Consider the following 55,005-nt stretch of genomic DNA (forward strand, 5'->3'; position numbering starts at 1 on the left):
ACTCTGACGGGCGACGATCGATCGCAAGGCGGGGCGCCGATCCGAGGCTTACCGGAAAATTACGGTCAGTAATCGGCCTGAAGTGCCCTCGGCACGCACCTGTGATCTGCTACACTCGTCTCAGGAATGGATGCCGCCGTGCTCTTTGCATCCCAAACAAAGGATGCTGCGCATGCCGCGATACTATTTCGACCTGATGGAGGGCGATGTTCTCGCCGTCGATCAGGAAGGCCTGGAGCTTTCCAGTCTCCGCGCCGTGCAGGCCGAAGCCGCGAAGTCGCTGGCCGACATGGCGCGGGATGCGGTGCATGGCTTTCCGCCGCCCTTCGGCCAGCACAAGATGGCGATCGAAGTCCGCGATGACATGGGGCCGCTCATGCAGGTCAAGTTCACCTTCGAGATCGAGAAGCTGCGGGCGTAATTTTGGACAGGTACTCAATGCAAAAAGGCCCCGCAGCGCGGGGCCTTCGTCTTGTCGGCCTGGCGAGGCCTTAATTATCGCCGCGTGCCCGCGCCGTAGAGCTCGCGCTCGCGGCCGATGTCCTCCGGCGACAGCGGCGGGCTGGCCGCGTCGAAGTCGTTCCAGCCGGACTTCTGCCAGACCGCGCTGCGCTCCTGAAGGTTGACGGACCGCTCCTGGAGCAGCGCATCGAGTCGTGCGCGATCCGTGTCCGCGACGCGTGCGGTAACGAGCGTGCCACCACGGCGAACGCCCTCCGCATAGCGCGATGCGTCTTCCTTGGCGACGCCCGCCTGTGTCAGCGCGCCGACGATGCCGCCGGTGGCTGCGCCGGCGGCCGCGCCGACAGCCGTCGCGGCGAGCCAACCCGCGGCGACGACCGGCCCAAGGCCGGGGATCGCCAAAAGGCCGAGGCCGGCGAGAAGGCCTGCGGCGCCGCCGACGCCCGCGCCGATGCCGGCACCCGTGCCCGCGCCTTCGGCGCGGTCGTCGGTGCCGTCGCGGTCACGGTCGACCTTGTCGCCGGAGGAGCCGTACCAATTGTCGGAATTGTTGGCGACGATGCTGATGTCGGAGTGCGGCACGCCTGCGGCTTCGAGTCGGGTCACGGCGCGTTCGGCGTCGGCATAATTGTCGTACAGGCGAGAGATGGTGGTCGTCATGTCATGTTCTCCTTACTTGGCCGGGTTCACGTTGCCCTGGAAGTCGACGCTGACGTCGGTCTTGGCGCCGGCCTTGTCGGCCTTGCCGCGCCAGACGCCCTCGTTGTCCTTCTGAAGGCCCGAGACGTTGGAATAGCCGGCGTCCTCGATCCGCGACTTCGCCTGTCCTTCGGTGAAGCTGTTGCGGCCCGCGACCGGCTTGTTCGAGTTGTTCTGGTCCGAGCTGTTGACGGCGTTGTTTCCTGGTCCGCTTTGCGCCGGCTGCGACTGGGCGCTCGCGGGCACCGAGGCAAGCAGCAGCAAGGTTGCGGCCAGAAGAGTTGAACGTTTCATTTGTTGTCTCCTGCAAGTGATTGTGCCGGCGACAACAAGCGAGAATCGAATTGGTTGCCACGATGTGCAATCGTTCCCTGCGGCTCTTGGTAACGCGACAACGTCGCCGGTCACAAATGCAGCGGCGTCTCGTCACTTCGAGGCTTGCGTTGTTTCGCCGTGGCTCCGCGTCGCAGGCTCCCATGGGGCGGGAAGGACGACGCGGATGGGGCGAGCCTCAGCAGAGCTCTGACCGGCAGGTGCAGCCTGATCCTTGACGGGTTCGGCCAGCGCGACCGCCATCAAGCCAACCAGCATCGCCGCAGACGTCGTCACGAGTCGCAGATCCAGCATCGAAGCCTCCTGTTTGCGCACCAACGCAGTCCGCGGAAGTTGGTTCGGGTGCGATCGGGAACAAGTGGCAATTTGTCGGGTTTGTAGAAGACAAGCCTGGATGACCGGGCTGCTGGAGGAGGACCCGATGAATATCAAAGCGATGATTGCCGCCGTCGTCCTGACGTCGGTCGCAGCTCCCGCGTTCGCGCAAACGTTCTACGTGGTGCAGGACGTCAAGACGAAGAAATGCACCATCACCGAATCCAAGCCGACGACCACGGAAACGACGGTCGTGAGTGGTGACAGCGTTTACAAGACCAGGTCTGAAGCCGAGGCCGGCATGAAGACCGTCAAGGTCTGCACATCGAACTAGGGAGAAGAAGTCGTCATCGGTGGTGGGATCTACCTGATCGGCCACATGCACCGAGGCAACGGCCTCGTCGAGCCAGGCGCTCGGCAACAGCCCGCGCGGAGCGATCCGCCGCGGGCTTTGCTTTTGTAAGCGCAATTGCCGAAGGCCGGTTACGGTTCGTCGCAATCCCCCGCCCTTTCGGTCGCGAGCCTACGGCACCGGAGTGAAGGAAGAGAGAAATAGCCCGCACCGGCGGGCGCGAAGGATCAGCGAGCAGCGTGCAATTGTGCACACAGGCAGGCGGAAAACGGGGCGCGAGCCGCTCACGAAACACGGTTGAAACAGTCTTGAAACCACATCGTCCTGAACTCCGCGCTTGCCGTCGCCGACCAACGGAGCGAACAGGAGAGACAATCATGATCCAGATCGGTTCGAAGGAAGAAGTCGCGTTCCTGCTGGCGCTGTTCGGCACCCATACCCAGCCGGTCAGGCGGCCGAAGCCGAAATCGCAGCAAAGGTGAGAGAGCCCATGCCCGGTTTGGCCGAATGCCAGAGCCTGTTGCGGCTCCTGATCGCGAGGGGCGATCCCAAGGCCATCCCGACCGCCAAGGGCGCCATCGACCAGTTTCTGAACACGGCGCCCGTCAGCGCCCGGGGGCGCGGACTGCGCGTGCTCCAGCGCGACGCGCTCGACCAGCACGATGTCGCGGTGGGTGTGCAGCGCTCGTTCGCCGAGACGGTGGACGCCTATATCGAGCGCAAGCTGGCGGAGGAGTGAGAGAGGCCGCGATCGCGCTCACGCGATCATTGACGGGTCAATGTCGGACGGGCTTGCGCGGGCCTCGCGGCCGTCAGCGTCTGCTCGGGCTCCAGCACGGCGATCTTGCGGCCGAGCTGCCAGACCTCGACCTTGCCGTGGCGCGTGAACTGCTGCGCGAAGGTCAGGGCGGAGGAATCGGACGGGGCTTCGAACGCTTCGGCGGAGCGGAAGACACCGTCCTCGCCGACGAGGTAAGCGCGATACTGCTGCATCATGTCGGCGCCCTCAGGCCGGGCGAGCGCAGCCAGGCGTCGATCTGCACGGCGGCCTCGTCCTGCCGCGCCTGGCGCAGCAGCATCTCGCGCCGGTGCCCCGGCGCAAGCCTGCGCGCTTCCTCGCGCAGGCGGGCGGCCTCTTCGGCGAGGCGCTCGTTGAGTGTCCTGGTCTGCTTGAAACGACGACGCGTCTTCATGGCGCATCTCCCATGTTGTGGTTGGCCGGGAGCGCAATTTCGACCTACTCGTCACCGGCCTTTGCCAAATGCCTTGCGATGATAGGTTGATGATAGGGCGACGACGAAGCGGAGTCAGTATCTTTTGATACTGCCGCTCGAAGACTTTTCCGAGAGACGTCGCTGCTTTTGCGCCGCTTGAGGTACTTACTCATCTTGAGCGCAGGACGTTTTTCGTCCCCACCTATTCGCGAAACCTTCGTACGCTAGCGAACGTAACGGGCCGGAGGCCTGCCCCGTGTCACCGGCAACCCGCGCGCGAGCGGGGAGCACAGGGGAAGCCACGTCCAAAGCCGAATTCAGTACTGCCGAACAAGGCGCCGGATCCTGTCACCCTCTTGCCATCCTGCGCTGGGTCATGGTGATCATCTTCGTCTCGTTCGGCATGCAGACATTCACGTTTCAACTCGGCGCAGAGCATCGCGCAGTTCATCACCAACAGCCCGCTCATCTCCTGGCTCTCGGTGTTCGGCCTGCGGGGCGAATCCTATGTGCTGGGCGTGACCGAATTCGCCATCGCCGCGCTGCTGATCGCCGGCGCCTTCATCCCGCTGCTCTCGGCGACTAGCAGTCCGAAACTCCATTTGACATTGTTCCCTGTTTGTTCTAAATGACAAGAAACTTCAACCGTTGGGCGAGATTGTATCTCGCTCGAGCTTTCGCGGGGCAGTCCATGAGTAGCGCGCTTCTCGCCTTGGTCTTGTTGGACAAGCCGGTGACGCCTGATATGTCCGCCGTCGGCAGAATGCTTCGCTCGCGACATCCGGACTTGGCAACGGAGCCAGGCGAAGATGTGCAACCGCATCAGGCAGACTCGCCCCTCATTCGCTGCGGCAACGAACTTGTTGCGGTCATGTCGATGCCAGCTCCGATACCTGAAGATGCTGGACTGTGGGCGCGAGCTGCCATGACGTGGCCGGAAAGCAAGGCAGTGGCAGCCCGGCATCGAGGCCACATGATCGTGTCGCTGCTCGGAAAGGCCGCGCAGCCGTTGGTCGCCGCCCGCATCACGACCGCAGTCATCGGTGCGTTGATTGCGACGGTGCCGGAATGTTGCGGCGTGGTGTGGGCTGGCCAGGTCGCGCGGCCGGCCGACCTATGGCGCGAGACGTCGATCCGGTCGTTCGCGCCATATCCCGACTATCCCTTCAGGCTATGGGTTGACATTCTTCCGTTCCGGTCAGGTGCCAAGATCGGCGTGGTCACGATGGGACTGTCCGCTTTTGTTGACCGCGAGATCGAGTTCGTGAGCGGTAAGCTGGCGCTTTCGGCATTGCTCGACAACGTGGCTGGCCTTTCCGTGTATCTGATCGAGCATGGCAGCGTTGTGAAGGACGGCGACACGATCGGAGCAAGTGCAAGCGAGCGTATCCAGGTTCGTTACAAGAACTCCGATGCGTTTGGCGGGCTGCCGGTGCTTTACTGCGTTGATGAATTCACGCACTGATGTCGACGGGCGACTTCCGATCGGTATTTGCCGTCAGATTGATTGCTCGAGATCGATCGTTTGACATGTCGGGCAAAACACCGGCAGAATGGCATCATCGAAAGAGTCCGATCAAGCTCGCGGGATCCTGCGGGCTTTATTGTTGCGCGGTCGATCGTGGCCTCTGGTGTCATCAGAGGCACGAGGTTCAACGAGATTCTAGTCATGAGTGACGGGAAAGCAATTTCTGTTGCGAGGCAACCCAGAGCACGAAAGCGCCGCTTCTACAAAATAAGTCCCAATAACGGAGGCGGGTCCGGCTTTTCGGTTGCGGACGAGAGCGTCCTTCCGCCCTACCGAGTATCTCGACTGCCGGCTTCGACGCCGCCCGTGCCTTGCATCTTTAATAAATCGGATGGCAGTCCTCCTTACGACCTGGAGCTCTGCTTCCGCTGGTGGCTCATTTCGGATCGAGCCAAGGCTGTCTTCGAGAGGATTGACCCGGAAGCCTTTGTTTTTGTGCCGTGCGACGTGCGAGTACGGCAAGGTAGCTATCGTGGGCCAAACTATTGGCTCTGCGATGTTGTTCGCGTCCTCGACGCACTGGACGAAGCTAAGTCTAGCGTGCGCATCGGAGTCCGTGACGATGTTCGCTATATCGACCACGGCCAGAAATATTACGAGCTCATTTCCGACTACAAGCTGGTCTTCAGAGAAGCCGCGATCGGCAACGCGCACATCTTCCGTATGGCCTACAAATGCTTGACCGTTATATGCGATCAAGAGTTCAAGGACGCCTGTAAGTCAGCGGGGCTGAAGAGAATTAAGATTGACGACGTCTCAAAAAGCCCATTCCGACTATCACCTTCCCGAGAAATGAAGTCCGTTCGCTGGTGAGCGACTGTGCTTTCTGGGAACATGCGAGTAGCCCGCCCTCGCTTCAACAATGACCGGTTAAGGCTTGGCAATTTCTGCCAGCGGACAAGGCTGGCGCTCGGGAGCGCATGGCGGCGGGCCATGCCAGTACTCTTCCCGACATGAGATAGACTTAAAAAGGTCTCCGCTTGCCGGCCGGTGAGTAATGCAGTGCTCCATGGGCGTCGACTGCGTGCGGTCCGATCGAGCGCTCGCCTGCACCTCATAGCATTTCAGAAACTTCTGCAACCTTGTTGACGAACGCGCGGGGCCTTCCCGCCGCGACCGCGCGTGCGCGCTTTATCCATTCACTTTGCCAGCTCCCATACTCAATGAGATCCCTTTGCGAGGGTGCATGTCGATTTTTGTCGACCATCACATCATTCTAAAGCACTTTGAAGATCACGACGCGTTTCGCGGCATAGACAAAAAGAGTTTCGATATCGACTCGCCCGCAAACCGAATCTATTTGCCAGCAGATCGGGGGTTGGCTGCAAAACTGAATGTGTCGCCCCACCCCGGCGGGCATGTAGAACTGTACAAAAAGCTCGTTGGTGAAAGGCTTGATGAGATCGCAAAGGTCGAAAGTCGAGACGAGCGGCTAGTGGGGATCAAGACTCTTATTGATGCTATGCGCGTCGGCTTCCTCAACAGCGATCTCTACACAAATGTGCCTACCAACAAAACAAAGGAGGAGGTCGTCCAAGGGATCAAGAAAGTCTTGACCGACCCGAAGGCGTACCGCGATCAATACCCGAACCGATTGAAAACCATCAGAAATGTCGAGCGAAGGGGAGCGGACGCCGGTCAAGACCACCTGATAAAATGGCTGCTCTACCTGGACCATCCAGAGCGGGAGAAACTGATCGATGAGGCAATTGCTCGCAATCCTGACGTCAACCTGACCGCTGGCAATCGCGACCGGGGCGGAACGAATTGGTCCCAGTTCGAAGCGCCCGACCCTTCCTCGGGCATTCTTCACACACCCGGCATCGCGCCAGTCAACCCGAGCGACTTTCCGTCGCTGCCGGGCTACAGTTCACCGTCTCTCGCTGGCCTGAACGAGCAGGAAAGGCTGACGCGAATTGATCCGGGCCTTACGAACGGGCTGCCGGCGTTTCCAGCAGCCGGTCAAAACGAGCGACAGTTCGATCGGTTGCCTCCGACGACGGCTTCCCCGGCGGACCCGTTCGTCCTCCAATCCGATCCGCACTCCGGAATGCCACTTCCATTCTACGAGAATCCGTTGGCAGGCGGCACATCCCTGGGGAATAGTTCTCCTCTTCCTTGGATGGCAGGAGCGGCGGCGGTCGGTTTAGCAGCTCCCTTCGTTCCCGCTTGGTTGCTTGCCATAGGCGGCACCTTGGCGCTTACGCGCGCTGTCAACGCGCAGGAAAGCCGTCCTGGTGCGACGCTGGGCCCCGCCACAGCCGGCGGAGGAGTGTTTTCGACAGGGGCGACTGCGCACAACAGGAACAGCGATGGACTCAACGTTGGCACGATGGCCGACGGAAGCCACTCTTCGGGCTCATCGGCGTTCGGACCTCAGCTGGGCGATGCCTCGTCGCTTGGTCCGAAGCCCCCCGCTGGCACTTTCGCGGATCGCTTCGGCAACTGGGCCAGCACGCCAGCCGGCACCATGCCTGCAGATTTGCCGGAAGCCGCGCCCATGCCCGTTGCGCGATCAGTCCCTCCCGAAGACGCTCGACGGCTAGCCCGCATCAATGCGTCGAACGCGGGCAGTGTATTCACGTCCGGGAGTGCAGCGGTTCCGCATCTGCCCTCCACGGAATTCGACGATCGATCTGGAAACTGGAGAGTGCCGATCACTGATGGCTGGCCAGCGCAGACGAGCAGACCGATCGGCGCATTCGCGGATGAGCCGAGCTATCTCATTCCACCGCCGATCTTCGGAGTGGATGGTCCGGGCAACCCGCACAACGACGCCGAAGAGTGGTTCTCGCGCTGGATACGGCCATTCATTCGCCAAGAATAAAGGCTGATGATGCCTCCGCACAGGCCATCGAGACGGTTCGTTCGACACGTCGAGCAAGACACAAGCAGAATCGTATCCAAAAGTTCAGATCAAGCTCGCGGGACGCCGCGGGCTTCCTTGTTTACGCCGTCGTCACGTTCCCTCGCTAAGCCGCAGCCGGCCCAAACCACCGCATCAGCGCCTCCTGAAGTCCGCGGCCGCTCTCGTCTCCCACCCAAGCCACATGGCCGTCGGGCCGCACCAGCACCGCGCCGGGCGCGGTGACCTCTCCAATGGCCGGAAGCGGCCATGGGCCGTCGTAAGCGGCGGTGATGCAACTGACGCGATCCGCCCAGGGCGCGATGGCGAAGGGGCGCTTTGCGAAATCGAGCAGCACGCCGCGCGCGCCGTGCAGCAGCGTGAACAATCGCTGCGGCCGGCCTTCGACCGTCAGATCGAGATCCGGCATGCGGCGGCCGAGCAGGGCATGGCCTTCGCCGAGATCGTAAGCGATGTCGAGCCCGCTCATCATCGCGCCAAGGCGCCGGCGCGGCGCGTCCATGGCGAGAAGCTCGGACACGACGTCGCGCGCGGCCTTGCGGCCGTCGTCGCCGCGGCGGAGCAGGGCGATCTGCGCCATGGTGTTGCGCAGCACGCGCGCGGCGACGGGATGGCGCTCGGCATGATAGGTGTCGAGCAGGCTGTCGGGCGAGACGCGGTTCACCACCTGCGCCAGCTTCCAGCCGAGATTGACCGCGTCCTGCACACCCAAATTGAGGCCCTGGCCGCCGACGGAATGATGAATATGCGCGGCATCGCCGGCGAGCAGCACGCGTCCCCTCCGATAGGAGTTGGCCTGCCGTGCCGCATCGGTGAAGCGGGAGATCCAGACGGGGTTGTGCACGCCGAAATCGGTGCCGTAGACCGCGATGAGGGCGTCGCCGAGATCGCGCAAGGTGGGCGCGCCGCTGCGCGCGAGCGTTGCTTCGGTCACGACGACCAGCACGCGCCCGCTCTCCGCCTTGCTGAGGCCGTGAAAGCCGAGCGCGTCGTGACGCAGGCCCCATGCGGGCTCCTCGCGCATCTCGACCTCCGCCATGAGATTGCTGAGCGTCGGATCGAAGCCGGCGAAATCGATGCCGGCCGTCTTGCGCACCAGGCTGCGGCCGCCGTCGCAGCCGACGAGATATTCCGCGCGCAATGTGGCACCGCCGGAGAGCGTGACGTCGACGCCGGTCTCGTCCTGCGCGAAGCCCGTCACCTCGAGGTTCCGATAGACCGGCACCGCGAGCGCTTCAACCCAGTCCGCCAGGATGCGCTCGATGCGGCCCTGCCGCAGCGCGAGCCCGTAAGGATGGCGGGTGGGGAGATCGCTGATGTCGAGCCGCGTCCATGCAAAGCCCGCGAGCTGGGCGATTTGTCCTTCGCGCAGGAAGCGATCGGCGATGCCGCGCTGATCGAGGATCTCGATGCTGCGTGCGTGCAATCCGCCGGCTCGCGTCTCGACCAGCTCCTGGTCGGCGCGCCGCTCGACCACGGCGACGTCGACATTCGCGAGCGCGAGCTCGGCGGCCAGCATCAGGCCCGTCGGACCGCCGCCGGCGATCGCCACGGCATGATCTCTCACCGCGGCGGCGCGACGAGGCCGCCGGCGTGGACGGGATGGCTGGAGCAATACAGGCATGTCGTGACCCCTCGAATGCTGGCTGGGTCACGGCTTCTACGGCAGGGACGGGGACTTGAAGCAAGCCCCTTGCGCACCACATATCGAGCTGGGAGGAAGGCGCAGGTTCGCCGACGTTCGCCGCATTGACACGTCGGGCAAAACACCGGCAGAATGGCATCATCGAAAAGTCTGGTTCAGCCCGCGCGGGAGCATCCGCCGCGGGTTTTGTTTTGCGGCGCAATGCTCAGCAGAGGCCGACCGTCCGCCGCATGGTGCTGGCGAGTTCCTCGAACGAGAACGGCTTCCGGATCATCGGCAGCCCGCCGCGGCGGGGTTCGCGTCCTGACAATTGCAGCACGTTCAGCTCCGGCCGCAGGCGTCTCGCCCGCTCGGCGAGTTCATGGCCGTCCATGCCGGGCATGTTGATGTCGGTGATGAGGATGGAGATGTCCGGGTTCCGTTCGAGCCGGTCGAGTGCATCGGCGCCGCTCTGCGCGCGGACCACCTCGCAGCCGAGATCTTCCAGCATGTCCACAAGCACGTCGAGGACAGCGGGATCATCGTCAACGACCAGCACGGTATGGTTCATCGCACGAAGGTCCCTTCCATTGGAGGAAACGCGCGCGTCCTGCCGGGGTTCCGTGCCTGGATCGGTCGCACGAGCCGATATCGTGCATGTCGGGCAGGACACCGGAAATGACGGCAATCATCGGGATCGTTGCGAACTGATGCTCTAATCGTCCTTCGCCAGATCGCCGGGCTTGATGGGAATGTCGATGCTGCCGCCATCGCCACGCACGAGATCTCGGCCGTCGTCTTCGCTCTCGCCGGCACTTTCAACGATCGCGTCCCGCGCGTCGTGTTCCTTGTCGCCGCGCGGCTGCGGTCTTGGCGGAGCTCGCGATCTCGCGGGTGAGGCAGTCTCGTCCATCATCGTCGCTCCTCCTGGTCGGCTAACTTTCGCGGAGCCAAATCGTTCGTTTGACTCGTCGGGCAAAACACCGGCATGATGACATCATCGAGACGAGTTTGATTTGGCCCGCGCGGAGAAATCCGCCGCGGGTTTTTTCGTTCTCGATTCCAGAATCGGACGGCGGCGGCGCATTGCGGCCACGCACTCGTCAAACCTGGAGCGCCGATCGGCGCGCCGCCGTCCGAACCATTGCTGGCCGTGCACGCGCGAACGTGCCGGTCCGCGGCGCAGGGCCCGCTGCCCGCGCCGCTGCGGTCTCCGGAAGACACGGAGATAGGGTTCGCGCCCGAAACGATCGCGCCCAATCGCCGCGATCTGCCGCGCATTTTGTTAGGGAGGGACGATGACCGCTTACCTGATATCGCTCGCGCTCGCAGGGCTCGTCGCAATCGTGCTGTGGGAGACGGTCTCGTGAGCAAGGACATCGTCGAATGCGAGCCCGAGCTTGCACCAGCCCGCTTGCCTGCGCGCGTGAGGACGCCGAGGGCGCGCACCCTGACCGAGATTCGCTCGCTGGCGCGCAGCCACAGCAGAACGGCGATCAGGGTGCTCGTCGGCATCATGCGCAGCGAGGATGCGACGCCGGCGGCGCGCGTCTCGGCGGCCAACGCCATCCTCGATCGCGGCTGGGGCAAGGCCGCGCAGCCGGTCGAGAACGGCGAAGACCAGCCGCTCGAATTGGTTCATCGGGTCGAGCGCGTCATCGTGCATCCGGACGATGCCGGCGATACCGATGCCGAGCGCAAGGCCTGAGTCGGCGAAACATTTCGATTCGGAAATTTCGATTGATCGCTTGACGCGTCGGGCAAAACACTGGCAGAATGGCATCATCGAGTTTTAGTTGGTTGAGCCCGCGCCGAGTGATTGGCTGCGGGTTTATTCGTTCCGATGATTCCTAGTTCTTGCCAGGCTTGCCGGCGCGCCGCTGCCTGGCATAGGCGCGCTGCACCTGTTCGCTGCAATAGGACAGCTTTCGGCCGTCGCCGGTGAAATGTCCGTTGTTGATGATCCAGAGGATGACGGTCTTGTCGTCGATCTTCTTGAACATCAGGTTCTCGCGGTCCGGAGTGGTGTCCACATTCTGAATGCTGACAGCGTTCGGGTCAGAAGCCGGCTGCACTGCGCAATCGGCGCCGATCCTGACCGTATCGGGAAGCTGAACCCGCGTCCTTTCGATCTTGCAGATGTTCGAGGCTGTCGTGATCGACTTTCCGGAGAACGTAACGACTGTGTCGTTGAACTTCGCACAGCGCTCCTCAAAGCCGGGACCGGCCGCCGCGTAGACGCCGTCCCGCGGGTGAGCGTCTTTTAGAGCTTGCTCCAGGTCGGCCTTCTGCTTCGCTTCCACCTTGGCTTTTAGCGTGGCTTCGGCAAGCGCGCGCTGGGTCTTCAGAGGGCAGTAGGTCCCGCGCCAGGGAGCGTCCTTGAGCTTTCCGTTCAGGCTCTTCTGAACGGAGATTGTCACATCGTCGATCTTCTTGACGAACATGACTTCGTTGAATTTCCTGTTCTCCCAGTTGGGATCGCGAGGGTTGAGGTTCTGCGCCAGATTGTAATCATCGCAGATCATTTCGAATTTCAGCGAGCCCGGGCCAAGATCGATGATTCTCTTGACGTCGCAGCCCCATTCGTAACCGCTGACCGACTTCTCGCCGATCTGGATATCGTTGCCTTCATCACAGGACGACTCGAAAGTCTTGCCGGGTGCGGCGTAAGCACCCGCCTTCGGACGCCATTTGTCGAATGCCGGTGCGGGGCTCCCCTGTGCGATCGCATCGGGGGCGAAAGTGATCAGCATCAGCGCCAGCATCGCATGATTTGGAATTCCGGAGACTGGTAAATTCACACGAACCTCCGTGTCGAGCAGATCGAATGGTCGCGCTCTGCGTGCCCTGCGCGCAATGTAGGTAGACAATTATCAATGGTTGAGCAAGTCGGTCGAAGCCACACCATCGCAGGTGCAGGCGAGTGCGCTGGCTTGCCTCCTTCGAATGGAGTTGGAGATGTCCTGGGAAGATATGATGCGGAGGATCCTGCAACCCATTGGGCGCGTGCCGCCCCATGTCAGGAGTGGATACGGAGAGACGTCCAACAGGCCACCCGGCTCATCCAACCCGCATCGAGGTATCGACTTCAACTATGTTGGTGGACGAGAAGCTCGTCTTAACAAGAGCAACCCGGCAGTGCGGTCGCCCGTCGACGGTGTGGTCGAGAACGCCGGTGAGGATAAGTGGGGAACGATCGCGATCAGAGACAAGAACGGCCTCCTACATCAGATTCTCCACACCAACGCCAGACATGTGAAGATCGGCGATCCCGTGGCCGCAGGGCAGCTCATCGGGACCATGGGGAATACAGGCGTCTTTCGCAGGGATGGGAAGCCGGGAGACTCCCATGTTCACTATCAGATCAAGGATCCTGAAGGACGTCTCATGGATCCAGGCGCGTTCGCAGATGCCTTGGGGCCATTCGATCCAAATCCGGCATCGCCAGCTTATATCCCAGAGTATCGGCAATATCTGCAGAGTGCCCGCGCGGTGCCCGCGACGTCTCCTGAAGATGTACGGATCCTGACCAGGATGCCTGTAGGAAGCCCGACCCGGTCCGCGTTCGACTCAAAGCCGCCGGAAGTTCCCAACGTCGGGCCCGCGTCCACGCTCCCACCGGCCGTGCAGAAACGGTTTGGAGGGCTCTTCGCGCTTTGGCCGCCATTCTCTGAAGATGCGACCTCTCCTGACCTCAGCCAAACTGGGCAAGGACAACCCGACACCCCAAACAACGAAGACTGGTCCGCGATGTGGCGAAGGCGCACCGGCCTGCCCTAGGCGAGCGTATCCATTGTCCATTCTGACGATTCCGACCGCCAAGATCTTCGAGCCGCTGCTGAAACCTGCTCGCTACAAGGGGGTGTACGGGGGACGCGGCTCGGGTAAATCGCATTTCTTCGGCGAGCTGCTGGTCGAGACCTGCCAGGCCGAGCGCGGCACGCTCGCGGTCTGCATCCGCGAGGCGCAGCGGACGCTGGCGCAATCGTCCAAGCGGCTGATCGAAGGCAAGATCACAAGCCTCGGTCTCGGCCACGGCTTCAAGATGTTCAGCGACAAGATCGAGACACCCGGCGACGGGCTCATCATCTTCCGCGGCCTTCAGGATCACACCGCCGACTCGATCAAGTCGCTGGAGGGATTTCGTATCGCCTGGATCGACGAGGCCCAGAGCCTGAGCGCGCGCAGCCTCGCGCTGTTGCGGCCGACGATCCGCGTCAAGGATTCCGAGCTCTGGGCAAGCTGGAACGGCCTTCAGCGCAGATTGATGCGTGTGGTGGAGGCGAGGGGACGACGTATCGGATGGGACAGCATCGTCTCCGATACGACGGACAACCCAGTATCTGCGAACAACTTCATCAAGGCGGGCTATCGGCTCTTCGAACCCGAGGCGCCCTGGGCCTGGGCGCATACGCTTTATTGGCGAAAGTGGCTTCGCTGATTGGCGTTTCCGCCGCGCGGAACGCGCTTTCCATGGCCTAGGCGATCACTACGAGATGTGGCGCGACCTCGTATGCGGACTGCTCGAGGACCCAGCAGCTTGACGGCTGCCGGGTCCTTTTTGCGTATTGAAGCGATGCGGGTGAGGCACTTGCGAAGTCGGCGTCGCCGGGCTTTAAGTTCGCTCTTGCGGGTAATTCGGCGGCAATAAGCCGATGTAAGGGAGCGCTATCGATGCCAACCAAGCCTCAACTGCCGGAACGTTTGCCGCGAGGCGCGGGGCGGCCGGCTGCGCTCGATGGTCTGCTGGTCGTCGATTTCACGCGCGTGGTAGCAGGACCTGCCTGCACCCAGACGCTCGCTGATTTTGGTGCGCACGTCATCAAGATCGAGAATCCCGACGGTGGCGACGACACGCGTGTCTATGAGCACGCGGAGGTTGGCGGCGAAAGCGCCGCCTATCTCAGCCTGAACCGCAACAAGCGCGGCATTGCGCTCGACCTTGCCGTTCCGGAAGCTCGAGAGATCGCGCTGGATCTGATCCGCAAGGCAGATGTGGTCGTGGAGAATTTCTCGAGCGGGGTGATGAAGAAGTTCGGGCTCGACTATGAGTCGGTCGCGCCGCTCAACCCTCGGCTGGTCTATTGCTCGATCTCGGCCTATGGACGCTCCGGGCCGTTTGCTTCGCGGCCCGGCTTCGATCCCATTACCCAGGCGGAAAGCGGCTTCATGTCGCTCAACGGATTTGCCGACGGCCCAGCGGTTCGTACCGGTCCGCCCATCGTCGACATGGCGACGGGGATGTCCGCCTGTAATGCCATCCTGATGGCGCTGCTGGCCCGGGACCGGCTCGGTCGCGGCCAGCATGTCGAAGTCGCCCTGTTCGACGTTGCGATGGGGATGACCGGCTTCTACGGCATGGCCTATCTCATCAACGGCGAAAATCCCGGCCGGTTCGGCAATTCGCCGAGCGGGTCTCCCACCGTCGGCGTCTATGAGGCCTCCGACGGGCCGCTCTACATGGCCTGCGCCAACGACCGGCTCTACCGGCGGCTCGTGGTGGAGGTCCTGAACCGACCGGATCTCATCACTGATCCGCAGTTTGCCACGCGCAAGGCGCGTTCGGAGAACAAGGAGCTCTTGCGGGCAGCCATTGCCGAGGTCTTTGCGAGCGACACTCTCGAAAACTGGATGACGAAAATGAAGCTCGCTAATATTCCGGTCGGCTATCTCCGGACGGTCGAGGAGGGGTTCAATGCGCCCGAGGCGCGCGAGCGCCACCGTTTGAACCGGATTCCACACCCGACGGCGGAATGGGTGCCCAATATCGAGCCGCCGATTGCAATGAGCCTGACCGGTGCGATCGATCCCGTTGCGGCACCTCTGTTGGGCCAGCATACAAAGCAAGTCCTGTATGATACACTTGGTTACGATGAACGTCGTATCGCCGAATTTGCCGAGAAGGGCGCCTTTGGCCCGGCCAAGTCTCCGACGTCGGCTTAACCACTGCCTCGGCTTGATTTAGCGAAGGTCCCGCCGCATAAATGTGTGAAAGCGAGGGACACGAATGGCGCTCGGTCAAGAGCCGCGCATGACTCAGCCCACCGGACTGCAAGCCGGCGGAGAAGTCTATGCGGCAATGATTGCGAAGGCCCGGGCGCTCCTGCCGCGACTACGCGAGCGGGCCGCGCGGACGGAGGAGCTGCGGCATCTTCCGCCGGAGACCGAAAGGGATCTCCACGACGCCGGCCTGTTCCGGATGCTCCAGCCGAAGCGGATTGGCGGCGCCGAGCTTGACTATGTCGCCCTCGTCGATTGCGCCGAACTGCTCGGGCAGGCGGATGCTTCCGTAGCCTGGAATCTCGCCAATCTCGCGAGTCATCACTGGATGCTCGGTATGTTCGAGCAGAAGGCGCAGGACTTGGTTTGGGGCCGTGATCCGGACGCGCTGATCGCATCCTCCTTCATTTTTCCGGCCGGACGGGCCACGCGGGTCGAGGGCGGATACCAGCTGCATGGCAGCTGGCCGTTTTCCTCCGGCGTCGCCTCCTGCGAATGGAACATGCTGGCAAGCGTGGTTTACTCCGACGACGAGGCGGACGGCATCGAGTATCGAATCTTTCTGCTGCCGAAGGACGATTACAGGGTGCTGGACACCTGGAATGTCGCAGGATTGCGCGGGACGGGGTCTTGCGACGTGGAAGTCAGGGAAGCCTTCGTGGCTGACCACATGACGGTCGCGGTCGGCGACCTCGCCGGAGGCCCGACTCCGGGAAGCGCGGTCAATCCGAATCCGCTGTATGCGCTGCCCGTGTTCTCGCTATTCCCATACGTTCTCTCCGGCGTTGCGCTGGGGAACGCGCAAGCGTGTCTCGACGATTATACGGACGTCGCACGTCATCGCATTTCAACCTACAACCGCGCAAAGCTGAGCGACTTTCAAAGCACCCAGATCAAGATCGCCGAGGCCTCGGCGAAGATCGACGCCGCGCGCCTGATCATGCGGTCCGCGTGTTTCGATGCCATGGAGAACGCTCGGTGCGGTCATGTTCCTGAAATGGCGACCAAGACCCGATACCGGCGCGACGGGTCTTTCTCAGTGAACTTGTGCACGGATGCGGTCTCGATGCTGTTTGCCGCGAGCGGCGCGCGCGGTCTGTTCACGAGTGGCGTGTTGCAGCGACAGTTCCGCGATGCGCACGCGATCAATTCGCATCTCGCGTTCAACTTCGATGCGGCAGGGACCAACTATGGACGAGTGGCGCTCGGCCTGCCGTCCGAGAATCTGACGCTGTGAGGTCGGCCGATGAATGATCTGCCGAAGCAGCCCCGCGCTCCCGATCCCGCCAACGAGTTCGCGAGCGACAGCTCGCTGATCGATCCACGCGATTTTCGCAACGCGCTTGGAACCTATGCGACAGGCGTGACGATCATCACGGCGGCGGCGCCTGACGGCAAGCCGTACGGACTGACGTGCAATTCGTTCGCCTCGGTCTCCCTGAACCCTCCGCTGGTTCTATGGAGCCTCGTCGTCTATTCCTCGAGCCTTGCCATCTTCCAGAACGCCAGCCATTTCACCGTCAACGTGCTTGGTGCTTCGCAGCAGGCGCTTGCGAACAAATTCGCAAAATCGTCGGACGATAAGTTCACCGGCGTGGACTGGGCGCCGGGCCTCGGCGACGCGCCGGTACTCGCCGAGAGCGTCGCCAACTTTCAATGCCGTTCCGTGAATCGCTACTATGGTGGCGACCACGTGATCTTTCTCGGCGCGGTCGAGGCTTACACCTACAATGCGAAGGAGCCGCTGCTCTTCGCACGGGGGACGTTCGGGCGCTTCGTGACCGACGATGAACGCAAGAAGGTACCTTAAGTTCTGGTCACGCTAGACGGCGCGCTCTGCGATGATAGCTTGTAGAGCTCCAGCGCGTCCGCATCCGCTCCTCGCGCGGCCTTCGCCAGCCTGAAAAGTTGCCCCGCAAGCGAGGCCATCGGTACCGGCGTCGACGTCGCTTGTGCGACATCGGCGACGGTATCGAGATCCTTGAGCATCGTAGCGATGTGGCCGAGCGGCGGGGTGTGAATGCCCTGCACCATCCTTGGGACGAACAGCTGGAGCGGGATGGAGTCCGCGAAGCCGCCGGCGAGCGCTTCCGGCAATCGGTTGGCATCAATTCCGGCGTTCACGGCAAGACGCGTTGCTTCCGCGAGGACGGCCATCGCGCATCCGACGATCACCTGGTTGCATAGCTTTGTGGTCTGGCCGGCGCCGACCGGACCCATGTGAGTGAACCTGCGCGCCATGGCCAGCACATAGGGCCGCACCCTCTCGATATCACTGGCTTCTCCGCCCGCCATGATGGCGAGCGTGCCTTCCTCGGCGCCCTTCGTGCCCCCGGATACCGGCGCATCGATCCAGCCGGCGCCATTCGCGTCCTTCAGTCGCGTTGCGAGATCGCGCGCCGCGTCGGGATGTATCGACGAGAAGTCGACGACAAGCTTACCTGCGCCAGGCGCCGCCGCCAGACCTTCAGGCCCGAAGATCACCTCTTCGACCGCCGCCGCATCCGTCACGCACATGAAGACGATATCCGAGTTCATCAGGAGATCGCGAGGCGTGGCCGCACGCTTGGCGCCCGCCTCGACGAGCGGAGCCGTCTTGGCCTCTGAGCGGTTCCAGACAGCGACCTGATAGCCGGCCTCGAGCAAGCGCCGGGTCATCGGCGCTCCCATAAGTCCAAGGCCGAGATAACCGACTCTCTCGGTGCCTTGCGGGTTTGCTTTGCTCTCATCAGCCATAGGTTGCCTCCTTCTGTCGCAATGCGGCGCCGCTTTACCATACATTGTGCCTCCGACGGCAAAACCGCCTGACTCGCATGGCTTGCCTGATTGTTTGAACCATGAAACATTTGCGGCGGTCGGGTTGGGGGCGCCGGTCGGCGCCGGAGCAGCGGAGTGGCACGATGCGAACCGTTTCGAAGTGGATCCTGGCGTTGGGGGCGGCAGCGGCCGCCAGCGCGGGGGCAAGCCCGTCATGGGGGCAGCAGACGATCCGCGTCGGCTGGACGATCCCAGCCGAGGAATCCAAGTACTGGATGATGCGCAGGCCGGCCGAGTTTCCCGGTATCGGCAAGACCTACAACATCGAATGGACCCAATTCCAGGGCACCGCGCCGATGACGCAGGCATTGGCGGCCGGCGCGCTGGACTGCGCGACGCAGGCGCCATTGTCGCTCTCCAATGGCGTGGTCGGCGGCAATCTCAAGGCCTATATCGTCGCGCAGCACGTTTTCGAGAAGCCTGGTGGTTTCTCGGTCTATTGGGCCGTCATGAATGACTCGCCCATCAAGACGATCGCGGATCTGAAGGGCAAGACGGTCGGGATTTCGGTGATCGGCGGCGGCACGCAAGGGCCGTTCAACCTGCTCTTGAAGCAGAATGGCGTCGATCCGGCCAAGGACATCAAACTGGTCGAGGTCGGCTTCGCCGTCTCCGAGGACGCGCTGCGGCAAGGCCGCGTCGATGCCGTCAACATGAACCAGCCATTTGCCGCGCGCGCGGAGGCGAAGGGCGGCACCAGGAAGCTGTTCTCGCTGTCTCAGGCCATGCCCAACATCGTGCACATCCTGGAAGCCTGCCGTGCCGATTTCGTCGACAAGAATCCGGAGTTGGTCAAGGCCTATGTCCGTGACATCACGTCGGGCATGAAGAAAGCGCTGGCAAACCGCGAAGAGACCCTGAAGGTCGTCAATGAAGTTCTGAAGGCGCCCGTTCCGGTGCTCGAGACCTATCTCCTGAAGGACAACGATTTTGGCCGAGATCCGGGTGCGGCACCGAACTTCCCCGCGATCCAGAAGATGCTGGACATCTATGCGGAGACAGGAATGCTGCCGAAGCTGGATGTCGCACAATTCAAGCATCCGACCATCGTCGCTCCGCTGCAATAGGTGGTCAGGCGAGTTATCCGAAGCAGGGATCGTGGCGTCCCGGATCATCCGGGACGCTGCATGAAGAAGATGCACGCATGAAAAAGTTGCGGTCACGCGTTACCACCGACGGTCTCGACCGAGCCCCGCATCGTGCATTCATGCGCGCGATGGGTCTCGACGACGCGGCGATTGCAAGACCGATGGTCGGCGTCGTCAGCATGAAGGGCGAGCAGACGCCCTGCAACATGACGCACGATTTCCAGGTCGCCGCGGCAAAGACGGGCATCGAGGAAGCCGGCGGTACACCGCGCGAATTCTCGACCGTGTCGGTCTCCGACGGCATCAGCATGAACCACGAGGGGATGAAGTTCTCCCTGTTTTCGCGCGAACTGATCGCCGACTCGATCGAGGCCGTCGTCCATGGTCTCGCTTACGACGCGCTTATCGGGTACGGCGGATGCGACAAGACACTTCCCGGCGTGATGATGGGCATGGTTCGGTGCAACGTGCCCTCAATCTTCATCTATGGCGGCAGCTCACTGCCGGGACGTGTGGATGGACGCACTCTGACGGTGCTCGACTCCTATGAGGCTGTCGGCAGCTTCATGACCGGCGAGATCGACGGCGCCGCGCTCGAACGGATCGAGCGAGCCTGCCTGCCGACCATCGGCGCATGCGCCGGCCAGTTCACCGCGAACACCATGGGAATGGTGTCGGAGGCGATGGGGCTGACCATTCCCAACGTTTCGATGGTGCCTGGCGTCTATGCCGAGCGCGCGCAGATATCGCGCCGGGCCGGACGCCTGATCATGGAGATGTTGGAACGCGGCGGTCCGCTGCCGCGCGACATCGTGACGCGGAAATCCCTGGAGAACGGGGCCGCGATCGTTGCCGCCACCGGCGGCTCGACGAACGCCGCGCTGCATCTGCCGGCGATTGCCAACGAGGCCGGCATTGCATTTACAATCGATGATGTCGGCGAGGTCTTTGCCAAGACGCCGCTGATCGGAAATCTGCGCCCCGGGGGCAAGTACACGGCAAAGGATGTTTACGACATCGGCGGCGCGGCGGTGGTGATCCGCGAGTTGATCCAGAGCGGGCATATCGATGGCAGCTGCATCACCATCACGGGCCGAACGCTTGCCGAAGAGTATGGTGCGGCCAATGCGCCCGATGGCGAGGTCGTTTACGCGTCTCGTGCGCCGATCATGCTCGATGGGGGCGTTGCAGTTCTGAAGGGCAACCTCTGTCCGGACGGTGCGGTGATCAAGGTTGCCGGTTTGAAGAGCCAGTTCTTCGAGGGCGTCGCGCGCGTCTTCGAGGATGAGGAGGCCTGCGTCAAAGCGGTTCGTGACCGCAGCTACAAGGCGGGCGAGGTCCTTGTGATCCGCAACGAAGGGCCGGTCGGCGGACCCGGCATGCGCGAAATGCTCGGCGTCACCGCGCTGATCTACGGGCAAGGCATGGGCGAAAAAGTGGCTCTGATCACCGACGGGCGGTTCTCGGGGGCGACCCGCGGCATGTGTATCGGCTACGTATCTCCCGAGGCGTTCGTTGGCGGTCCATTGGCGCTGGTCCGCGACGGCGACAGGATCCGGATCGATGCCGCAAACCGGCGGATGGATATGCTGGTCGACGAGCAGGAACTCGCGGCGCGCCGGCGCGATTGGAAGCCTCGCCCGCCGCGGCATCGTGCCGGCGCACTCGCTAAATATGCGCGATTGGTCGGGCAGGCGCCGGGCGGCGCCGTTACGCACGAAGGTCCGGCAGAATGGCCCTGGTTCGAATGACGCGCCGTGCCAGCGCGACGACGGCAGCAGTCTGGCAGGTTTCTTGCTAAGCTCGTGCTGCGAATGGAGAGCATTCAGCAGACCAGTTGCGCGGTGTTCGCGCGTTTGAAGTGAGAGACGAGATGAAGGTGGCGCCTTCGAGATCGGGCGAATGGGTGAGACCGGTGAGATCAACAGAGCCGGCTTCTACGATCATCGAGATCGAGCACGTCTCCCAGGTATTTCAGACCTCGGCGCGCAAGGATCACTTGGCGCTATCGGATATCTCACTGACGATCGACGAAGGTGCCTTCGTCTCCATCCTCGGCCCGTCCGGTTGTGGCAAGTCCACCCTGCTTTACATCGTCGGGGGCTTCGTCAATCCGACCAGCGGTACTGCAACGATGAAGGGACGGGCGATCACAGGGCCGGGCCCGGATCGCGGACCCGTGTTCCAGGAATTTGCATTGTTTCCCTGGAAGACCGTACTCGGCAACGTGATGTACGGCCCGCGCCAACAGGGCGTGCGGGCTGCTGAAGCCGAAGCGCAGAGCCGCACCCTGATCGAGATGGTCGGTCTCAAGGGCTACGAAAACTTCTATCCCAAGGAGCTGTCGGGTGGCATGAAGCAGCGCGTGGCGCTGGCCCGAACGCTCGCTTATCATCCCGAAGTCCTGTTGATGGACGAGCCCTTCGGCGCGCTCGACGCGCATACCCGGACGCGTTTGCAGAACGATCTCCTGAACATCTGGGAACGCGATCGCAAGACGGTGCTGTTCGTCACCCACTCGGTCGACGAAGCCGTCTTCCTCTCCGACAAGGTCGTGATGATGTCGAAATCGCCCGGCCGCATCCGGCAGGTGATCGACATAGATCTGCCGCGGCCGCGCCGGCGCAGCGAGCTCTTGCTCGATCCACGGTACCAGAAGTACATCGTCGATATCGAGCGCATGTTCGATGAGAGCGACGAGGGCGGCGCGGTCTCATGATATCGTCGTCCGCCATAGTCAAGCGTGGCGCCCCGGTGCTGGCCTGCGTCGGATTGCTCGCGGCGTGGCAGGTCGCGTCACTTGCGCTGAAGAACGACAGCTTTCCGACCGCGATAGAGGCGATCCGAGCGATCCCGGACATCCTCGGAGACAGGGAATCCCTGATCAACATTCTGGCCTCGCTCCGCCGCATGGCGATCGGGTTCGGCGTAGCCGTGCTCGTTTCGATTCCTCTCGGTCTTTTGATGGGCCGTAGCCGGGCAGTTGCGGCCTTCTTCAATCCACTCCTGATGGTGATCTATCCGGTGCCGAAGGCCGCCTTGATGCCGATCATCATGCTGTGGTTGGGTGTCGGCGACGTCACCAAGACACTGGTGATCTTCCTCGGCGTCAGCCTGCCCGTGATCTACCACAGCTTCGAGGGTGCCAAGGCGGTCGCGGAGAAGATGCTGTGGTCAGGTGCCGCGATGGGGCTTTCGCCTGCCCAACGCCTGGTGCGGATCGTGCTGCCCGCGGCGCTGCCGGAAATCCTGACCGGATGCCGCACGGGATTGGTGCTGGCGCTGATCACGATGATCACCAGCGAGATGATCGCCCGTCAATCGGGCGCCGGCAACATCCTGTTCAATGCGCTCGACATGGGTCAATACGACACGGTGTTTGCGATGATCATCATCGTCGGTGCAATGGGAATTTGCCTCGACGCAATCTTCGAAAGGATTCGCGCCAGGCTCGTGCGCTGGTCCGAGCCGCAGTTCGACATGCCGCTGAGCTTCTCATGATGCCGCGCCTCATCTCTCCGAATGTCGTTCTTGGGATCGCGCCGATCCTGCTGGTGATCGCGGTGTGGCAGGGCCTGGTGTCATTCGGCTTTGCGCCTGCGGTTTTGCTGCCGCCGCCGGGCTTCGTCTTCAGCAGGCTTCTTCAGCAGCTCTTGACGTTTGCTTTTCAGCAAGAGATCGCGGCAACACTGATCCGGCTATTTGCCGGGTTCGCTATTGCGGTCGTACTCGGCGTGAGCATCGGTATCGCGGCCGCCGCCAGTCCGGCGATCAACGCAGTGGTACGACCGATCGTCCGTGTATTGGCGCCGTTGCCCAAGGTCGCACTCTATCCGGCACTCCTGCTCTTGCTCGGGTTCGGGCACGGATCGAAGGTCACATTGGTGGCCGCTGACGCGCTCTTTCCCATTCTGCTCTCTACGTATTACGGTGCATCGACCGTCGAGCAGAAGCTGATCTGGTCGGCCATGGCGGCAGGAACGCCGCGCTACGAAATCCTCTTCAAGGTGGTGCTGCCGGCCGCTATGCCGTCGATCCTGACCGGCTGCCGGATCGGTCTTGTCATTTCCTGCATCGTGGTGTTTCTGGCCGAGATGATCACGTCGACGGACGGATTGGGCCATGCACTTGTGACCGCGGCCCGAACCTTTCAGGCCGTCGATATGTTCGTGCCCTTGATCACGATCTCGCTGCTGGGGTTGATCCTGAACGGCCTGCTGGGAGCGCTGCGCTCGTACTTGCTCCGGGGCTTCCCCGAGGCGTAACAAAGAAGAATCCTGACGACCGGGAGTGGACCATGCTGGCTGACCGCATTGAGGCAAAATGGATCGACGCATTCTGCGAGATATTCGAGCGATGCGCCGTCAAAGCCGGCGACACCGCGGCGATCCTCTCGGAAACCCAGTCGCGGGCCTTGAACGTGCACCTGGCGGAGCTCGCACTGTTGCGGATGGGAGCGCGGCCGTTTCATGTGGTGATGCCGACACCGCGTAACAGGAATATCGTTCCGGTTCGTTCGACCGGGGCAAGCGAGGCGATCCAACGCTTGGCGCCGGTGATCGGCGCACTGCAGCAGGCAGGATTCGTGGTGGATTGCACCATCGAGGGCCTGATGCACGCGGTGGAGACACCTGAAATTCTCAAAGCTGGCGCGCGGATCCTGGTGATCTCCAACGAGCATCCCGAGGCGCTTGAGCGGATGGTGCCGGATCCCGCGCTGGAGAAACGTGTGCGTGCCGCGGCCAAGATGCTGCGCGGGACCAAGCGGATGAGGGTGACGTCGAAGGCCGGAACGGCGCTCGATATCGACATGGTCGGCGCCTCCACGGTCGGCGTGTGGGGCTGGACCGACAAGCCCGGCACGCTGGCGCATTGGCCGGGCGGCATCGTCGTCAGTTTCCCCAAGAGCGGTAGCATCAACGGTACGCTGGTGATGGCGCCAGGCGACATCAATCTCACCTTCAAGCGCTACCTCACATCGCCTGTGAAGATGACGCTGAAGGACGATTATGTCGTCGAGCTGGAAGGTGAGGGCACGGACGCTGCGATGATGCGCGCCTATCTTGCCGCCTGGGGCGATCGTGAGGCCTATGCCGTCTCGCATGTCGGCTTCGGCATGAACCCCGGTGCGCGCTACGAGGCGCTGTCGATGTACGATCAGCGCGACACCAACGGCACTGAAATTCGGGCTGTCTCCGGCAATTTTCTGTTCTCGACCGGCGCGAATGAGTTCGCGGGTCGCTACACGGCGGGCCATTTCGACCTGCCAATGATGGGAACCACCATCGAGCTCGACGGCGTTCCCGTCGTCCGCGAAGGTGTGCTCCAGGACGTCTTTGGCTAGCTAGCCGAGATCGCGCACGGGCGGCCGTGCCAGGCCAAAGTGGCGGAGCAGATCGACCATGGCCTTGAGTCGCTCGACACGATAGGCATCGACGTCGAGACCGGAATAGTCGAGGAAGCCGGCACCCGTCCTCAAGCCGATCCGTCCCTCGCTCATGTTGCGCGAAATCACGTCGGGCGCCCGATAGCGCTCGCTGCCGAGTGCGCCTTCGAGATAACGGCTCGCGTAGTACAGGATGTCGCCGCCGCCCCAGTCGATGAACTCGAGCAGCCCAAGCACGGCGTAGCGAAAGCCGAAACCGTAGCGGATCGCCTTGTCGATTTCTTCCGCGCTGGCGACACCCTCCTCGACCATACGAGCGGCCTCGTTCATCGCCAACGCCTGGATGCGCGGGACGATGAACCCGGGCGTCGCCGCGCAGACCACGGGGACCTTGCCGATGCCTTCGAGCAGCGCCTTCACCTCGCCTATGACGGTGGGATCGGTGGCTCTGCCGGGCGAAACCTCGACCAGCGGGATCAGATAAGCCGGGTTGAGCCAATGCACGTTGAGGAAGCGGCGAGGGTTGACGATCGCACCGGACAGATCGTCGACGAGAATGGTCGACGTCGTCGATGCGATGACGGTATCCGGACCGACTTGTCTTGAGGCCGCCCCAAGCACCTCCCGCTTGAGCTCGACGACCTCAGGAACGCCCTCGAACACCATGCCCGCCTCAGTGAGCGCTGGACCGCTTTCGCCGGCCGCGACCACCGAGACCCGCGCGATAAGAGGCTCGACGTCTGCTTCGCTCAGTAGCCCCAGCTTCGACAGGCTGGCAAAGGTCTTCCTGACCTCGCCGAGCGCGTCCGCTTCCAGCCTGGCGAACTCCTCCGTGGAGCGCGGCTTCACGTCGATCATCGTGACCATGTGGCCGGCATAGGCGAACGCGACGGCGATGCCGCGCCCCATGCGACCGGCGCCGAGACAGACGATGTTGGCGCGTTTGGTCATCGATCAGAATCCATTGCGAAGCAGCCTCTGTAGTTCAGCCTTGTTGAGATTGCCGAGCCTCAGCGTTTCGAGCGTGCGGCCACCTTGCGCAAAATCCTCGCCGCAGACCGCGCCACCTATCGACAGGAACGCTTTGGCCAGCGGTGCGGCCACGCCGGCAAGGCCCGCGACGGAGACCAGCAGCGACAGCCCGAGCCTCAGATCCTCGCGCATGTAGCGGTGCTCGGTCAGCACGATCCGTTCGCGCCAGTCGCCGGAATCGGTCAGCCGGTCGTGCGAGCCGCGGCCGTACATCCAGATCTCGCCTTCCTTCGCGTAGTGATGAGCGAGCGGAAAATGTGGTGCAGCATAGCCGAGCGCCTCGCGCACGGCGATCCGTTCGGCATCGAGCGCGTCGGTGACCCGCCGGATCGCGGCTTGCGTGCCTTCCTTGTGAATGTCCCAACGTTCGAAATGTTCGATCGGGCCGGCATTCATCACGATCAGTGGTGGATGGATGATGGGGCCTGCGTTCATCAACGCTCCGGACAGCGCATCCCCGCACGGCTCGATTACGCCCGGGAAAGCGCGTCCAATCACGTCAAGAGCGTGGGGCGCCTGATCAAGCGGGAACACCCCGACCGGCAGGCGTTTGGCACGGATGGTGACGGCGACTTCGAACGGCCCATGCTTTCGTGTCAGCCACGGCAGCGTGCCGGTCTCCGCAAAGCTCGTCTTGGCGTGGTTGCCGGCATCCCGCGCCGCTTGGGCGAAGATCATCGAGCCGAATGTCGCCGGCGGCAGAAACACGACGTGACCGTCTCGCAGATGCGGGGCGAGTAGGCGGGCGATATCCGACTGTGCGAAGGCAGGGGCGGGGCACAGGATCAGCTCCGCGCCATTGACGGCTTCGGCGATATCGGTCGTGACCAGCGCGAGCTTCACGTCGTGGCGGCCGTTGTGATCCTTGACCAGGATGCGCGCCCCCGCGGCACGATGTGCCGCGACCTGATCGGCATCGCGGCGCCAAAGCCGCACCTCATGCCCCGACAGTGCAAAATCGCCCGCGGCCGCGAAAGAGCCGTTTCCCCCACCCAGAACTGCAATTTTCAAGGCGCTTCTCCTTGCCCGCGTGACTGCGCATCAAGCTGCTTCAGCAGGAAATGCTGGACCTTGCCGAGCGCCGTCCGCGGCAGATCGGTAACGAAGACGATCTCGCGCGGAACCTTGTAGCGCGCGAGTTGCGCCTGGAGATGTGCCTTCAATTCGTCCGTTCCGAGCCGGCAGCCGGATCTCGCAATGACATAGGCGACCGGAACCTCGTCCCAGCGCGGGTCCGGCCGGCCGATGACGGCGCATTCGCTGACATCAGGATGTTCGAGCAGAACGCGCTCGACCTCGGCCGGGTAGACGTTTTCCCCGCCGGATATGATCATGTTCTTCTTGCGGTCACGGACCCAGAAATAGCCGTCGGGATCGCACAGGCCGATATCGCCGGTGCGATACCAACCGTCGTGCAGCGCGTCGCGCGTTGCGGCCTCATTGCCCCAATATTCGAAGAACACGTTGGGCCCACGCACCGCGATCTCGCCCGGCGTGCCTGCGGGCACTTCGTTGCCGGAATGATCGACCACCTTGGCCTCGCAGCACAGGCCGGCAAGGCCGGTCGACCCCGGGCGCGAGAGGTCGCCGCCCAGCCGCGTATAGACGGCGATGGGACAGGTTTCCGTCGAGCCGTAGACCTGAAGCACGGGTATGCCGCGGTCGACGAAGCGCTCGATGAGTTGTGGCGGCACGATGGTCGAGCCGGTTGCGACTGCCTTTAGTGACGACAGATCGGTCGTCGTCCAAGCGGGATGCTCGCTCACCGCCTGCATGATCGCCGGCACCATCACGGTGAGCGTCGGCCGCTCCCTTTCGATGGCGGCAAGTGCTGTATCCGGCGTGAAACGGGCGTGGATCGTGACGGTGGCGCCGAGCTGGAGCGCAGGCGTGGTCTGGATGTTGAGACCGCCGACATGGAAGAACGGCAAGATCGTCAGCACATGATCGTCGGAGGTCATGTTGTGCATGTGCTGGCTCATGACGCCATTCCAGAACAACGCCTCCTGACGCAGCACTGCGCCTTTTGGTCGTCCAGTCGTTCCTGACGTGTAGACGATCAGGATCGGGCAGGAGAGATCGGTGTGCGGGTTGCGGTCGCTGCCTTGGCTCCGATCCAGCAGTCCTTCGAATGTCGCCCCGCGTGGTGGCTCGAAATCAAGGCCGACGACAGATGTCCCCGGCGCGGTCTGCGCCAGCTCGGGAAGAACTTCCCCGAAAGCCTGCTCAAGAATCAGGACCTTGGCGCCTGCATCGCTGAGAATGAACAGCTGCTCGGCGACGGCCAGCCGCCAGTTCAGCGGTACCAGCATCGCCCCGAGCCGCGCGCAGGCGTAGAGCAGAACCAGATAATCGGGACGGTTCAGGCTCAGGATCGCGACACGGTCGCCGCGGCCGACACTGAACTCCCGCTTCAAGGCCGTCGCGGTTCGCTCGATGCGTGCGGCGAACGCCGCGTAGCTCAGCCGATTCCCTTCGAAGGCGATGGCCGTCTTATCTGGCGCGAACGCCGCATTGCGATCGATCAGACTGCAGAGATCCACGGTCACTCGTCCGTTTCACCGGCCTCGTACAGTGCTTCGCGCCCGATCCGGTCGAGGCAAAGCTCGGCGGTCCATGGCAACATCAGCGAGCCACAGCGGCTGTCACGGTAGATCCGTTCCAGTGGCAGCGATCGCAGCATGGCCTGTCCGCCGCAGGTGCGGATCGCGAGCGCGGCAAGCTCATTGGCGCCTTCCATGACCGAATATTGTGCGGCATAGGCCCGCAGCACCTGTTCCTTGCTAGGATTGGCGCAGGCTTCGGTGACAGCCTGGAACCAGATCCCCTTGATCTGTTCCAGCTTGATCTGCATCTGCGCGACCGCGATCTGCTTGGTCGGGTACATCCGCCGCTTGACCGGCGGCATGCCGGGCACTTCGCCGCGAAGGTAGCGCACGGTGAAGTCATAGGCGGCTTGCGCGAGGCCCATATAGGTCGGCGACAGCGTCAGGAACATGTGCGGCCAGCGCATCGCAGCCTGGAAATAGACGCCGCGCGGCATCAGCGCGGAATCCTCCGGTACGAACACGTCCTTGAACAGGAGCGTCCGCGAGACCGTGCCGCGCATGCCGAGCGGATCCCAATCGCCGACGACCGAGACCCCTTCCGACTTGGCGGGGATGGCGAGGTAAAGCGTGTTGCGGCGCGAGGCCTTCTCGCCTTCTTCGATTTCGGTGCAAAGCACGCCGTAATAGTCGGCGTGGCCGGAGAGCGAGGCGAATATCTTCTTGCCGTTGACGATCCATCCCCCCGCAACCGGCTTTGCTTCCGTGCCGAAAGCAACGCCGCCCGCGGCTGCGGCACCGCCTTCGGAGAAGGGTTGCGAATAGATCGCGCCATCCTCGACGATGCGCCTGTAGTGAACCGCCCGCCGCCGCTCGTGCTCGGCGCGCGTCTGCTCTTCCATGTCGAGATCGTCGGCCAGCGGGCCCGACCATAGGGTGGAGCACACATGCATGTTCCAGGTCAGCGCGGTTGCGCCGCAATAGCGGCCGATCTCGGCCGCTGCCAAGGCATAGGTCTGGTAATTCGCGCCGAGACCGCCGTGCTTCTTGGGGACTGCGATGCCCAGCAGGCCGACGCGATGCAGATCGCGATAGTTTTCGGTCGGGAAGATCGCCTCGCGATCATAGGTCGCGGCGCGACCGGCGAACACGCTCTGGCCGATCTCGCGGGCGCGCGCAATGATACCGGCCTGCTCGTCGCTCAAACGAAATGCGGCGGGATCGAAGATCGGCGCATCGAGCACGACCTTGTCGGTTGCGCTGATAGTCTTGCTGACTTGCATGGTCATGCGCAATCACCTTACGCTTTGGTCGTAACGGAGTTCAGGAAACGGCCGAGAGCTTCGTCGAAGGCACCGGGGCGCTCAAGGTTGGCAAGATGGCCCACGCCGGCGAGCTCGACATATTCTGCCCCAGGGATATAGGTCGCAGTCTTTGCCATCATCGGGGCGGGTGCATTGTTGTCCCTGGAGCCGGACAGCAACAGCGTGGGAACAGAGATGTTTCCAAGCGTGCTGCGCTGATCGAAGCCGATGAGAGCCAGCATCATGGCGCGATAGCTTGCCTCGGGCACGCTCCCCATGCATTCGCGCGCCAGCTCCATCCCGTTCGGATCGGGATCATCGCCGACCAGCTCATTCACCAGCGTTGGCGCCAGCGATTTCATCGTCTCCCCGCGATCGAGCGGGCCGAGCCGTGCCGCGATGAATGATTTCTGCCAGTCGCCGTCGGCCTTCCCGAAGGCAGGGCTGGTCTGCGCAAGCACGACCGCACGTGCCAGTGTGGGGGACTGCGCCAGCCACTTCTGGACGATCATGCCGCCGATGGAATGGCCGACCAGAACAGGCTTGGCCGCACCAAGCTGCTCGATGAATTGCTGAAGCGCATCGGCCAAGGCAGCGATGCTGACGCTGGCGAGCGGCGCCGATCCGCCATAGCCCGGCATGTCCCATGCGATCGCGCGGAAGCGGCCGCCGAATGTGGCAAGCTGCCGCCGCCACGCCCGCGCCGCGCCGCCGATGCCATGCAGGAAAATCAGGGGTATCGCGCCCGGATCGCCCGCGGCTTCATAGGCGAAGCGTCCGTCCTTTGTTATCATTGGCGCAGGCTGCGACACGCGACGTCCTCTTGCTTGGCCCGTCGATGCTAACAGGCCTGTGGGGGATGGGAAGAGATAATTTTATACTTAAAGCAATTTCCGGGCCGCTTCCGTGCGGGGTCATTTCCGAGGGCGAGCGTGCTTTCGTTGCAAAAATTTGAAGGTTAAAATATACTGGAAGAACGATCACAATATCCGAGGGAGTCAGCGCATGTCAGGGTTGCCGCACTCGCCGCACGCGCTAGTGACCGGCGGCGGTCGCGGCATCGGCCGTGCGATAGCTGCTTCTCTCGTCGGCGCTGGCGCGACCGTAACCGTGCTTGGCCGGAATGCGGCGGTTCTCGAAGAGGCCGTCAATGCAGGAGCCGCGCACTTTGCGGCTGTCGCTGATGTCTCGGACGACGCATCTCTGAAAGCCGCCATTGCCGGAGCGACTGCGCGCAAGCCGATCGACATTCTGATTGCCAATGCAGGCAGCGCTGAGTCGGCGCCGTTTGCGAAATCGGATAGCGCCCTTTTCACGCGCATGATGGATGTCAATTTCATGGGCGTCGTGCATGCGGTCCAGGCTGTGCTGCCGGGGATGAAGAGCCGCCCCTACGGCCGTATTGTCGCGGTCGCGTCGACGGCCGGGCTCAAGGGCTACGCCTATGTCAGCGCGTACGTCGCCGCCAAGCACGCGGTTGTCGGGCTCGTACGTTCTCTCGCCCTCGAGATGGCCGGAAGCAATGTGACCGTGAATGCGGTGTGTCCAGGCTTCACCGACACCGATCTCGTTGCCGGCAGCATCGAAAACATCATGAAGAAGACGGGGCGGACGCGCGAGCAGGCCATTGCAGAACTCGCCAAACATAATCCGCAAGGACGCCTGATCACGCCGCAGGAGGTGGCCGATGCAGTGCTCTGGTTGTGCGGCGAGGGTGCCGGCGCGATCACTGGACAGGCGATTGCGGTTGCCGGCGGTGAAGTCTAGCCTGCCCGATGCAGGCGCCCGGAACAAGAAATCCAAGGAGATCGCATGAGCAGACCCGCCAATCCCGTCACCTTGCCGCTTGCCGATTACTCGCCGCAGCACTTCCTGCTGGCCGTGGTCGACGGTGTCGCGACAGTCACGCTCAACAGGCCCGAACGAAAGAATCCGCTGACGTTCGAAAGCTATCGGGAGCTGACCGATTTCTTCCGTGCCTGCGCATTCGACGACGCGGTCAAGGTCATCGTCGTCACCGGTGCCGGCGGCAATTTCTCCTCTGGCGGCGACGTGTTCGAGATCATCGGCCCGCTCGTGAAGATGGACACCAAGGGGCTGACCGCCTTCACCCGCATGACCGGCGACCTCGTCAAGGCGATGCGGGCATGCCCTCAGCCCGTCGTGGCCGCGGTCGAGGGCATCTGTGCCGGGGCCGGGGCGATTATCGCCATGGCATCCGACATGCGCCTTGCTGCGAGCGGGGCCAAGGTGGCGTTCCTGTTCAACAAGGTGGGGCTAGCCGGCTGCGACATGGGCGCCTGCGCGATCCTGCCGCGGATCATCGGGCAGTCCCGCGCCTCCGAGTTGCTCTACACCGGCCGGTTCATGACCGCGGAAGAGGGCGAGCGCTGGGGCTTCTTCAGCCGCATCGTCACGCCGGAGCAGGTGCTGCCCCAGGCCCAAGTTCTGGCGAAGCAGATTGCGGAAGGACCTACCTTCGCCAACACCATGACCAAGCGGATGCTGGCCATGGAATGGGCGATGTCGGTGGAGGAGGCGATCGAAGCGGAGGCCGTTGCCCAGGCGCTGTGCATGACGACGGCGGATTTCGAGCGCGCCTTCGAGGCTTTCGCCAACAAGGTCAAGCCGGTGTTCAGGGGCGACTAGGCCGACCGTCCTTTGCGGCGGCCACACCAGCAACGGGGACTTGCGTAAAATTATTTTAGGCTTAAAATACTTTTCATTGGCCGGGTGAAGTGGCGAGGCTCCCATGAAAGTCGCGATCATCGGTGGCGGACCTGCAGGTCTCTATGCTGCGATCCTGCTCAAGAAGCAGCGGCCGGCCGCCGAGATCACGGTGTACGAGCGTAATCGGCCCGACGACACCTTCGGCTTCGGCGTGGTGTTCTCGGATGCGACGCTCGATAATTTCGAGAAGCACGATCTTCCGAGCTACCGTCGCATCACCCAGGAGTTCGCATATTGGGATGACATCGCCGTGCACTTTCGCGGCACGGTGCATCGCGTCGGCGGCAACGGCTTTTGCGGCTGTTCGCGACGCAAGCTGCTTTTGATCCTTCAGGAGCGCGCCCGCGAGCTCGGCGTCGTCTTGCATTTCGAGGTGGACGTCGACGACGAGTCCCGCTTCGCCGATGCCGATCTCGTCCTGATCTCCGACGGCATCAACAGCCGATTCCGCGAGAAGTACGTCGATCATTTCCAGCCGGAGGTCGACATCCGCTCCAACAAATTCGCCTGGATGGGCTCGACCAGGCCGCTCGATGCCTTCACCTTCATCTTCCAGGAGACCGAGTGGGGGCCGTTCATCGCCCATGCCTATCAGTATGAGGCCGGGCATTCGACCTGGATCTTCGAGACCGATCCGGAAACGTTCGAGCGGGCGGGGCTGACAGGGCTGGACGAAGCCCAGTCAGCCGCACGGATGGCGGACATCTTCGGCTGGTTCCTCGGTGAGCATCGATTGCTGACCAACCGCTCGATGTGGCGCAATTTCCCGATGATCCGCAGCAAGCGCTGGGTCAAGGACAACATGGTCCTGCTCGGCGACGCGAAGGCGAGCGCGCATTTCTCGATCGGCTCGGGCACCAAGCTCGCGATGGAGGATGCGATCGCGCTTGCGGAGGCCATGGAGAAGGCGCCCAGCATCGAGGCGGCGCTGGAGGTCTATGAGAACGGCCGCCGCGAAGAGGTCGAGAAGACGCAGCATGCCGCCGACGTCTCGCTGGTCTGGTTCGAGCACGTCGACCGCTTCTGGGACTTCGATCCCGTGCAGTTCGCATTCGGCGTCATGACGCGCTCGAAGGCGATCACTTACGACAATCTGAAACTCCGCGCCCCGGATTTCGTCGCGGAGGTCGAGAAGTCGTTTGCCAGGCAGGTTCGCAGCAGTGGCTTCGATGTCGACACCGATCGACCGATGGTGCCGCTGTTCCAGCCGTTCCGCTTGCGTGAGATGGAGCTCGCCAATCGCGCGGTGATGTCGCCGATGTGCATGTATTCGGCGAAGGAAGGCGTGCCGACGGATTTTCACCTCGTGCACTACGGCTCACGTGCGATCGGCGGCGCCGGGCTGATCTTCACCGAGATGACCTGCGTCAGCCGCGATGCCCGGATCACACCCGGCTGCGCCGGCCTGTGGAACGACGAGCAGGAGGCTGCCTGGCGCCGCATCGTGGATTTCGTCCACGGGAATTCGGCCGCAAAGATTTGCCTGCAACTAGGCCACGCCGGCCGCAAGGGCGCAACCAAGCTGATGTGGGACGGCATCGACCGGCCGCTGGACGAAGGCGGCTGGGAAGTCGTTTCGGCATCGCCGCAGCCCTACTTTCCCGACAGTCAGGTGCCCCACGAACTCGATCGCGCCGGGATGGTTGCGGTGAGAGACGCTTTCGTTGCGGCGGCAGAGCGCGGCGAACGCTGCGGCTTCGACATGTTGGAGCTGCACTGTGCCCATGGCTATCTGCTCGCGAGCTTCGTTTCCCCGCTGACGAACACCCGCACCGACGAGTATGGCGGCTCTCTTGAAAATCGCCTGCGTTTCCCGCTCGAGGTGTTCGAGTCGCTGCGCGCAGTGTGGCCGTCGCATAAGCCGATGTCGGTGCGCATCTCCGCAACCGACTGGGCTGACGGTGGCATCACCGGCGATGATGCCGTTGCCATCGCGCGCGCCTTCGCCGAGGCGGGTGTCGATCTCGTCGACGTCTCGACCGGCCAGACCGTGCGCGATGCACAGCCGGTCTACGGGCGCATGTTCCAGACGCCCTTTTCGGACCAGGTTCGCAACGAGGCGCGCGTGGCCACCATGTGCGTCGGCAACATCACCACGGCGGACCAGGCCAACACCATTTTGGCCGCTGGCCGGGCGGATCTCGTCGCGCTCGGCCGTCCGCATCTCGTCGACCCCTTCTTCACCATGAAGGCGGCGGCCTGGTACGGGGCCAACGACGCATTCTGCCCGCCCCAATATCTGCCTGGAAAAGATCAGATTTTCCGCAACAGCGTGCGCGACCGGCAGGATCTGGAGGAGCTGAGAATTAAGGCTAAGCCCAAGACCCGCGCCGAACTCAAGGCGGAGGCGACAAAGCCGCTTGCGGCGGAGTGACCGACCGTGCGACGTTAACCCATTGCCTGTGTTTCGAGTGGAGTTTGGGCGATGAAGGCGATTATCGTCGGTGGCGGTATCGGTGGTCTCACCACGGCATTGATGTTCCGCTCGCGGGGCCTGGACTGCGAGATTTTCGAGCAGGCCGACACCATTCGCGAGCTTGGCGTTGGCATCAACACGTTGCCGCATGCGATGCGCGAGTTGGCCGGGCTCGGACTGTTGCAGAAGCTCGACGACGTCGCGATCCGCACCGATCAGCTTTATTACCTCAACCGCCACGGCCAGGAGGTCTGGCGCGAAGCCCGCGGCATCGATGCCGGCCATGACGTCCCGCAATTCTCGATCCATCGTGGGCGCCTTCAGGGCGTCATCCATCGCGCGGTCGAGGAGCGGCTCGGGCCGGACGCAATTCACACCGGCTGCCGGCTTGGTGCCTTCACGCAGGATGAGGGCGGCGTCACCGCTTACTTCTTCGATCGTGCCGGCGCGCACGTCCACACCGCGCGTGGGGATGTCCTGATCGGCGCTGACGGCATCCACTCACGTGTCCGGGAGACGCTGTTCCCGAACGAGGGGCCGCCGTGCTGGAACGGCTTGATGCTGTGGCGCGGCGCCCGCGATTGGCCGCTATTCCTCACCGGCAAATCGATGATCGTGGCCGGCGGTCTCAATGCCAAGGTGGTGATCTATCCCATCGCGGAAGGATCGAGCCCGGCAAGCCGCCTCACCAATTGGGCGGTGCTGGTCAAAGTGGGCGAGGGCAATGCACCGCCGCCCAGGCGGGAAGACTGGTCGCGGCCGGGTCGGCGCGAAGATCTGATGCCGCATGTGGCCCGCTTCTCTGTCCCGCATATTGACGTCAAGAGCCTGATCTCGGCCACGCCCGAATTCTACGAGTATCCGACCTGCGACCGCGATCCCTTGCCCTATTGGTCGTCCGGGCGCGTCACGCTGCTCGGCGATGCCGCGCATCCCATGTATCCGGTCGGCTCGAACGGCGCCTCGCAGGCGATCCTCGACGCACGCTGCCTTGCGGATGCGCTGGTGCGTGCCGAGCATCCACGCCAAGCGCTGCTCGAGTATGAGAAGAAGCGCCTGCCGATGACGGCCGAGATCGTCCGCTCGAATCGGCGCGGCGGCCCTGAAGGCGTCATCGACGCCGTCGAGCAGCTTGCGCCCGACGGTTTCGACAATGTCGACAACGTCCTGAGCTATTCCCAACGCGAGGCGATCGTGCGCGGCTACGCCACAAAGGCCGGCTTTGCCGCCGTCCCGGGACTTGCCGCGGTACGCGCCTGAAACGGCCGATTGAGCGGAACGAGTTTGAGAAATCTGCGCTAGCCAGGAACTCAGATCACCTCTCTCCGCTGGGGAGAGGTGGCGGCTTCACAAGCCCAACTTCCATTTTTAGACGCCAGGCGGCGGCGGCAGGAAGTGGATGTTGAACTCGGCGGCCATTGTCACCACGTCTTCCGGCTTCTGCTCCTTCATGTTGTGAAGGCCCCAGAACAGGTCGAACAGCTTGCGGCTCGGGGAGACCCAGAACAGCACTTTTGCGGTCTGCTCCGACTTGTTGAAGATGCCGTGCGGCACGCCCATGCCGAGGCGGATCAGGTCGCCGGCGGTCGCCTGCGACTCCGAATCGCCGAGCATGAAGTCGAGCTTGCCCTCCAGCATGTAGAGATACTCATCCTGATCGGGATGAATGTGCGGCGGCACGAACGTGCCTGGCGGCAGTGTCGCATGCCAGGAGAAGCTGTGTTCCGCGTAGCTCTTCGGCACATAGGTCTGGCCGAGGATGTTCCAGGAAATGCCCTGGATGCCCTCGTTCGCCCGGGTGATGCCGGTGATTTCGCTCTTCATTGCAGTCCTCCCGTAACGCGATACGCAGCTTAATTCGTCGCCTTGCAGTCCTTGGCATAGCGGTCGCCGTAATTCTCGAACACCTTCTGCACGATCTCGGTCTGGAACTTGCCATCCGGACGCTTGGCGACCTTGGTCAGGTAGAAATCCTGGATCGGATAGCCGTTGGTGTTGAACTTGAAGGCGCCGCGCAGCGAAGTGAAGTCGGCTTTCTTCAGAGCGGCGGCGACTGCCTCCTTCTTGGAGAGGTCGCCCTTCAAGGCCTTGACGGCGCTGTCGATCAGCATCGCGGCGTCATAAGCCTGGAACGCGTAGGTGCCGGGAACGCTGTTGTAAGCCGCTTCATAGGCCGCAACGAACTTCTTGTTCTGCGGGTTATCGAGATTGGGCGCCCAGTTCGCGCCACCGAACATGCCGACGGCCGCGTCCTGTTGCGCCGGCAGGGTCGATTCGTCCACCGTGAACGCCGAGAGCACCGGGATGGTGTCCGCAAGGCCGGCCTGTCGGTACTGCTTGACGAGATTGACGCCGAGGCCACCCGGCATGAACGTGAACAGCGCATCGGGCTTCTGCGAGGAAATCTTGGAAAGCTCCGGTTGGAAGTCCAGCGTGTTCAGCGGCATGTAGGATTCCTCGACGATCTCGCCCTTGTAGTCGAGCTTGAAGCCCGCCACGGAATCCTTGCCCGCTTGATAATTCGGGACCATCAGGTACATGCGCTTGTAGCCGCGATCCTGCGCGACCTTGCCGAGGATCTCGTGCACCTGATCGTTCTGATACGACGTCACATAGAAGAACGGGTTGCAGTCCTTGCCGGCGAAGGTCGACGGACCTGCATTGGGGCTGATCAGGAATGTTTTCGATTCAGTGACGGGCCGGTGGATCGCCTGGAGGATGTTGGAGAAGATCGGACCGACTACGAAATCGACCTTCTCACGCTCGAGAAGGCCCTTGACCTTGGTCACCGCCGCATCCGGCTTGAGCTCGTCGTCGACGACGACGACCTCGACGTCGCGGCCGCCCATCTTGCTGCCGAGATCCTTCACGGCGAGCGTGAAGCCGTCGCGAACCTGTTGGCCCAGCGCGGCGGCAGGTCCCGACAGGGTCACGATCACGCCCAGCTTGATTTTATCCTGGGCGAGGGCAGGGGTCACCACGGTGCCGAGCAGCATGGCGGCTGCGGCCAAGGTCGTTTGCGTCTTCATGATCTGTCCCTCGTGACGATCGGCTTGCACTGCAAGCACGTACTCCAATCCAAGCTTATGCCGATGATGACCGCCGCGGCAAGCTGAGCTCGGGGCGTCGCATCCTGCGAACGGCAGCGCATGCAAGCGGCGCGCCAATTATTTGAAGCCTAAAGAAATTGCCGTGCGGTCGATTGTTGCAGCTTTGGACTTGCAGCCGGCTCCGATTTACTTGAAGCTCAAAACGTTGGGGAATCCGTGTCGGCGCCAATGCCGGCCGTGAGTGGCTGCATCAACATGCTCGATTCCGAGACCAAGGCCGTCGAAACGCCGGAGGACCACGCCGAAGAGCTTCGGTTGTGGCTACGCCTCCTGACCTGCACGACCCTGATCGAGGGCGAGGTCCGCGGCAGGCTGCGGCAGCGCTTCGACGTCACCCTGCCGCGTTTCGATCTGATGGCGCAGCTCGACAAGGCCCCTGACGGCATGACGCTGTCGGATGTGTCCAAGCGCATGATGGTGTCGAACGGCAACGTGACCGGTCTGGTCGAGCGCCTGGTGGACTCCGGCCATCTCGATCGGCGAACCTCGGAGACGGATCGCCGCGTCCAGGTGATCCGCCTCACAAAGCTCGGACGCGCCGAGTTTCGCCGAATGGCTGCGGAACACGAAACTTGGATTGCCGATCTTTTCGCCGATCTGACGCCGAAGGATGTCCGCGAGCTGATGCGCCTCCTGGCCAAGACCAAGGCGTCCGCGCAGAAATCGGCGGCGCGCCGCCGGTCGTAAGCCCGCCGCCGGAACGGCCCGCCGATGGCCCTTGCCGCAGGAAAAAGCACGGGATGCCCAAAATCCGCTATTGCGCCGAATTGTTTTAAGCCTAAAATGTTTCCCAGATCGTGCTGCCGGGTGCAATCCATGCTGAAAGGAGCGTGCGATGGCCAACGCCGCCAAGATTCAAGTGACGGGCTCGCATGACGGCGATGCCGCGACGGCCCATGTCGATACGTTCGCACGGCAGAACCTGCCGCCGCGCGAGCTCTGGCCCGACTTCATTTTCACGCGGCCGGAGCTGAACTATCCGTCGCGATTGAATTGCGTCAGCTATTTTCTCGATCGCTGGGTCGAAGAGGGCCATGGCGACGCCCCTTGCGTCATAAGCCCCGCCGTCAGCTACAGCTATCGCGAGTTGCAAGCGCTGGTGAATCGCATCGCCAATGTGTTGGTCGGCAAGCTGGGTCTTGTTACCGGCGGGCGCGTGCTGCTGCGCTCGGCCAACAACCCCATGATGGTCGCGACATATCTCGCCGTGATCAAGGCGGGCGGGATTTGCGTCGCGACGATGCCGCTGTTGCGCGCGAAGGAGCTGTCTTATCCGATCCAGAAGGCGGAGATCACGCTGGCGCTGTGCGACGGAAAGCTTTCCGAGGAGATGGAAAAGGCGAAAGCCGGGGCGCCCAATCTCGCGCGGGTCGTGTATTGGGGCAACGGCGCGGCCGACTCGCTCGAGGCGCTGATTGCGGACGCCAGTCCGGAGTTCAAGGCCGTCGATACCGCCGCCGACGACGTCTGCCTGATCGCATTCACGTCGGGCACGACGGGAGATCCCAAGGGCACCATGCATTTCCACCGCGACATGCTCGCGGTCTGCGACGGCTACGCGCGCAACATCCTGCGCGCCGAGCAGAAGGATCGTTTCATCGGCTCAGCCCCGCTCGCCTTCACCTTTGGCTTCGGCGGCGTGCTGTTTCCGATGCATATCGGCGCCTCCTTCGTCGTGCTCGAGAAGACGACACCGGACGACATCCTCACGGCGATCGAGCAATACAAGACCACGGTCTGCTTCACCGCGCCGACCGCATACCGCGCCATGATCGGCAAGCTGCCGGGCCGGGACATTTCTTCGCTGCGCAAATGCGTCTCCGCGGGCGAGACGCTGCCCAAGCCGACATTCGATGCCTGGCTCAAGGCCACCGGCATCAAGCTGATGGACGGCATCGGCTCGACCGAGATGCTGCACATCTTCATCAGCGCGACCGAGGACGAGATCCGTCCGGGCGCGACGGGCAAGCCTGTGCCGGGCTATGAAGCCAAGATCGTCGACGATGAGGGCCGCGACGTGCCGCCCGGAACGATGGGCCGGCTCGCCGTGCGCGGGCCGACCGGATGCCGTTATCTGGCCGACGAGCGGCAGCGGAAATACGTCCAGAACGGATGGAACATCACCGGCGATACCTATCTGATGGATAGCGACGGCTATTTCTGGTACCAGTCGCGCTCTGACGACATGATCGTGTCGGCCGGTTACAACATCGCAGGGACCGACGTCGAAGCGGCGCTGCTCACGCATCCGGCGGTCGCCGAGTGCGGCGTGGTCGGTGCGCCGGACGAGGCGCGCGGCATGGTCGTGAAGGCCTATGTCATCGCCGCGCCCGGCGTGACTGCGGACGCGCAGCTCGTGGCGGAGCTGCAGGAGCATGTCAAGCGCGAGATTGCGCCTTACAAATATCCGCGCGTGATCGAGTTCGTGACGCAACTGCCGAAGACCGAAACCGGCAAGCTGAAGCGCTTTGCCCTGCGGCAGCTGGCGCAGGTCGCGGCGACGTCCTCAGGCGTTGCTGCGGAATGAGAGAAGGATAGAGAATTGTCTGTGACGACGCCGAAAGGCCCGCAACTCGCGGTGCTGCCGCCAACAGCCGAGGACGGAGCGCGCATCAAGACGCAGATCCTCCAGCCATCGAGCTGGCCGGTGCCGAAAGGCTACGCCAACGGCATGGCTGCCGAGGGGCGCATCGTCGTCACCGGCGGGGTGATCGGATGGGACGCCCAGGAGCGCCTCGCCGAAGGCTTCGTCGCGCAGGTGCGCCAAACCCTGGACAACATCGCCGCGGTCCTGGCCGAGGCCGGCGCCCGGCCCGAGCACCTGGTGCGGCTGACCTGGTACGTCGTCGACATGGACGAGTACCTGGCCAATCTGAAGGAGCTGGGCAGAATCTACCGCGAGCTCTTCGGAGCGCACTATCCTGCGATGGCGCTGGTTCAGGTGGTTCGCCTCGTGGAGAAGGCGGCGCGCGTCGAGATCGAGGCCACCGCCGTCATTCCGCGCTGAACTCTGCCGCGATCAGCTTGCCTTGATCAGCTTGCCTTGGCGAGCTCGTCGTCCTCGGGCGAGTTCAGATAGACGCCGGTGATGGTGTCGACCCAGCACAGATGGTCGTGCACCTTCTTCACGCCCTCGACGTTCTCTGCTGCGACGATCGCGGCCTGCCGTGCACGCTCTTCGCTGATGACGCCGCTGAGATGAACGATGCCATTGCGCACGATGACGTTCAGACCGAACGGGCACCATTCGTTCTTCTCCATGGTGCCGATGATGCGGCTGCGGATGTGATCGTCGTCGGCGGTCGGATCCGGCACCTCGCGGGCGAGCCCGGCTACCGCCTGCAACAGGTTGGCGCGGGAGACGATCCCGACGACCTTGTCGCCGCGCACGACCGGCAGCCGCTTCACATTGTTCCGCTCCATGAGGGCGACGATCTCCGCAAGGGCCGTATCCTCCGTGATGGTCACGGGCGAGTCGGTCATCACTTCCGAGACCTTGCGGCCGTGCTCGTGGACGAAGTCGCTGGCCGATGTGCCCGGACCAAGGATGAATCGCAGCCAGCGTCCGCGCTTGCGCCCGGTTCCGATTTCGCTGCGGCGGATGAAATCTCCTTCCGAGACGACACCGACAAGCTTGCCGGTCTCGTCGACCACGGTGAGGCCGCTGACATGCCGCTTCAGCATGATATTCGCCGCTTGGACGATGCTGGTGTCGGGGGTGACCGAGATGACCGATCGGGTCATGATCTGGTGGGCGCGCATGGACAACTCCGCTGGCTTGTTGAGATTCCGATGCGCGAAACCTAGCTCGGGTACCGAGGTGCTGTTTGACGCAAGTCAATCGGGCGAACACGTCGATCCCGATTGAGAATTGTGATCCGGGCCCGGATTTGATGCAGCTCAACACGGTTTTGACGCCTCGCGATACCCTTTACCGACGTCCAACCAAAGCCCGCAGGAACATGAGCCATGAGCGTCGTGCAGATATTTCCACGGGCTGAGGAGCCGGCGGTGCAGGTTCTCCACGCCCATCCCGTCGTCGGTCCCGAGGCCTCGCCTCTGAGCCCCGAAAGGATCGAACCGATTCCGGCCGCTGCCGATCCCATGCCTGGATCAGAGCCATATCCCCTGGATCGCGCCTTGCACGCGATGCTGGCGCGGTTCACGGGCGGAATCTCGCCGCTAGCCTTGTCGCTCGCCTGGCTCGATTGGAGCTCGCATCTCGCCGCGGCGCCACAGCGCCAGATGGAGATTTCGCGGAACGCCCTTCGCGATGTCGGCCGGCTCGCGGAAGCTGTCGCGCACACGGCGTCACCCGGGCAAAAGCCGTGGTCTGTGATCCAGCCGCAGGAGCGGGACCGCCGGTTCAGGGGATCGCAATGGGAGATCGCGCCGTTCAATCTGCTGGCGCAGGCGTTTCTGCTCGGAGAGCGCTGGTGGCGCGATGCTGCGATGGGCGTGCGCGGCGTCTCGCACGCAAATGAAGCCATCGTCGAGTTCTCGATGCGACAGATGCTCGACATGCTGGCGCCGTCGAACTTCGCGGCGACCAACCCGAAGGTGCTGGAGAAGGCGTTCCAGAGCGGCGGGGAGAATTTCGTCTTCGGCTGGCAGAACTGGTGCAGCGACCTGATGCGCCTGCTCTCCAACTCGAAATTGGCGGACGACGGGCAGTTTGCGGTCGGCAAGACGGTGGCGGTTTCGCCCGGCAAGGTCATCTACCGCAACGAGCTGATCGAGCTGATTCAATACCATCCGACCACCGCGCAGGTGCGGCCCGAACCGATCCTGATCGTGCCGGCCTGGATCATGAAGTACTACATTCTCGATCTGTCGCCGCAGAACTCGCTGGTCAAATATCTGACCGGGCAAGGTTTCACCGTGTTCGCGATCTCCTGGCGCAACCCGGATGCGAGGGATCGGGATCTCGCCTTCGACGACTACCGCAGGCTGGGCGTCATGGCGGCGCTGGACATGATCGGCCTGGTCATGCCGGGCCGGAAGACCCATGCGCTCGGCTATTGTCTTGGGGGGACATTGCTGTCGATCGCCGCTGCCGCGATGGAGCGCGACGGCGACAACCGCCTCGGCACCGTCACTCTCCTGGCCGCGCAGACCGACTTCACCGAGGCCGGAGAGTTGACGCTCTTCGTCAACGAGAGCCAGGTGACCTTTCTCGAAGACATGATGTGGCAACGCGGTTATCTGGACACGACGCAGATGGCCGGCGCTTTCCAATTGCTGCGCTCCAACGAACTGATCTGGTCCCGGCTGTCGCACGATTACCTGATGGGCGAGAGCGCAGCGCCGAGCGACCTGATGGCCTGGAACGCCGACGCCACGCGGCTGCCTTATCGCATGCACTCGGAGTATTTGCGCAAGCTGTTCCTCGACAACGATCTGGCGGGAGGGCGCTATCTCGTCGGAGGCCGGAGCATCTCGCTCTCCGATATTCACGCGCCGATGTTCGTGGTGGGCACGCTCGCCGATCACGTGGCACCATGGCGATCCGTCTACAAGGTCCACTATCAGGTCGACGCCGACGTGACGTTCCTGTTGACCAGCGGTGGTCACAATGCCGGTGTCGTTGCGCCTCCGGAGGAGCCAGGCCACAGCTATCAGGTGCAGACCAAGGCCGCTGACGCGCCCTATGTCGGTGCCGATGAATGGTTGAAGCTGGCTCCGCGAGTTGAGGGGTCGTGGTGGCCGGAATGGACGAAATGGCTGGCGGCGCGCTCCGGCGCGCCCTGCGATCCGCCGCAGACCGGTCTTGGAGACTCCCTCGGCCTGCCGGACGCGCCAGGAGATTACGTCCACACCTAAACTTCCGGCTCGGAACCGGGCGCGAGGTCCGAGGAGCGGAAGGGCTTGGCCTTGTCCAATTTCCGGTAGGCCACCGACGCGGTTCGCAACAGCTTCTTCTCCCGCTTGCGGTTGAGGAAGCGATTGGCGGCATCGAGGCCGGCGCCGTCCAAGGACGCTGCTAGCGCTTGTCCTCGTGCATCGTCGTTCAATTGTCCGAGTGCTCTTTGTGCCTTGCGCAATTGCTTGAGGATGGACTTTTGCTTCGTCGCGGCGCCATCGGCGAACAGATCCGCGAGCGACTCGACCGAATAGGTCAGCCGCTTGTTGAGAAGCCGCAGCTTGTGTCGTTTCTCGACGTCGAGCTTGCGGAGCTTTCGTGCTTTTTTGAGCAGCCTCGTCTCCCACTCGGTCAGGCGTTCCATCGCATGTTCGGCGAGCGTGCAGTGGCGCAATCGAATGGCTTCCTTGCCGCGGCGGGTCGACCAGGGGCCGCTATCGATCCACTTCGAGGTCTGCTCGACCAGGCGGCGATACCGTGCTGATTGCAGCGCACGCGTCAGCAGCCGGTGGCTCTCCGCGCGCTTCTCGTTCCAGTGCTGAAGCTCGGCGACCACGGCTAGCTCTTCGCCACTCTCGGCGACGACCCGCTCGATTGCCACGTCGAGGTCACGCACCATGCCGAGCTGGCCGTTCAGCCATTTCAATTCGGACCAGACATTCGGCCGCAGGGCATCGTCGACCATCGGCGTGAAGAAGCGGATGGCAGTTCGTAGATGCGTCAGTGCGATGCGGATCTGGTGCAGCGCGTCGGGATCGCCGCGGCAGGTGCCGTCGTGCTGAGCGAGCACGGCGTCGAGGTGACGGCGGCCGATGATCCGGAATGCGGTGTCGCAAGCCATGCCCGGGCTGAGGCGGGCGGGCAGGGCATTGCGCCGCGCCGCAGGCTTGGAACGTGTGGTCGCCTTCGAGCTTGTGCTGGGTCCCGACATCCTTGCCTGCGTCAATCAGATTGCCTTACTTCCTCTTCAGCGATCGCGTCCCGGCAGTTCTCGAGCGTCTGCTCTGGTGTCCCGGATGCATCGATGATCGCCCAGCCGACGTGCCCGATATTATAGTGCTCTTGCAACGCGGCAACCTCTTGCGTGGCGTCCGATGCGTCTCCCCGGCGGCTCCCGATCCGTGCCTTCCGGGTCGCGAGGTCTGCGACCAGGAACAGGCCGTTCAACGGCACTTCGCGCTCGCGTGCCAGCGCGGCGATCGTGTCGCGCTCATCCTCGCGGGCGAACACGCCGTCGATGATCGCCGAATGACCTTGAGCCAGCACTCGCCGGGCGTGCTGCGCCAGCGTCTCGTAGACCCGGGCCGTGACCTCCGGCGTATAGGCGGATGGGGGCAGGCGGTGCGTATCCTCGACCCCGAACATTTGCTTGCGGACGAGATCGCTGCGCAGCACGACGGCTCCAGGTTGCGGCGCGACGACCGGCGCGAGCGCGCGCGCCAAAACAGTCTTTCCGGTGCCGGACAGCCCGCCGACTGCAATCAGACGCGGTGCAGGAGGGTGGATCAGCATGCTGGCGAGGTCGAAATAGCGCTTGGCCTGGTCGAGAATGCCGAGACCATTGGAATGCGGCCGCTTCAAGCGTGCCAGGGCAACCTGGGCGCGGATCGCCGCCCGGATCGACATGAACAGCGGCAGGGCCGACAGCGCGTCGAGATTGCCAGCCGGCGTCACGGCGAGATAGCGGTTCAGGACCACGTTGGCTGCGCCGGGCTGATCGTGCTGCAAGAGGTCCATCAGCGTGAACGCGAGATCGTAGAGCACGTCTACCGATGCCATCTGCGCATCGAACTCGATGGCATCGAACAGCACGGGCCGCTCATCGAGCAGAACGATGTTTGCGAGATGCAGATCGCCATGACAGCGGCGCACGAAGCCCTGGCGGCCACGCTCTGCGAGCAGGGGGCGAATACGTAGAAATGCCTCGTGCGAGGCCTCGCCGAGCTTCTCGACCTCTTCCGCGTTGACATATCCGTCGGCCCGCAGACCGTCACTGTTGCCGTCGATCAGGACCGGGATAGACGAGACCCAGGCTTCTCCGTCGGCGCGTGTCGCCGCCGCGTGCGACGCCACGATTGCGTCAGCGGCCGCCGAGGCGAGCTTCGCCTCCAGCAGGCCGGCCTTTGCCAGATGATCCAGCGTCCTGTTTTCGTCGAAGCGCGACATGTCGACCGCATACTCGATCGGCCGGCCGGCGCCATCGACCTTCAGAGATCCATCCGGCTCTTCGGTGATCGCCACGACGCCGTGATAGATCTGCGGCGCCAGCGGCCGATTGATCCTGATCTCCTCCTCGCAGGCCGCCTTGCGTTTCTCGAGCGTCGAATAGTCAAGGAACGAAAACTTGACGGCCCGCTTGATCTTCAGCGCGCGCTTTGCGTCCAGGAACACCGAGGCTCCGTGCGTGTCGATCCGCGTCACGCCGGGATGATCGGTCAGCATCTGGAAGATGCGCTCCTGGGCCTCCGTTTCATCCTTGTTCGAAGCGGGCATCGAAAGCACCATCACGGCGTCAGCACGGCCGCGCCGAGAATCTGGCCATTCCGCAGCATGCCGAGAACCTCGTTGGCCTGATCGAGCGGAAACGCCGTCGTCTCGGTGCGCACGCCGGCCTGCGGGGCGACCTTCAGAAAATCGAGGCCATCCTGCCGGGTCAGATTGGCGACCGAGACCAACTGCCGTTCCTGCCAGAGCAGGTCATACGGAAAGCTCGGAATGTCGGTCATGTGGATGCCGGCGCATACGGCGCGACCGCCCTTGCGCACGGCGCGCAACGCGGCCGGGACAAGCTCGCCGGCTGGTGCGTAGATGATGGCGGCGTCCAGCGGCTCGTCGGGCACTTCGTCCGATGACCCCGCCCAGACCGCGCCGAGACGACGTGCAAGGTCCTGTGCAGCGGCGTCGCCGCGTCGGGTGAAGGCATGGACGGATCGCCCCTGCCAAACCGCGACTTGCGCGATGATGTGGCCGGCTGCGCCGAAACCATAGAGGCCAAGCCTGTCGGCGGGGCCGGCCAGGACCAGCGAGCGCCATCCGATCAGTCCTGCGCACAGCAGAGGCGCAATCTCCACGTCGCTGCCGGCCTCACCGAGCGGAAAGGCGTAGCGTGCATCGGCAATGGTGTGGGTTGCGTAGCCGCCGTCACGCGTGTAGCCGGTGAACAGCGGTGCGTCACACAGGTTTTCCATGCCGTTCCGGCAGAAGCGACAGTTTCCGCAGGTGAAGCCGAGCCAGGGAATGCCGACCCGATCACCCACCGCATGTGTCGTAACATTCGGGCCCAAGAGATCGACCCGCCCGACGATCTCGTGGCCAGGCACGATCGGATAGCGAATATCGGGCAGCTCGGCATCGACGAGATGAAGATCGGTTCGGCATACGCCGCAGGCGTTGATCTTCACCCGGAGCTGACCCTCGCCCGGAATCGGATCAGGCCGCTCCTCCATCTGGAGCCGCGCTCGTGGGGCCGGCAACACCATCGCACGCATGAGTCTCTCCGGGGCGAACCGCTCCGATTGAATTATTCATAGACTGACCGAGCGGCCAGTCCTTGACGTCGGTCAACCTGTTCCCGGGTGACCGGACCGTGCTGCGCTGGCTTGACGCGGATCAAGCGGAATCCATGAGAGCCGGCCTATCGTGGCGACGAGGAGAACTTTGATGCCCATCAAGGACGTCTTTCTGCCCCTTGTCGGCCAGCCGCGCGGACCGGCCTTGGCCGCGATAGAGAAGTGCGTGGCTGTCGCCGCCGATCTCGGCGCCAGGATGACCGCGCTCGCGCTTGCGGAAGAAGTTTTCGAGCGGCCGAAGGTGACGCTGCCTTATGACCGCGATTCCGCCGACGCCAGCGCTTCGCCAGAAGCAAGCGACATGCAGCAGCTCCTGACCGCCTTCACGGACGCAGCTTCCCGCGCCAGCATTCGCGCCAAGAGCCGATCGGGGCAGGTGCCTGCGGATCAGATCGGGGCGATCCTGGCCGAGCATGCCCGTTTCAGTGACCTCACGCTGGTTCCCGTGAAACCGCACGACAGCCGAACAGAGGGCATTGTCGAAGCCTTCCTGTTCGGATCCGGCCGGCCGCTTCTGCTCTGTCCCGAACATCTCGCGGACGAACTTCGGCCCGAATTAGAGAACGTCATGATTGCCTGGGATCACTCTGCTCGCGCGGCGCGTGCGGTCGGCGACGCGTTGCCGATTCTTCGGGCTGCCATGTCGGTTCGCGTGGTGACCGTGGCGGAGGATAAGTCTGAGGCGATCGTGCAATCGGGCATGGCTCTCGTCGATCATCTGAGGGAACATGGGGTCCATGCCTCGTTCGAAGCGACGAAAGGCGGCGGCAACTCGATCGGCAAGGTACTGGGAAGCTGGGCGAATTCCCATGGCATCGATGTGATCGTGATGGGCGCCTATCATCATTCTCGCTTGAATGAGATCGTCTGGGGCGGTGTGACAAAGACCGTCATTGGCCAGCCACCGTGCTGGGTTATGATCTCACACTAGGGCTCCTTCCTCCGGCTTGTTCGTCAACCATCGGAACCGCCGCTGACCCGGCGCATTTGCTTCCATGTCAGTTTATCGTTTGAACAACCTGCTGTCGCCGCGCTCGGTCGCGCTCGTCGGGGCGAGCGCCAGGCCGGCGTCCGTGGGACGCGCGGTCCTTGAGAACATCCGCAAGTCCGAATTCAAGGGGCGGTTTGGCCTCGTCAATCCGCGCCATGCCGAGATCGGCGGCGTCGCGGCAGTGAAGAGCCTGGACAGGCTGGACTTCGTGCCCGAACTCGTGGTCATCACCGCCCCGGCGGGCGAGATTCCGGGCATTGTCGACCAGGCCGGGCGTCGCGGGTCTGCGGGCGCGCTGATCGTCTCGGCCGGACTTGGCCAGGGGCCAGGATCGCTGTACGAGGCTACAAGCACTGCTGCCCGCAAATACGGCATGCGGCTGATCGGGCCGAACTGCCTCGGCATCATGATGCCGGGCGTCAGCCTCAATGCCAGTTTCGCTGCGCACATGCCGGGTGCAGGCAACCTCGCGCTGATCTCGCAATCGGGCGCAATTGCCGCCGGCATGGTGGATTGGGCCGCCCAGCGGGGCGTCGGCTTCTCCGGTATCGTCTCGATTGGCGATCAGATCGATGTCGATATTGCCGATCTGCTCGACTATTTCGCGATGGATCACAAGACCCGCGCGATCCTGCTCTACATCGAGGCCATCAAGGACGCGCGCAAGTTCATGTCTGCGGCGCGCGCCGCTGCGCGCGTGAAGCCCGTCGTCGTGGTGAAGTCCGGCCGCATGGCGCAGGGAGCGAAGGCTGCCGCCACCCATACCGGCGCGCTCGCGGGCGCCGACGCCGTCTACGACGCAGCGTTCCGCCGCGCGGGCGTCCTGCGAGTCTCCGATCTGCGCGAGCTGTTCGATTGCGCCGAGACGCTCGGCCGCGTTGAATCGCCCATGGGAAAGCGCCTTGCCATCCTGACCAACGGTGGCGGCATTGGCGTCCTTGCGATCGACCGATTGGTCGAACTCGGAGGAATTCCGGCGACTATCTCGGCAGAGGCCCGCAAAAAACTCGACGACGCGCTGCCGCCGACCTGGTCCGGTGCAAATCCGGTCGACATCGTGGGCGACGCTGATGCCACGCGCTACGCCGCGGCGCTGGAGGTGCTGCTCGCCGATACCGATAACGACGCAATCCTCGTTCTCAACGTTCAAACGGCGATCGCCTCGGCCGCCGAGATCGCCACGACTGTAACGGAGCTCGTCGGCAAATATCGCGAGCAGCACCGCCGATGGGCGAAGCCCGTACTGGCGGCCTGGGTCGGAGCCGATCAGCACATCATCCAGGCGCTCTCCAACGCCGGTGTGCCGAACTACCCGACCGAGGACGATGCCGTGCGCGGCTTCATGCATCTGGTCCGCCACCGCGAAGTGGTTGAGGAGCTGAGCCAGGTTCCTCCCGCGATGCCCGACACGTTCGTTCCGGACGCCCAGGGAGCGAGACAGATCGTCACCGCCGCAATCGCGGACGGCCGTGAATGGCTCGAGCCCGTCGAGATAAAGCACCTGCTGGAAGCCTACGACATCGCGATGGTGCCGACCTACGCGGCATCCGATGTCGAACAGGCAGTGGCCTATGCCACGGACATCATCGCACAGGGAGGCACCGTCGTACTGAAGATCATGTCGCGGGACATCATCCACAAATCCGATGTCGGCGGCGTCGTTCTCAACCTGACCACGCCCGAGGCAGTCCGAGGGGCTGCCGCGGGCATCATCGCGCGTGCGCAAAAGCTGCGTCCGGAGGCGCGCATCGGCGGCGTCATCGTCCAGGCGATGGTCGTCAAGGCAAAAGCGCGCGAGCTGATCCTGGGTCTCGCCGACGATCCGACCTTCGGCACGGTGGTCGTTTTCGGCCGGGGCGGGACGGCGGTGGAGATCATCAACGACAAGGCGCTCGCGCTGCCGCCGCTCGATCTGCAGCTGGCCCGCGACTTGATCGACCTTACGCGCGTGTCGCGACTGCTGAAGGCCTATCGGGACGTGCCGGCGGTCAAGCAGGACGCCGTCGCCATGGTCCTGGTCAAGCTGGCGCAGATGGCCGCGGACATTCCCGAGATCCGGGAATTCGACATCAACCCGCTGCTGGCGGACGAAACCGGCGTCACCGCGGTCGATGCACGCGTCGCGGTTGGGCCGCCGCAGCGCAAGTTTGTCGGCTCCGGCCCGGCCAATTTCGCCGTGCGCGCCTATCCGTCGCAATGGGAGCGCCGCCTCAAGCTCAAGGACGACTGGCGCATCTTCGTGCGGCCGATGCGCCCCGAAGACGAGCCGACCATCCACGAATTCCTGCGTCACGTCACGGCGCACGACCTGCGCCTGCGTTTCTTCGCCCCGATGAAGGAGTTCACCCATGAGTTCATCGCGCGCCTGACCCAGCTCGACTATGCGCGCGCGATGGCGTTCATCGCATTCGACGAGGCGACCGGCGAGATGGTCGGCGTCGTCCGGCTCCATTCGGACTCGATCTACGAGAGCGGCGAATACGCGATCCTGCTGCGCTCCGATCTCAAGGGCAGGGGGCTGGGATGGGCCCTGATGCAGCTGATCATCGACTACGCGAAGTCGGAAGGGCTGAAGACCATATCGGGCGATGTGCTCCAGGAAAACATCGTGATGCTCGAGATGTGCCGGCAGCTCGGATTCGAGGTGAAGCCGGATCCGGCCGAGCCTGATATTTGCGACGTCAGACTGAACCTCTGAGCTCGCCCTCTAGGAGCGTGCCTCGGCCGAATTTGCATCGGCGGACGTCTTGGCGTTCGTCCGCAAGTTCTTGATAATGACCGCGATCAGCGGCATCAGCACCGGCACGATCGTGCTGAGCGGATGATGCACCGCGCCCGACACCTGGGCCTGGAGCGCGCGCGCCTCGAGCTGCAGGGCTTCGATCGAGGCACCGTGAATTTCGTTGGCAAGCTCGATGTCACGTCCTGACGGAGCGCGGCCGGCGATCACGAAGAGAACGGCTGCGATGGCGAAATTGACGGCGCCGAGGATGGCGGCTGCGGCAATTGCGCTCCAGATCTGCACCAGCGCGAAATAGGCAGACAGCTCCAGCATCAGCAGCCCGAACGCCGCGATCAGCGCCGCGAAGGCCCTCAGGCCAAGGCCGATCAGCAAATGGCGCAGCCTGATGTCCGCGATGATCCTGTCGGTGCGCCACAGTACGCGCAGCTGTTTGACCACATTCTCGGTATTCACCTAGTGTCTCCTCAACGTGAAGCCGACAACCACGCCCAGCGCGAAGGCGGACGCGAGCGACGTGATCGGACGCTCCGTTATGAGGCCCTGGAGCTGCTCCTGCTCTTGTTCGACGGTCTCGCCGAGCTCGGCGAGTGCGGCCCTGATCTGATCGGCGAGCGCCTCGGCTCGATCTTTCGAGTTCTCGAACATCTCCTCGCCGGCGCTGCTCAGCAAGCGTGTGACGTCGACCTTCAACGCCCGCAATTCTTCGCCCATCCTGTCACTGTCGAACATGAATCTGGTATCCTCGTTGAATCGAAGCAAGCCTAAGTCCCGCCCGCGCGAACGCGCTTGATTTGTGTCAAGAGGCAAAGCGTGTCCGGGTCTTGAGACAGGTCAAACCGGTCGCCACATGCTGGCCTAGAAATGCCGGCTGAATGGGGACCGATTGTCCCGACGAGGTGGAAGCGTGAACCACGAACCGCTGTTGCTCGCGACGCCGTCCGGCGACGAGCTGAAATTGCGCCCTGAAGGGCCCTGGACTGCTGCGAATGTGGTGACGCTCGAGACTTTGTCCCGGTCGGTCGGAGCCGACGTCGATCGCTCGCGCGTCGTAACTCTGGACATGTCCGGCATCAGCGCGCTCGACACGCTCGGCGCCTGGATCCTGGAAAAGCTGTCGCGCAGGGCTTCATCGTCAGGCAGATCGGCCGAATTCGTCGGCGTCGCCGACCATTTCAGCGGGCTGTTGGACGAGGTGCGCCAGGTCAACCGCCGAACGCCGGTCCCGGCGGCTGCACCCAATCCGGTTCTGGCGAGACTGGGCGATCTCGGCAAATCCACGGTCGGGGCGCGGGAAGACATCACGATCTTCCTCCAGATGCTCGGCGCATTGTTCATGGCCGTGGTCGGCGTGCTGCGCCGCCCGCGCTCGTTGCGACTGACGTCGCTGGTCTATCAGCTCTACCGCATCGGGTGGCAGGCGATTCCCATCGTGGCGCTGATCACCTTCCTGATCGGCGCGATCATCGCGCAGCAGGGCTTTTTCCACTTCCGCAGATTCGGCGCGGAGTCGTACACCGTCGACATGGTCGGCATCCTGGTGTTGCGTGAGCTTGGCGTGCTGATCGTCGCCATCATGGTCGCCGGCCGGTCGGGAAGCGCCTATACCGCCGAGCTGGGCTCGATGAAGATGCGCGAGGAGATTGACGCGCTCTCGACCATGGGGCTCGATCCCGTCGACGTCCTGATCCTGCCGCGCATCGCGGCCTTGGTCATTGCGCTGCCGATCCTCGCCTTCATCGGATCGATTGCCGCGCTCTATGGCGGCGGTCTCGTCGCCCAGTTCTATGGCGACATGGGGCCGGCGATCTACATCGCGCGGCTGCGTGAAGCCATCTCCGTCACCCATTTCGAGGTGGGCATCCTGAAGGCGCCGTTCATGGCGCTGGTGATCGGGATCGTGGCCTGCAGCGAGGGATTGCGCGTCAAGGGCAGCGCGGAGTCGCTTGGACGGCAGACCACGACTTCGGTGGTGAAGTCGATTTTCCTGGTGATCGTCCTCGACGGTCTGTTCGCCATCTTCTTTGCTTCGATCGGAATGTGACGATGGACGGACCGCAACACCAGTTCGCGATCCGCGTCCGTGACCTCGTCGTCGGCTTCGGTCGTCAGACCGTGCTCGACCATCTGTCGCTCGACGTTCGCCGGGGCGAGATCCTCGGGCTGGTGGGGGCGTCCGGCGGCGGCAAGTCGGTGCTGATGCGGACCATCATCGGGCTCATCCCGCGCCGGAGCGGGACCATCGAGGTCATGGGGCAACCCACCGGCGGCCATGGTCGAAGCGCAGCCACCGCATGGGGCATCCTGTTCCAGCAGGGCGCGCTGTTCTCCTCGCTGACGGTCCGCCAGAACGTCCAGTTTCCGCTCCGCGAGAATCTCGTCCTGTCGCAGGAGCTGATGGACGAGATCGCGATCGCCAAGCTCGAAATGGTCGGGCTGCGCGCCGAGGATGCCGACAAATATCCGTCGGAGCTGTCCGGAGGCATGACCAAGCGCGTGGCGCTGGCGCGTGCGCTCGCGCTCGATCCGCCAATCCTGTTCCTGGACGAGCCAACCTCGGGCCTCGATCCGATCGCCGCCGGCGAGTTCGACGCGCTGATCAAGACGCTGCAAAAGACCCTGGAGCTGACCGTGTTCATGGTGACCCATGACCTCGCGAGCCTGACCACGGTCTGCGACCGTGTCGCCGCTCTGGCCGACGGCAAGATCGTGGCGATCGGCCCGATGCGCGAACTGCTGCAATCCGAGCATCCCTGGGTGCGCGCCTATTTCCACGGCAAGCGCTCGCAGATGCTGCAACACGAGATGAGATGAGAGAATGGAAACCCGTGCTCCCTACGTGCTGATCGGCAGTTTCGTGCTGGCCGCGATCGTCGCGGTATTCGGCTTCGTCTATTGGCTGAACAACAGCGGCGGCATCGGGCCGCGCACGAACTACCAGGTGCAATTCCAGGGGTCGGTACCAGGCCTCCTGGTCGGTGCCGGCGTGCTGTTCAACGGCATCCGCGTCGGAGAGGTGACTCAGCTCGGGCTCGCGCCGGACAATCCGCGCTTCGTCAACGCGACGATCTCGGTTGCCACGGCCACGCCTGTCCGTGCCGACACCAAGGTCGGCCTCGAATTCCAGGGCCTGACCGGCGTGCCGGTGGTGACACTGGAGGGCGGTGTGATCGTCGCCAAGTCCGGGGAGCCCCCGAATTTGATCGCGGAGGCCGGCGCCGGCCAGAGCATGACGCAGGCGGCGCGCGATGCGCTGCTGCGGGTCGACGCGGTGCTTCGGGACAATTCCGGCCCGCTGAAGGACACCATTGCGAACTTCAAGACCTTCTCCGACGGGCTCGCGCGCAACACCGGCAAGATCGACGGAATTCTGGCGGGCGTCGAGAAGATGACCGGCGGCGCGCCCGCGCAGAAGATCACCTATGATCTGCGCACGCCGCAGAACCTCGGACAGGCCGGCAAGACGCTGTCCGCGCCGCTGGCGATTCCCGAACCGACGGCGGTCGCAATGCTGCAGACCCAACGCATGCTGTTCGCGCCCTCCGGGGACAGGCCGGGCTTCGCCGAGTTCCTCTGGGCCGACAGCATTCCGAAACTGGTGCAGGCGCGCCTGATCGACAGCTTCGAGAACTACGACATCGCTCATGCGCCGCTGCGCACGACGGACCTCGGGCAGGCGGATTACCAGCTCCTGATCGACATCCGGCGCTTTCGGATCGCCACGGAGGGGGAGCCTCGGGCCGAGATCGGACTATCGGCGCGGATTGTCGACAAGAACGGCAAGGTGATCGCCTCGCGCCTCATCGAGGCCAGCGAAAAGCTCGACAAGATCGAACCGGCCGCTTCAGTCGCCGCCTTCGATGCAGCCTTCGCGCGCATCGCGAAGGAACTGATCGGGTGGACCGTGCAGGCGGTGTGAGGCCGCTATTCCAGCGTCTTCAGGTAGGACAGCAGGTCGTGGATCTGCTCCGGAGTGAGCTCGAAGACCGGCATGTCGGCATGACCGGTGGAGATCCCCTC

General features: G+C 63.3%; 55 protein-coding genes and 2 pseudogenes (1 of these 57 only partly in view). 33 read left to right on the plus strand and 24 right to left on the minus strand.

All coding sequences use genetic code 11. The features are described from left to right. Positions 1-172: 172 nt before the first annotated feature. Entirely contained in the window at positions 173-421 is a 249-nt protein-coding gene (locus tag ACYCVF_RS04005; protein ID WP_459597234.1) for a DUF6894 family protein, read from the plus strand. Positions 422-495: 74 nt separating this feature from the next. Here ACYCVF_RS04005 and ACYCVF_RS04010 read toward each other — a convergent pair whose 3' ends face one another. The 3 genes from ACYCVF_RS04010 to ACYCVF_RS04020 all read right to left on the minus strand — a co-directional run bounded on the left by ACYCVF_RS04010 (position 496) and on the right by ACYCVF_RS04020 (position 1,788). Further along, positions 496-1,122 carry a hypothetical protein gene (locus tag ACYCVF_RS04010; RefSeq protein ID WP_459597235.1) on the minus strand — a complete coding sequence of 209 codons (627 nt, stop codon included), beginning with the start codon at positions 1,120-1,122 and terminating at the stop codon, positions 496-498. 12 nt (positions 1,123-1,134) lie between these two features. Then, positions 1,135-1,455, minus strand: coding sequence for a hypothetical protein (locus ACYCVF_RS04015; protein ID WP_459597236.1), 321 nt, complete (start codon positions 1,453-1,455; stop codon positions 1,135-1,137). 132 nt (positions 1,456-1,587) lie between these two features. Further along, positions 1,588-1,788 carry a hypothetical protein gene (locus tag ACYCVF_RS04020; RefSeq protein WP_459597237.1) on the minus strand — a complete coding sequence of 67 codons (201 nt, stop codon included), beginning with the start codon at positions 1,786-1,788 and terminating at the stop codon, positions 1,588-1,590. Positions 1,789-1,915: 127 nt separating this feature from the next. On the opposite strand from ACYCVF_RS04020, the gene ACYCVF_RS04025 reads away from it, so the two are divergent. Together ACYCVF_RS04025 and ACYCVF_RS04030 are read left to right on the plus strand one after the other, a co-directional pair. Continuing rightward, positions 1,916-2,143, plus strand: coding sequence for a hypothetical protein (locus ACYCVF_RS04025; protein ID WP_459597238.1), 228 nt, complete (start codon positions 1,916-1,918; stop codon positions 2,141-2,143). 508 nt (positions 2,144-2,651) lie between these two features. Further along, on the plus strand, positions 2,652-2,900 hold the full coding sequence (locus tag ACYCVF_RS04030) for a hypothetical protein (RefSeq protein ID WP_459597239.1): 249 nt from the start codon (positions 2,652-2,654) through the stop codon (positions 2,898-2,900). Positions 2,901-2,926: 26 nt separating this feature from the next. Here ACYCVF_RS04030 and ACYCVF_RS04035 read toward each other — a convergent pair whose 3' ends face one another. Continuing rightward, the gene (locus tag ACYCVF_RS04035) at positions 2,927-3,157 is read right to left on the minus strand and encodes a hypothetical protein (protein ID WP_459597240.1); all 231 of its coding nucleotides are present in this window, start codon (positions 3,155-3,157) and stop codon (positions 2,927-2,929) included. Then, positions 3,154-3,354: a hypothetical protein gene (locus ACYCVF_RS04040; RefSeq protein WP_459597241.1), complete on the minus strand. Its 201-nt coding sequence runs from the start codon at positions 3,352-3,354 to the stop codon at positions 3,154-3,156. Before ACYCVF_RS04040 ends, ACYCVF_RS04035 begins: the two co-directional genes overlap by 4 nt. 530 nt (positions 3,355-3,884) lie before the next feature. Between ACYCVF_RS04040 and ACYCVF_RS04045 the strand changes: the two genes are divergently transcribed. From ACYCVF_RS04045 to ACYCVF_RS04060, 4 genes are all read left to right on the plus strand, one after another. Further along, positions 3,885-4,007, plus strand: coding sequence for a hypothetical protein (locus tag ACYCVF_RS04045; protein ID WP_459597242.1), 123 nt, complete (start codon positions 3,885-3,887; stop codon positions 4,005-4,007). 59 nt (positions 4,008-4,066) lie between these two features. Beyond that, positions 4,067-4,840 carry a DUF4261 domain-containing protein gene (locus tag ACYCVF_RS04050; RefSeq protein WP_459597243.1) on the plus strand — a complete coding sequence of 258 codons (774 nt, stop codon included), beginning with the start codon at positions 4,067-4,069 and terminating at the stop codon, positions 4,838-4,840. Positions 4,841-5,044: 204 nt separating this feature from the next. Next, the gene (locus ACYCVF_RS04055; protein WP_459597244.1) at positions 5,045-5,716 is read left to right on the plus strand and encodes an imm11 family protein; all 672 of its coding nucleotides are present in this window, start codon (positions 5,045-5,047) and stop codon (positions 5,714-5,716) included. Between the two features lie 373 nt (positions 5,717-6,089). Next, positions 6,090-7,730 carry an AHH domain-containing protein gene (locus ACYCVF_RS04060; protein WP_459597245.1) on the plus strand — a complete coding sequence of 547 codons (1,641 nt, stop codon included), beginning with the start codon at positions 6,090-6,092 and terminating at the stop codon, positions 7,728-7,730. Between the two features lie 145 nt (positions 7,731-7,875). Here the strand turns inward: ACYCVF_RS04060 and ACYCVF_RS04065 are convergent, their stop codons facing one another. The 3 genes from ACYCVF_RS04065 to ACYCVF_RS04075 form a co-directional block, all read right to left on the minus strand. Next, a complete protein-coding gene (locus tag ACYCVF_RS04065) occupies positions 7,876-9,393 on the minus strand; it encodes an FAD-dependent monooxygenase (RefSeq protein WP_459597246.1) in 1,518 nt (505 codons plus the stop codon). A gap of 226 nt (positions 9,394-9,619) precedes the next feature. Then, the gene (locus ACYCVF_RS04070) at positions 9,620-9,964 is read right to left on the minus strand and encodes a response regulator (RefSeq protein ID WP_459597247.1); all 345 of its coding nucleotides are present in this window, start codon (positions 9,962-9,964) and stop codon (positions 9,620-9,622) included. 144 nt (positions 9,965-10,108) lie between these two features. Beyond that, the gene (locus tag ACYCVF_RS04075; RefSeq protein WP_459597248.1) at positions 10,109-10,309 is read right to left on the minus strand and encodes a hypothetical protein; all 201 of its coding nucleotides are present in this window, start codon (positions 10,307-10,309) and stop codon (positions 10,109-10,111) included. A 450-nt stretch (positions 10,310-10,759) separates the two neighbouring features. Between ACYCVF_RS04075 and ACYCVF_RS04080 the strand changes: the two genes are divergently transcribed. Further along, positions 10,760-11,101: a hypothetical protein gene (locus ACYCVF_RS04080; RefSeq protein ID WP_459597249.1), complete on the plus strand. Its 342-nt coding sequence runs from the start codon at positions 10,760-10,762 to the stop codon at positions 11,099-11,101. Positions 11,102-11,243: 142 nt separating this feature from the next. Here the strand turns inward: ACYCVF_RS04080 and ACYCVF_RS04085 are convergent, their stop codons facing one another. Next, a complete protein-coding gene (locus ACYCVF_RS04085; RefSeq protein WP_459597250.1) occupies positions 11,244-12,194 on the minus strand; it encodes a hypothetical protein in 951 nt (316 codons plus the stop codon). Positions 12,195-12,351: 157 nt separating this feature from the next. Between ACYCVF_RS04085 and ACYCVF_RS04090 the strand changes: the two genes are divergently transcribed. The 6 genes and pseudogenes from ACYCVF_RS04090 (at position 12,352) to ACYCVF_RS04115 (ending at position 17,203) form a co-directional block, all read left to right on the plus strand. Beyond that, the gene (locus ACYCVF_RS04090) at positions 12,352-13,173 is read left to right on the plus strand and encodes a M23 family metallopeptidase (protein ID WP_459597251.1); all 822 of its coding nucleotides are present in this window, start codon (positions 12,352-12,354) and stop codon (positions 13,171-13,173) included. Beyond that, a pseudogene (locus tag ACYCVF_RS04095) lies at positions 13,070-13,585 on the plus strand (phage terminase large subunit); the annotation flags it as partial. The gene ACYCVF_RS04090 and the pseudogene ACYCVF_RS04095, both read left to right, overlap by 104 nt. A 57-nt stretch (positions 13,586-13,642) precedes the next feature. After that, positions 13,643-13,834 (plus strand): annotated as a pseudogene (locus ACYCVF_RS04100) (GNAT family N-acetyltransferase); the annotation flags it as partial. A 233-nt stretch (positions 13,835-14,067) separates the two neighbouring features. After that, complete coding sequence (locus tag ACYCVF_RS04105) at positions 14,068-15,336, plus strand: CaiB/BaiF CoA transferase family protein (RefSeq protein ID WP_459597253.1); 1,269 nt, start codon at positions 14,068-14,070, stop codon at positions 15,334-15,336. Between the two features lie 88 nt (positions 15,337-15,424). Then, positions 15,425-16,630 carry an acyl-CoA dehydrogenase family protein gene (locus ACYCVF_RS04110; protein ID WP_459597254.1) on the plus strand — a complete coding sequence of 402 codons (1,206 nt, stop codon included), beginning with the start codon at positions 15,425-15,427 and terminating at the stop codon, positions 16,628-16,630. A gap of 9 nt (positions 16,631-16,639) precedes the next feature. Further along, entirely contained in the window at positions 16,640-17,203 is a 564-nt protein-coding gene (locus ACYCVF_RS04115; RefSeq protein ID WP_459597255.1) for a flavin reductase family protein, read from the plus strand. Here ACYCVF_RS04115 and ACYCVF_RS04120 read toward each other — a convergent pair. Then, on the minus strand, positions 17,200-18,129 hold the full coding sequence (locus ACYCVF_RS04120; protein WP_459597256.1) for an NAD(P)-dependent oxidoreductase: 930 nt from the start codon (positions 18,127-18,129) through the stop codon (positions 17,200-17,202). The two genes, ACYCVF_RS04115 and ACYCVF_RS04120, sit on opposite strands and share 4 nt — an antisense overlap. A 164-nt stretch (positions 18,130-18,293) precedes the next feature. Here ACYCVF_RS04120 and ACYCVF_RS04125 point away from each other — a divergent pair, with 164 nt between their 5' ends. The 6 genes from ACYCVF_RS04125 to ACYCVF_RS04150 all read left to right on the plus strand — a co-directional run bounded on the left by ACYCVF_RS04125 (position 18,294) and on the right by ACYCVF_RS04150 (position 24,642). Further along, positions 18,294-19,277: an ABC transporter substrate-binding protein gene (locus tag ACYCVF_RS04125; RefSeq protein WP_459606473.1), complete on the plus strand. Its 984-nt coding sequence runs from the start codon at positions 18,294-18,296 to the stop codon at positions 19,275-19,277. Between the two features lie 77 nt (positions 19,278-19,354). After that, entirely contained in the window at positions 19,355-21,049 is a 1,695-nt protein-coding gene (gene ilvD, locus ACYCVF_RS04130; protein WP_459597258.1) for a dihydroxy-acid dehydratase, read from the plus strand. A gap of 122 nt (positions 21,050-21,171) precedes the next feature. Beyond that, complete coding sequence (locus ACYCVF_RS04135; RefSeq protein ID WP_459597259.1) at positions 21,172-22,017, plus strand: ABC transporter ATP-binding protein; 846 nt, start codon at positions 21,172-21,174, stop codon at positions 22,015-22,017. Beyond that, positions 22,014-22,799, plus strand: a complete 786-nt coding sequence (locus ACYCVF_RS04140) for an ABC transporter permease (RefSeq protein WP_459597260.1) — start codon at positions 22,014-22,016, stop codon at positions 22,797-22,799. The genes ACYCVF_RS04135 and ACYCVF_RS04140 overlap by 4 nt, the downstream gene beginning before the upstream one ends. Next, on the plus strand, positions 22,796-23,563 hold the full coding sequence (locus ACYCVF_RS04145; protein WP_459597261.1) for an ABC transporter permease: 768 nt from the start codon (positions 22,796-22,798) through the stop codon (positions 23,561-23,563). The genes ACYCVF_RS04140 and ACYCVF_RS04145 overlap by 4 nt, the downstream gene beginning before the upstream one ends. A 32-nt stretch (positions 23,564-23,595) precedes the next feature. Further along, the gene (locus tag ACYCVF_RS04150) at positions 23,596-24,642 is read left to right on the plus strand and encodes a M29 family metallopeptidase (protein WP_459597262.1); all 1,047 of its coding nucleotides are present in this window, start codon (positions 23,596-23,598) and stop codon (positions 24,640-24,642) included. Here ACYCVF_RS04150 and ACYCVF_RS04155 read toward each other — a convergent pair whose 3' ends face one another. From ACYCVF_RS04155 to ACYCVF_RS04175, 5 genes are read right to left on the minus strand one after another with little or no spacing between them, the layout of a single operon-like run. After that, on the minus strand, positions 24,643-25,635 hold the full coding sequence (locus tag ACYCVF_RS04155) for a 3-hydroxybutyryl-CoA dehydrogenase (protein WP_459597263.1): 993 nt from the start codon (positions 25,633-25,635) through the stop codon (positions 24,643-24,645). It lies immediately after the preceding gene. Positions 25,636-25,638: 3 nt separating this feature from the next. Next, the gene (locus ACYCVF_RS04160; RefSeq protein WP_459597264.1) at positions 25,639-26,727 is read right to left on the minus strand and encodes an NAD/NADP octopine/nopaline dehydrogenase family protein; all 1,089 of its coding nucleotides are present in this window, start codon (positions 26,725-26,727) and stop codon (positions 25,639-25,641) included. Continuing rightward, entirely contained in the window at positions 26,724-28,259 is a 1,536-nt protein-coding gene (locus tag ACYCVF_RS04165) for a class I adenylate-forming enzyme family protein (protein ID WP_459597265.1), read from the minus strand. The genes ACYCVF_RS04160 and ACYCVF_RS04165 overlap by 4 nt, the downstream gene beginning before the upstream one ends. Positions 28,260-28,261: 2 nt before the next feature. Beyond that, positions 28,262-29,551 carry an acyl-CoA dehydrogenase family protein gene (locus tag ACYCVF_RS04170; RefSeq protein ID WP_459597266.1) on the minus strand — a complete coding sequence of 430 codons (1,290 nt, stop codon included), beginning with the start codon at positions 29,549-29,551 and terminating at the stop codon, positions 28,262-28,264. Positions 29,552-29,562: 11 nt separating this feature from the next. Beyond that, positions 29,563-30,378 carry an alpha/beta fold hydrolase gene (locus ACYCVF_RS04175; protein ID WP_459597267.1) on the minus strand — a complete coding sequence of 272 codons (816 nt, stop codon included), beginning with the start codon at positions 30,376-30,378 and terminating at the stop codon, positions 29,563-29,565. Between the two features lie 193 nt (positions 30,379-30,571). On the opposite strand from ACYCVF_RS04175, the gene ACYCVF_RS04180 reads away from it, so the two are divergent. From ACYCVF_RS04180 to ACYCVF_RS04195, 4 genes are all read left to right on the plus strand, one after another. After that, positions 30,572-31,333, plus strand: coding sequence for an SDR family NAD(P)-dependent oxidoreductase (locus ACYCVF_RS04180; RefSeq protein WP_459597999.1), 762 nt, complete (start codon positions 30,572-30,574; stop codon positions 31,331-31,333). Between the two features lie 45 nt (positions 31,334-31,378). Beyond that, complete coding sequence (locus ACYCVF_RS04185) at positions 31,379-32,215, plus strand: enoyl-CoA hydratase family protein (RefSeq protein WP_459597268.1); 837 nt, start codon at positions 31,379-31,381, stop codon at positions 32,213-32,215. A gap of 103 nt (positions 32,216-32,318) precedes the next feature. After that, entirely contained in the window at positions 32,319-34,670 is a 2,352-nt protein-coding gene (locus ACYCVF_RS04190) for a bifunctional salicylyl-CoA 5-hydroxylase/oxidoreductase (RefSeq protein ID WP_459597269.1), read from the plus strand. Positions 34,671-34,721: 51 nt separating this feature from the next. Beyond that, the gene (locus ACYCVF_RS04195; RefSeq protein WP_459597270.1) at positions 34,722-35,972 is read left to right on the plus strand and encodes a flavin-dependent oxidoreductase; all 1,251 of its coding nucleotides are present in this window, start codon (positions 34,722-34,724) and stop codon (positions 35,970-35,972) included. A gap of 108 nt (positions 35,973-36,080) precedes the next feature. Here the strand turns inward: ACYCVF_RS04195 and ACYCVF_RS04200 are convergent, their stop codons facing one another. Beyond that, entirely contained in the window at positions 36,081-36,536 is a 456-nt protein-coding gene (locus ACYCVF_RS04200; RefSeq protein WP_459597271.1) for a cupin domain-containing protein, read from the minus strand. A 29-nt stretch (positions 36,537-36,565) separates the two neighbouring features. Next, positions 36,566-37,741 (minus strand): ABC transporter substrate-binding protein, encoded by a 1,176-nt coding sequence (locus ACYCVF_RS04205; RefSeq protein WP_459597272.1) that lies wholly within the window; start codon positions 37,739-37,741, stop codon positions 36,566-36,568. A 249-nt stretch (positions 37,742-37,990) separates the two neighbouring features. On the opposite strand from ACYCVF_RS04205, the gene ACYCVF_RS04210 reads away from it, so the two are divergent. The 3 genes from ACYCVF_RS04210 (at position 37,991) to ACYCVF_RS04220 (ending at position 40,829) form a co-directional block, all read left to right on the plus strand. Further along, entirely contained in the window at positions 37,991-38,509 is a 519-nt protein-coding gene (locus tag ACYCVF_RS04210; RefSeq protein WP_028181148.1) for a MarR family winged helix-turn-helix transcriptional regulator, read from the plus strand. A gap of 148 nt (positions 38,510-38,657) precedes the next feature. Further along, positions 38,658-40,349: a benzoate-CoA ligase family protein gene (locus tag ACYCVF_RS04215; protein ID WP_459597273.1), complete on the plus strand. Its 1,692-nt coding sequence runs from the start codon at positions 38,658-38,660 to the stop codon at positions 40,347-40,349. Positions 40,350-40,370: 21 nt separating this feature from the next. Beyond that, positions 40,371-40,829 carry a RidA family protein gene (locus ACYCVF_RS04220; RefSeq protein ID WP_459598001.1) on the plus strand — a complete coding sequence of 153 codons (459 nt, stop codon included), beginning with the start codon at positions 40,371-40,373 and terminating at the stop codon, positions 40,827-40,829. Positions 40,830-40,855: 26 nt separating this feature from the next. Here the strand turns inward: ACYCVF_RS04220 and ACYCVF_RS04225 are convergent, their stop codons facing one another. After that, the gene (locus tag ACYCVF_RS04225; RefSeq protein WP_459597274.1) at positions 40,856-41,584 is read right to left on the minus strand and encodes a CBS domain-containing protein; all 729 of its coding nucleotides are present in this window, start codon (positions 41,582-41,584) and stop codon (positions 40,856-40,858) included. Positions 41,585-41,791: 207 nt separating this feature from the next. Between ACYCVF_RS04225 and ACYCVF_RS04230 the strand changes: the two genes are divergently transcribed. Then, entirely contained in the window at positions 41,792-43,645 is a 1,854-nt protein-coding gene (locus tag ACYCVF_RS04230) for a PHA/PHB synthase family protein (RefSeq protein ID WP_459597275.1), read from the plus strand. Here ACYCVF_RS04230 and ACYCVF_RS04235 read toward each other — a convergent pair. The 3 genes from ACYCVF_RS04235 to ACYCVF_RS04245 are packed head-to-tail and all read right to left on the minus strand — an operon-like array spanning position 43,642 to position 47,173. After that, positions 43,642-44,616 carry a CHAD domain-containing protein gene (locus ACYCVF_RS04235; protein WP_459597276.1) on the minus strand — a complete coding sequence of 325 codons (975 nt, stop codon included), beginning with the start codon at positions 44,614-44,616 and terminating at the stop codon, positions 43,642-43,644. The genes ACYCVF_RS04230 and ACYCVF_RS04235 overlap by 4 nt on opposite strands. Before the next feature lie 11 nt (positions 44,617-44,627). Then, positions 44,628-46,178, minus strand: a complete 1,551-nt coding sequence (locus ACYCVF_RS04240) for a bifunctional aminoglycoside phosphotransferase/ATP-binding protein (protein ID WP_459597277.1) — start codon at positions 46,176-46,178, stop codon at positions 44,628-44,630. An 11-nt stretch (positions 46,179-46,189) separates the two neighbouring features. Beyond that, positions 46,190-47,173 (minus strand): zinc-dependent alcohol dehydrogenase family protein, encoded by a 984-nt coding sequence (locus tag ACYCVF_RS04245; RefSeq protein WP_459597278.1) that lies wholly within the window; start codon positions 47,171-47,173, stop codon positions 46,190-46,192. 172 nt (positions 47,174-47,345) lie between these two features. Between ACYCVF_RS04245 and ACYCVF_RS04250 the strand changes: the two genes are divergently transcribed. Continuing rightward, positions 47,346-48,185 carry a universal stress protein gene (locus tag ACYCVF_RS04250; RefSeq protein ID WP_459597279.1) on the plus strand — a complete coding sequence of 280 codons (840 nt, stop codon included), beginning with the start codon at positions 47,346-47,348 and terminating at the stop codon, positions 48,183-48,185. 64 nt (positions 48,186-48,249) lie between these two features. Then, entirely contained in the window at positions 48,250-50,943 is a 2,694-nt protein-coding gene (locus ACYCVF_RS04255; protein ID WP_459597280.1) for a bifunctional acetate--CoA ligase family protein/GNAT family N-acetyltransferase, read from the plus strand. A gap of 9 nt (positions 50,944-50,952) precedes the next feature. On the opposite strand, the gene ACYCVF_RS04260 is transcribed toward ACYCVF_RS04255, so the two are convergent. Then, entirely contained in the window at positions 50,953-51,441 is a 489-nt protein-coding gene (locus ACYCVF_RS04260) for a phage holin family protein (RefSeq protein ID WP_459597281.1), read from the minus strand. Continuing rightward, a complete protein-coding gene (locus tag ACYCVF_RS04265; protein WP_459597282.1) occupies positions 51,442-51,717 on the minus strand; it encodes a hypothetical protein in 276 nt (91 codons plus the stop codon). A 175-nt stretch (positions 51,718-51,892) separates the two neighbouring features. On the opposite strand from ACYCVF_RS04265, the gene ACYCVF_RS04270 reads away from it, so the two are divergent. The 3 genes from ACYCVF_RS04270 to ACYCVF_RS04280 are packed head-to-tail and all read left to right on the plus strand — an operon-like array spanning position 51,893 to position 54,904. Continuing rightward, a complete protein-coding gene (locus ACYCVF_RS04270; RefSeq protein ID WP_459597283.1) occupies positions 51,893-53,029 on the plus strand; it encodes an MlaE family ABC transporter permease in 1,137 nt (378 codons plus the stop codon). A 2-nt stretch (positions 53,030-53,031) separates the two neighbouring features. Beyond that, positions 53,032-53,799, plus strand: a complete 768-nt coding sequence (locus ACYCVF_RS04275; protein ID WP_459597284.1) for an ABC transporter ATP-binding protein — start codon at positions 53,032-53,034, stop codon at positions 53,797-53,799. A 4-nt stretch (positions 53,800-53,803) separates the two neighbouring features. After that, positions 53,804-54,904: an ABC-type transport auxiliary lipoprotein family protein gene (locus tag ACYCVF_RS04280; protein WP_459597285.1), complete on the plus strand. Its 1,101-nt coding sequence runs from the start codon at positions 53,804-53,806 to the stop codon at positions 54,902-54,904. A gap of 5 nt (positions 54,905-54,909) precedes the next feature. On the opposite strand, the gene ACYCVF_RS04285 is transcribed toward ACYCVF_RS04280, so the two are convergent. Next, positions 54,910-55,005, minus strand: the 3' end of a protein-coding gene (locus ACYCVF_RS04285; RefSeq protein ID WP_459597286.1) for a c-type cytochrome. 222 nt of this gene lie beyond the right edge of the window; the window shows 96 of its 318 coding nt (coding positions 223-318); its start codon lies off the right edge, out of view; its stop codon occupies positions 54,910-54,912.

The sequence above is a fragment of the Bradyrhizobium cedriense genome, from assembly GCF_054602315.1.

What these genes read in the sequence shown, in the direction of transcription:
- ACYCVF_RS04150 (WP_459597262.1), top strand. Translation starts at nt 23,596, where the DNA reads ATGCTGGCTGACCGCATTGAGGCAAAATGGATCGACGCATTCTGCGAG.
- ACYCVF_RS04230 (WP_459597275.1), top strand. Translation starts at nt 41,792, where the DNA reads ATGAGCGTCGTGCAGATATTTCCACGGGCTGAGGAGCCGGCGGTGCAG.
- ACYCVF_RS04210 (WP_028181148.1), top strand. Translation starts at nt 37,991, where the DNA reads ATGCCGGCCGTGAGTGGCTGCATCAACATGCTCGATTCCGAGACCAAG.
- ACYCVF_RS04235 (WP_459597276.1), bottom strand. Translation starts at nt 44,616, where the DNA reads ATGTCGGGACCCAGCACAAGCTCGAAGGCGACCACACGTTCCAAGCCT.
- ACYCVF_RS04195 (WP_459597270.1), top strand. Translation starts at nt 34,722, where the DNA reads ATGAAGGCGATTATCGTCGGTGGCGGTATCGGTGGTCTCACCACGGCA.
- ACYCVF_RS04185 (WP_459597268.1), top strand. Translation starts at nt 31,379, where the DNA reads ATGAGCAGACCCGCCAATCCCGTCACCTTGCCGCTTGCCGATTACTCG.
- ACYCVF_RS04275 (WP_459597284.1), top strand. Translation starts at nt 53,032, where the DNA reads ATGGACGGACCGCAACACCAGTTCGCGATCCGCGTCCGTGACCTCGTC.
- ACYCVF_RS04190 (WP_459597269.1), top strand. Translation starts at nt 32,319, where the DNA reads ATGAAAGTCGCGATCATCGGTGGCGGACCTGCAGGTCTCTATGCTGCG.
- ACYCVF_RS04280 (WP_459597285.1), top strand. Translation starts at nt 53,804, where the DNA reads ATGGAAACCCGTGCTCCCTACGTGCTGATCGGCAGTTTCGTGCTGGCC.
- ACYCVF_RS04110 (WP_459597254.1), top strand. Translation starts at nt 15,425, where the DNA reads ATGACTCAGCCCACCGGACTGCAAGCCGGCGGAGAAGTCTATGCGGCA.
- ACYCVF_RS04020 (WP_459597237.1), bottom strand. Translation starts at nt 1,788, where the DNA reads ATGCTGGATCTGCGACTCGTGACGACGTCTGCGGCGATGCTGGTTGGC.
- ACYCVF_RS04140 (WP_459597260.1), top strand. Translation starts at nt 22,014, where the DNA reads ATGATATCGTCGTCCGCCATAGTCAAGCGTGGCGCCCCGGTGCTGGCC.
- ACYCVF_RS04005 (WP_459597234.1), top strand. Translation starts at nt 173, where the DNA reads ATGCCGCGATACTATTTCGACCTGATGGAGGGCGATGTTCTCGCCGTC.
- ACYCVF_RS04015 (WP_459597236.1), bottom strand. Translation starts at nt 1,455, where the DNA reads ATGAAACGTTCAACTCTTCTGGCCGCAACCTTGCTGCTGCTTGCCTCG.
- ACYCVF_RS04075 (WP_459597248.1), bottom strand. Translation starts at nt 10,309, where the DNA reads ATGATGGACGAGACTGCCTCACCCGCGAGATCGCGAGCTCCGCCAAGA.
- ACYCVF_RS04255 (WP_459597280.1), top strand. Translation starts at nt 48,250, where the DNA reads ATGTCAGTTTATCGTTTGAACAACCTGCTGTCGCCGCGCTCGGTCGCG.
- ACYCVF_RS04010 (WP_459597235.1), bottom strand. Translation starts at nt 1,122, where the DNA reads ATGACGACCACCATCTCTCGCCTGTACGACAATTATGCCGACGCCGAA.
- ACYCVF_RS04070 (WP_459597247.1), bottom strand. Translation starts at nt 9,964, where the DNA reads ATGAACCATACCGTGCTGGTCGTTGACGATGATCCCGCTGTCCTCGAC.
- ACYCVF_RS04105 (WP_459597253.1), top strand. Translation starts at nt 14,068, where the DNA reads ATGCCAACCAAGCCTCAACTGCCGGAACGTTTGCCGCGAGGCGCGGGG.
- ACYCVF_RS04180 (WP_459597999.1), top strand. Translation starts at nt 30,572, where the DNA reads ATGTCAGGGTTGCCGCACTCGCCGCACGCGCTAGTGACCGGCGGCGGT.
- ACYCVF_RS04170 (WP_459597266.1), bottom strand. Translation starts at nt 29,551, where the DNA reads ATGACCATGCAAGTCAGCAAGACTATCAGCGCAACCGACAAGGTCGTG.
- ACYCVF_RS04200 (WP_459597271.1), bottom strand. Translation starts at nt 36,536, where the DNA reads ATGAAGAGCGAAATCACCGGCATCACCCGGGCGAACGAGGGCATCCAG.
- ACYCVF_RS04205 (WP_459597272.1), bottom strand. Translation starts at nt 37,741, where the DNA reads ATGAAGACGCAAACGACCTTGGCCGCAGCCGCCATGCTGCTCGGCACC.
- ACYCVF_RS04060 (WP_459597245.1), top strand. Translation starts at nt 6,090, where the DNA reads ATGTCGATTTTTGTCGACCATCACATCATTCTAAAGCACTTTGAAGAT.
- ACYCVF_RS04055 (WP_459597244.1), top strand. Translation starts at nt 5,045, where the DNA reads ATGAGTGACGGGAAAGCAATTTCTGTTGCGAGGCAACCCAGAGCACGA.
- ACYCVF_RS04120 (WP_459597256.1), bottom strand. Translation starts at nt 18,129, where the DNA reads ATGGCTGATGAGAGCAAAGCAAACCCGCAAGGCACCGAGAGAGTCGGT.
- ACYCVF_RS04050 (WP_459597243.1), top strand. Translation starts at nt 4,067, where the DNA reads ATGAGTAGCGCGCTTCTCGCCTTGGTCTTGTTGGACAAGCCGGTGACG.
- ACYCVF_RS04265 (WP_459597282.1), bottom strand. Translation starts at nt 51,717, where the DNA reads ATGTTCGACAGTGACAGGATGGGCGAAGAATTGCGGGCGTTGAAGGTC.
- ACYCVF_RS04145 (WP_459597261.1), top strand. Translation starts at nt 22,796, where the DNA reads ATGATGCCGCGCCTCATCTCTCCGAATGTCGTTCTTGGGATCGCGCCG.
- ACYCVF_RS04225 (WP_459597274.1), bottom strand. Translation starts at nt 41,584, where the DNA reads ATGCGCGCCCACCAGATCATGACCCGATCGGTCATCTCGGTCACCCCC.
- ACYCVF_RS04215 (WP_459597273.1), top strand. Translation starts at nt 38,658, where the DNA reads ATGGCCAACGCCGCCAAGATTCAAGTGACGGGCTCGCATGACGGCGAT.
- ACYCVF_RS04245 (WP_459597278.1), bottom strand. Translation starts at nt 47,173, where the DNA reads ATGCGTGCGATGGTGTTGCCGGCCCCACGAGCGCGGCTCCAGATGGAG.
- ACYCVF_RS04090 (WP_459597251.1), top strand. Translation starts at nt 12,352, where the DNA reads ATGTCCTGGGAAGATATGATGCGGAGGATCCTGCAACCCATTGGGCGC.
- ACYCVF_RS04035 (WP_459597240.1), bottom strand. Translation starts at nt 3,157, where the DNA reads ATGATGCAGCAGTATCGCGCTTACCTCGTCGGCGAGGACGGTGTCTTC.
- ACYCVF_RS04065 (WP_459597246.1), bottom strand. Translation starts at nt 9,393, where the DNA reads ATGCCTGTATTGCTCCAGCCATCCCGTCCACGCCGGCGGCCTCGTCGC.
- ACYCVF_RS04025 (WP_459597238.1), top strand. Translation starts at nt 1,916, where the DNA reads ATGAATATCAAAGCGATGATTGCCGCCGTCGTCCTGACGTCGGTCGCA.
- ACYCVF_RS04115 (WP_459597255.1), top strand. Translation starts at nt 16,640, where the DNA reads ATGAATGATCTGCCGAAGCAGCCCCGCGCTCCCGATCCCGCCAACGAG.
- ACYCVF_RS04040 (WP_459597241.1), bottom strand. Translation starts at nt 3,354, where the DNA reads ATGAAGACGCGTCGTCGTTTCAAGCAGACCAGGACACTCAACGAGCGC.
- ACYCVF_RS04135 (WP_459597259.1), top strand. Translation starts at nt 21,172, where the DNA reads ATGAAGGTGGCGCCTTCGAGATCGGGCGAATGGGTGAGACCGGTGAGA.
- ilvD (WP_459597258.1), top strand. Translation starts at nt 19,355, where the DNA reads ATGAAAAAGTTGCGGTCACGCGTTACCACCGACGGTCTCGACCGAGCC.
- ACYCVF_RS04240 (WP_459597277.1), bottom strand. Translation starts at nt 46,178, where the DNA reads ATGCCCGCTTCGAACAAGGATGAAACGGAGGCCCAGGAGCGCATCTTC.
- ACYCVF_RS04155 (WP_459597263.1), bottom strand. Translation starts at nt 25,635, where the DNA reads ATGACCAAACGCGCCAACATCGTCTGTCTCGGCGCCGGTCGCATGGGG.
- ACYCVF_RS04125 (WP_459606473.1), top strand. Translation starts at nt 18,294, where the DNA reads ATGCGAACCGTTTCGAAGTGGATCCTGGCGTTGGGGGCGGCAGCGGCC.
- ACYCVF_RS04030 (WP_459597239.1), top strand. Translation starts at nt 2,652, where the DNA reads ATGCCCGGTTTGGCCGAATGCCAGAGCCTGTTGCGGCTCCTGATCGCG.
- ACYCVF_RS04250 (WP_459597279.1), top strand. Translation starts at nt 47,346, where the DNA reads ATGCCCATCAAGGACGTCTTTCTGCCCCTTGTCGGCCAGCCGCGCGGA.